Source organism: Embleya sp. NPDC059237 (assembly GCF_042754105.1).
In the GTDB taxonomy this organism is placed as follows: Bacteria; Actinomycetota; Actinomycetes; order Streptomycetales; family Streptomycetaceae; genus Embleya.
The window spans coordinates 1-54,322 of the sequence record NZ_JBHZAE010000012.1 but is presented as its reverse complement, the minus strand read 5'-3'; the positions used below and the strand labels follow the sequence as shown (position 1 = coordinate 54,322).

The window sequence follows — 54,322 nt, the reverse complement described above, 5'->3', positions numbered from 1 at the left end:
GCCCCTGGGGCCCCACCAACCCGGTCCCCAAGTACTCCCGCTGCCGGGGGGGGGCGGGGGGGGGGTGGACCTGGGGGGGGGGGGGCCGCGGATCGGGGCCCCCGCCCCACGCATGTCCACCGGCCCGTTCGCCGGTGGTTCGATCAAACGTCCGTACTCAGATGCCCAGCGTCGTGGCCAAGTCCCGCTTCAGGGCCGCCAACGCCGCGTCCGCCGCCGCACGGGCGGCCGCCACGCCGATCGTGGCGATCCGCTTCGGGTCGACCACGACTTCGAGATACGCCTTGAGCTTGGGCTCGGTTCCGGACGGGCGGACCACCACCCGACCCGCGAGCAGGTCCGCACCGTCCCCGGCCAGCGTGTAGCGCAGGCCGTCGGTCGGCGGCAGGTCGGCTGCCGGCGGGTTCAGCAGGTCGTCGACGCCGACCACGGCGAGGCCGCCGAGCGTGTGCGGCGGCTCGGTACGCAGGCGTCGCATCGCGTCGGCGATCAGGTCGAGGCGATCCACCCGCACCGAATACTGGTCGGTCGCGTACAGGCCGTAGCGGGTGGCGATCTCGTCCAGCAGCGCGGGCAGCGTGCGGCCGTCCCGCTTGGCGCCGGCCGCGAGTTCGGCCAGCATCAGCGCGGCGGTGACGCCGTCCTTGTCGCACACCCCGGCCGGGTCGACGCAGTAGCCCAGCGCCTCCTCGTACGCGAACGCCAGGTTCGGCACCCGCGCCAGCCACTTGAAGCCGGTCAGCGTCTCGGTGTACACGATGCCGTTGTCCCGGGCGATCGCGCCGAGCAGCGAGGAGGACACGATGGTGGTGGCCAGCACGCCGTCGGTTCCCCGGCGGGCCACCTCGGCGCCGAGCAGCGCGCCCACCTCGTCGCCGCGCAACATCCGCCAGCCGTCCGTCGCGGCCGGGTCCGGGACCGCCACCGCGCACCGGTCGGCGTCCGGGTCGTTGGCGATCACCAGGTCGGCGTCCTGGGCGAGCGCGGTGCGAAACGCCAGGTCCATGGCCCCGGGCTCCTCCGGGTTGGGGAACGCCACGGTCGGGAAGTCCGGGTCCGGGTCCGCCTGTTCGGGCACCGTGCGGACGTCGGCGAAGCCCGCTCGGTCGAACGCGCCGAGCATCACGGTGGTGCCCACGCCGTGCATCGCGGTGTGCACGATCCGCACGTCGCGCGGTCCGGCCGGGTCGACCACGGACACCGCGCGGTCGAGGTAGGAGTCGATCACCGCCTCGCTCAGCGTCTCCCACCCGTCCTCGGCGAGCGGTACATCGGCCAGGGAGTGCACGGCGGCGATGTGCGCGGCGATCTCCGCGTCGGCGGGCGGCACGATCTGCGACCCGTCGCCGAGGTAGACCTTGTAGCCGTTGTCGCGCGGCGGGTTGTGGCTCGCGGTGACCATCACGCCGGCGACGCAGCCCAGATGCCGGATCGCGTAGGCGAGCACCGGGGTGGGCAGCGGCCGGGGCAACAGCAGCGCGTGCAGCCCGGCGGCCTCCATGACGGCGGCGGTGTCCCGGGCGAACACGTCGGACTTGTGCCGCGCGTCGAACCCGATCACCACCGCGTTGCGGGTCGCGGCGGGCGCGGCGGTGTCGGTGACGTACACGCTCTTGAGGTAGCCGGCCAGGCCGGCCGCCGCGCGGATGACCACGGCACGGTTCATCCGGTTGGGCCCGGCGCCCAATTCGCCGCGCAGCCCGGCGGTGCCGAACTGGAGCAGGCCGGCGAAACGGTCGGCGAGAGCCTCCCGGTCGTCCGAATCGAGCAACGCTTCGAGTTCGGCCCGGGTGTCCGGGTCCGGGTCCTCGGCCAGCCAGGCGCGCGCGATCTCGATGACGTCGCTCAACACGGACTCCTCGGTGCGGAAGGGATCGGGAGGGGATCGGGAAGGGTCCGCACGGGCCGGCGGACCCACACGCTCAGATGCGCGGCAGGACCTGGGTGAGCAGGCGGCCCATACGCTCGGCGGACGCGCGTCCGGCGGCCAGGACCTCTTCGTGGTTGAGCGGTTCGCCGGTCATGCCGGCGGCCAGGTTGGTGACCAGGGAGATGCCCAGGACCTCGGCGCCGGCCTCGCGCGCGGCGATCGCCTCGATCGTGGTGGACATGCCGACGAGGTGCCCGCCGATCGCCCGGACCATGCCGATCTCGGCCGGGGTCTCGTAGTGCGGGCCGGGGAACTGCACGTACACGCCCTCTTCGAGGTCGGGCTCGACCTCGCGACACAACGCGCGTAGCCGCGGCGAGTAGAGGTCCGTCAGATCGACGAAGTTGGCGCCGACGATGGGTGACGCGGCGGTGAGGTTGATGTGGTCGCTGATCAGTACGGGCTGACCGGGCACGAACGACGGGCGCAGGCCGCCGCAGCCGTTGGTCAGCACGACGGCCTTGCAGCCGGCGGCGACCGCGGTGCGCACGCCGTGGGCGACCGAGGCGACGCCCCGGCCCTCGTAGAGGTGGGTGCGGCCGAGGAACACCAGCGCGCGGCGGTCGCCGATGACCAGCGAGCGGACCGTGCCGGCGTGGCCCTCGACGGCGGGCGGCGGGAAGCCGGGCAGCGCGGTGACCGGGAACTCGTGTTCCGGGTCGCCGAGCATGTCGGCGGCGGGCACCCAGCCAGAGCCCATGACGAGCGCGATGTCGTGCGTCGCGGCACCGGTGATCCGCTGCAGGCTTTCGGCGGCCTCGGCGGCGGCCGTGTACGGGTCGTGGCTATCCAATACGTTCACATCGATGAGCGTAAATGCTGCACCTGTGAACGGCGCGGCCGGGGTCTATGCGCGTAGAAGACTGTGATACGACCGCAATGACAGCGGGGGAGGAATCGCGCGGATACGAGCCGATACGTCCGTTCAGGTGGTGCGGCACGCGGTGGGCACGGTGACCCGGACCTTGCGCGGTGTTTCAGCCCCGATCGGCGACCGGACGCGGCTCGGCCGGGGGTAGCCCCAGTGCGGCGGTCCAGGCCGCCTTGATCGACGCCGCCTTCGCGTCGAAGTCCGGATCGTGCAGGATGCGACCGGTCCGGGGGGCGGGCAGGCGCACGGCACGCCCGTCGATCAGGAGCAGTCGCACCTCGCGCGAACCGCGGCAGCGCTCTTCGCGCACGGCCGTGATCTCGCGCCACGCGTATTGCGCGACGCCGACGCGGCGCACGTCCACGCCGTACGCGTCCACGGTGACCCGGCCCAGACCGCGCAGCAGCAGCCGGACACAGTAGTAGAGCGCGACCACGATCGTGATGCCCCACGCGGGCCGGAGGGCGAAGGCCAAGGCGACGACCGCCAGGGCGCCGGCACCGAGCAACACGGAGGTGACCCGCTGCCGAGGACTCGGACCGATGCGCACGCTCGGGCTCCTTCGGGGCGGGCGGGTGACGGTCGGGCAAAGACGCGACAGCGCCCCGCCGCAGGCTACGAGCAGGGGCGGTTGCGGAGTTCCTTGACGTAGTCGTCGGGGGCGCCGGCCGACTCCGCGGACTCGGCGACCATGCCGAGGTAGCGCGCCGAGGGCAGGCCGCCCTCGTAGTCGTTGAGCACGTACAGCCAGGCGAGTTGTTCGCCGAACAGCGACTCCACCCGGACCCGGACCTTGCGGTACAGGCCGAGTGGCATGCCCTCCCAGCGGTCGAGGTCGGGCTCGTCCATCTCGGCCAGGTCGTAGAGCGCGACGAACACCTGGGACATCTCGTCCTCGACGACCGTGGCCAGCGATCCGTCCCACCCCAACTGCTCGCCGCCGAAGGTCAGCCGCCAGCCGGGCAGCCAACCGGTGTGGCGCAGAGGTGAGTGCGGGGCACGCCGGGCCATCTGCCGCGCGTCGAGGTTGCTTGCGTACGCGGCGTAGAGGGGCATGGCCGCAGCCTACGCGACGCGCGGTCATGGGAGAGAATGACACCCGTGACTCGGATTGTGATCGTAGGCGGAGGACCCGGCGGATACGAGGCGGCTTTGGTCGCGGCACAGCTCGGAGCCGAGGTGACGGTGGTAGAGCGGGAAGGCGTGGGTGGTGCGGCGGTACTGACGGACTGTGTCCCGTCCAAGACTCTGATCGCCACGGCCGAGGTCATGACGAACTTCGCCGACTCGCATCACGAGCTCGGCATCTATGTCGACGACGGCACCCCCGGCACGCTGGACCGCCCGATCGTGGGCGTGGATCTGGGCGTGGTCAACCGGCGGGTGTTGCAGCTGGCCAAGGCGCAGTCGAACGACATCGCGCAGGGCGTCACGCGCGCCGGCGTGCGGGTGCTGCGCGGCACCGCCCGCCTCGACGGGCCGCGCCGCGTGGTGGCCGACCTGGCCGACGGCGGCGAGCGCACGCTGGAGGCGGACGCGATTCTGATCGCCACCGGCGCCCACCCGCGCGAGATCCCGGGCGCCGAGCCGGACGGCGAGCGGATCCTGAACTGGAAGCAGATGTACGGCCTGTCGGAGCTGCCGCGCGAGCTGATCGTGGTCGGCTCCGGCGTCACCGGCGCCGAGTTCGCCGGCGCGTACCAGGCGCTGGGCTCCAAGGTGACCCTCGTCTCCAGCCGCGACCGGGTGCTCCCGGGCGAGGACCCGGACGCGGCCGAGGTGCTGGAGGGCGTGTTCCGCCGGCGCGGCATGCGGGTGATGTCCCGCTCGCGCGCGGAGAGCGTCAAGCGGGACGGGGACAGCGTCATCGTCACCCTGACCGACGGGCAGATCATCGAGGGCAGCCACTGCCTGGTCGCGGTCGGCGCGATCCCGAACACCGCGGGCATCGGTCTGGAGGAGGCCGGCGTCTTTCTCAAGGACACCGGACACGTGCGGGTCGACCGGGTCTCGCGGACCACGGCCAACGGGGTCTACTCGGCGGGCGACTGCACCGGTGTGTTCGCGCTCGCCTCGGTGGCCGCGATGCAGGGTCGGATCGCGATGTACCACATGCTGGGCGACGCGGTGGCCCCGCTGAACCTCAAGGCCGTGTCCTCGAACGTGTTCACCGACCCCGAGATCGCTACGGTCGGATACACCCAGGCCGCGATCGACGCGGGCGAGATGGACGCGCGCGGGGTGAAACTGCCGCTGTCGCGCAACCCGCGCGCGAAGATGCAGGGCATCCACGACGGTTTCGTGAAGCTGTTCTGCCGTCCCGGTACCGGCATCGTGGTCGGCGGCGTGATCGTGGCGCCGCGCGCGAGCGAGTTGATCCACACCGTCGCGCTCGCGGTGGATCTGCACCTGACCGTCGACCAGATCGCCAGCGCATTCACCGTCTACCCGTCGCTTTCGGGTTCGATCGCCGAGGCCGCCCGGCAATTGCACCGGCGCGAGCGCTCCTGACCCGGTCTGCGCCGAATCCGCGAAACCCGCAAAATCTGTCGAACCGCCCCGAGAGGTCGGGCCGATCACTATCGGCGCCGTACTCGTCGGGTGGCCCCCGAGTTCAAGATCGGTAACTCGGGGGGCGCGGCCTCCGGCGCACGGGGGGCGCGCGGAATTCGGATTCCACGCTCCCGTGTACTCCACTTACGGGTGGCTTTTCTCGAACATCCGATGTGCGCCGTGGTCGCCGCGCATACTCGAATCGGACCGGGTGTGATCGCCGCCTCGCGGTGTGTTCGCCATGCGTCGAGTCCGGCTGACGCGCCGTCAAAATCTGTATGGAGCAGCAAAATCTCTGTACATCAGCGCTATCCGACACCCGGTGAACAGCGTTATGGTTGGCCCTCCCGAACGCTGTGGCTTCGCTGCGCCCGGAAACCGAAGCACTCTTATCACTTCGATGAACAAGTTCGGGTAAGAGTCGCAACCGGCTGATAAGAGCCGGTCGTTCGCGTTACCTTCGTCACGTGTTCGCAGCAGAGCGTCGTCAACTGATTCTTGAAATGGTGCGGGCCAACGGAGCGGTGTCCCTACGGGAACTCGCCCGGGTGGTCCAGACGTCCGAGGTGACGGTTCGGCGGGACGTGCGGGCCCTGGAAGCCGAAGGGCTCCTCGACCGTCGGCACGGTGGAGCGGTACTGCCCGGTGGGCTGTCCCGTGAGCCGAGCTATTCGCAAAAGACCCACCTCGCGGCGGCGGAGAAGGCGGCCATGGCCGACCTCGCGGTCTCCCTCGTCGACGAGGGGGACGCGATCGTCGTGGGCGCCGGCACCACCACGCAGGAGCTCGCCCGCAGGCTGGCCCGGATCCCCGGGCTGACCGTGGTCACCAACTCCCTCCTGGTCGCGCAGGTACTCGCCCACGCCAATCGGGTCGAGGTCGTGATGACCGGCGGCACGCTGCGCGGGTCGTCCTACGCGCTGGTCGGCAGCGGTGCCGAGCAGGCCCTCGCGGGTCTGCGCGTGCGTCGCGCGTTCGTGTCCGGCAACGGGCTCACCGCCGAGCGTGGCCTGTCCACCCCCAACATGTTGTCCGCGAGCGTGGACCGGGCCCTGATCCAGGCCGCGCACGAGGTCGTCGTCATGGTCGACCACACCAAGATCGGTGTGGACACCATGTTCCAGACGGTGGCCCCGGAGCGGATCACGCACCTCGTCACCGACGAGGATGCCCCCGGCCCGGAGAGCGAGGCGCTGGCCGAGCTGGGCGCGCAGGTGCACATCGCCCCCCTTCCGCAACGGGCCGTTCCCGGCGCCCGCGCGGAGTTCAACGGGGAGCGGATGCGCGACATGCGCGTCCCGGGGGTGATGCCCGACCAGTGAGCGAGCGATCCAAGACCACGTGCCGCCTCGCCCGGCGCCCCCCGGGCAGCACACCGCGGGTCGAGCCCGCGGCACCGACGGCATGGCGCGCAGCACGCGGGCCGACGGCCCGATCACCCCACGGACGCGATCGCCCCCGCGCCGAGGGTTTCGACACGGGGGCGATCGCGATGCGTGGGATCGGATGGGATCCCGACGGGTGTTCGATGGTGCTCGGTGTTCGGTCCCGCTCGACCCGGGCTCGGACGCGATGCGGCTCGGGTCCGACCGGGGTCGGTGCTCGATCCGGCTCACTCGCCGATCCGGTTCGGTTCCCGATCCGGCTCGGTCCGTGACCCGGCTCGGTCCCTGATTCGGTTCAGTCCTTGATCTCGCAGAGCACCGCGCCGGAGGTGACCGTCGCGCCGACCTCCGCGACCAGGCCCTTGACCGTGCCCGCGCGGTGCGCGTTGAGTGGTTGTTCCATCTTCATGGCCTCCAAGACGACGATCAGCTCGCCCTCGGCGACCTGCTGACCCTCCTCCACGGCGACCTTGACGATGGTGCCCTGCATCGGGCTGGCCAGCGCGTCGCCGCTCGCCGCGGCGCCGGCCTTCTTGGCGCCGCCGCGCTTGGGTGCCTTCTTCGCCGCGGCCGGGGCCGCGCCGGACGCGCCCAGACCCGCCGGGAGGGTGACCTCGAACCGTCGACCGTTGACCTCGACGACCACGGTCTCGCGCTCGGCGGCCTCGTCGGCCGCGCCCGCGCCGCCGCCGAACGGGGCGATGGTGTTCTCGAAGCCGGTCTCGATCCACCGGGTGTGTACGGTGAACGGCTCGGTCGAGCCGCCCAGCTCGGGCGCGAACGCCGGGTCCACCACCACCTCGCGGTGGAAGGTGAGCGCGGTCGCCATGCCGTCGACGACGAACTCGTCCAACGCGCGCTTGGCCCGCTGGAGCGCCTGCTTGCGATCGCGACCGGTGACGATCAGCTTGGCCAGGAGCGAGTCCCACGCGGGGCCGATCACCGAACCCTGCTCGACGCCCGAGTCCAGCCGCACACCGGGACCGGACGGCGGCAGCCACGTGGTGACCTCGCCGGGGGCGGGCAGGAAGCCGCGACCCGGGTCCTCGCCGTTGATCCGGAACTCGAACGAGTGCCCGCGCAGCGGCGGGTCGTCGTAGCCCAGCTCCTCGCCGTCGGCGATCCGGAACATCTCGCGGACCAGGTCGATGCCGGTGACCTCCTCGGTGACCGGGTGCTCGACCTGGAGCCGGGTGTTGACCTCCAGGAAGGAGATCGTGCCGTCCTTGCCGACCAGGAACTCGCAGGTCCCGGCGCCGACGTAGCCGGCCTCCTTGAGGATGGCCTTGGACGCGCGGTACAGCTCGGCGTTCTGCTCGTCGGTCAGGAACGGCGCGGGCGCCTCCTCGACCAGCTTCTGGTGCCGGCGCTGGAGCGAGCAGTCGCGGGTGGACACGACCACGACGTTGCCGTGGGTGTCGGCCAGACACTGCGTCTCGACGTGCCGCGGCTGGTCCAGGTAGCGCTCGACGAAGCACTCGCCGCGGCCGAACGCGGCCACCGCCTCGCGCACCGCCGAGTCGTACAGCTCCGGGACCTCTTCGAGGGTGCGGGCCACCTTCAGCCCGCGCCCGCCACCGCCGAACGCGGCCTTGATGGCGATCGGCAGGCCGTTGGCCTTCGCGAACTCGACGACCTCGGCGGAGCCGGAGACCGGGTCCGGGGTGCCGGCGACCAGGGGCGCGCCGGCCCGCTGGGCGATGTGCCGGGCGGCCACCTTGTCGCCGAGATCGCGGATCGCCTGCGGCGGCGGCCCGATCCAGGTCAGGCCCGCGTCCAGCACGGCCTGGGCGAATTCCGCGTTCTCCGACAGGAATCCGTACCCGGGGTGGATGGCGTCCGCGCCGGAGTCCCGGGCGGCCCCCAACACCTTGGCCACGTCCAGGTAGCTCTCGGCCGGAGTGTTCCCGCCGAGCGCGTGGGCCTCGTCGGCCACCCGCACGTGCAGAGCATCCCGGTCCGGCTCGGCATAGACGGCCACACTGGCGATACCGGCATCCCGGCATGCTCGGGCGACGCGGACCGCGATTTCCCCACGGTTGGCGATGAGTACCTTGCGCACGATCTGGCTCCCTCCTCAACTGCGGAGAGTCTAGGGATTCGGGGGCGGGCACGATCCGCCGCCCCACGTCCTCATGGGTACGGCAACCCGCCGGCTGCATGGCCTGCGATGGAGCTGCCGGCCACGTTGCCGGTGGGGTCAACGTACTCCGGACCAGGCCGGTGCTCGTGCCCGGGTGTATCTGGAACGTGTTTCAGTTTAGGGGGCGGGTGGGTCAGCCGCCCAGACAGTCGCCGCCCGTGGATCGCCCGAGGAGTCCGCTTTCGGGTACGTTTGCCCCCGCCATTTTTCCGCAGTGCTTGCACGCCTTGGCCCACGGATTGCCGGCCGGCCCGTCCGGGCCGTACTGGTACACCCATTCGTGGTCGTCGTGACCCTCGGCACACATGTCCCACGCGTTGCCCGGTTCCCGTACGTCTCGGCTCATCCGCCCTCTCCTCGCCGTCCCTCGTGCGCAGGCTACGAGTCCGGCCGGCTCGGGGCGGGCGAAACGGTGGAACCGGGGAAAAGGGGCGGACCGCCCGGCCGCGGACCGCAGGTGTGCGAACGACCCGGACGAGCGGGTTTTGCCGCACGGTGTTTCCCCCGAGCGGGGCAGGCTGCCACGATGTGAAGGTCCGAGGCATCCGATGCCTGGACGGGAGGTTGTGGTGGCAGAGGTGTTCTTGCGCCGGCTGACCCGTTGGCAGGCCGATCAGCAACGGGAAAGCGTCGCGGATACATACGTCAAGACCTACGGCGGGGATCCGTCGGGCCGCCCCGAATTCCTGCGGCGTTTCGCCGACCACATCCAACAACCCGGCTTCGAGATGGTCGTTGCGAACGGCGGGGGCGACGCGGCCGGTTGCACCTACGGGTTCCCGCCGCGCGCGGCGAGCGGCTGGTGGACCGGGTTGCACGGCGAACTGCCCGTGGACGTCGCGGAATCGGCCGCGGCCGGGAAGGTGTTCGTGATCGTCGACCTGATGGTCGTCCCGCAGCACCGCCGACAGGGCCTGGCCGGGCGCATGCGGGAGAGGTTGCTCGCCGGCACCGACGCCGGCTTCGCCGCGGTGCGGGTGCCGCGGGACAATTACGCCGCCCTGGCCGCGTTCCGCTCCTGGGACTGGTCGATGCTCGGCGAGTGGCGACCGGATCCGCAGACTCCCCCCGCCGACGTCTGGGGTTGCCGGCTCCGCCCGTGAGGCGCGCCGCGCGGACCCGGCCGAGTCCGGCGGGCCCGTGTCAGTCGCCGAACCACTCGCGCAGGAGCCGGCCGGTGTGCTTGTCCGCCGGATAGAACGACTCGATCGACAACTCGGCGACGGTGATGTCCACCGCGGTGCCGAACGTGGCCACCGTGCTGACGAAGGACAACACCTCCCCGCCGTGCCGGATGCCCATCGTGATGGCCGGCGCGCCCGGACCGGCCCCGGGCGGCGGCTCGTCGCCCTGGCCGCCGGGATAGCCGCTCACCTCGTCGTACAGCTCCCGGGTCAGCGGATCGCCGGTGATCGCGACCTGGCGTCGCAGTCGGTGCAGCAGGTGCGCGCGCCACTGGGGGAGGTTGACGATCCGCGGTGCCAGCCCCCGCGGGTGCAGGCTGATCCGGTAGGCGTTCAGCGGCTCGGTGAGCAGTTCGGGGGCGACGCCCTCGACGAACATCGCGATACTCGGCGTCGCGTCGACGATGTTCCACGCCCGGTCCACGATCACCGCCGGGTACGGGCCGTGCCCGACCAGGATCTGCCGCAGCACCGCCGGCATCGGGTCCAGCTCCGGCGCGTCCAGGCGGCTCTCGTGGTACTCCGGCGCGTGCCCCGCGGCCAGCAGCATGCGGTTGCGTTCGCGCAGCGGCACGTCCAGATACTCGGCCAGTCGCAGCACCATGTCCCGGCTGGGCACCGCGCGACCGGTCTCGATGAAGCTCAGGTGGCGGGTGGACACCGCGACCTCCACGGACAGTTCCAACTGACTCAGACGCCGGTGCCGGCGCCAGTGCCGGATCAGCTCGCCGCCGGTACGCCGGGCGGCGGGGCCGGCGGAGCGATCGCCGGCGACGGTCGTGGATCCCGAACTCATGGGACCCGACCGTACGCGGTGGGCCGCGAGTTCGGCGCGACGTGTCCGGTTCGGCCCGCCGGCCCCGCGCACTTCCCTCACCGGAGCGACGTGCGGGCCTTGCGCAGGCCCAGGATCTGCAGGTCGGCGAAGCCCAGGACGGCGACGGCCTGGAGCACGATCAGCGTGGTGCCGAGGGTGGTCGGGTCCAACCAGCCGGTGATCGCCATCGCCACGCTGTCCGCGAACCACACCAGGTTGAGGCCGATCACCGCACGTACGGCGGTGCGGTGCGGCGTGTCGGAGCCGCCGATCAGCCAGACGCCCACCGCGTACAGGACCAGGAAGGCGCCGAGGCCGGCCAGGAACGCGGTGGGCAGACCGAGGGCGCCGTCGAGGAAGGCGCAGCCGGCCAGCGCGGCGAGTCCGACCGCGCCGGTGGCGATCGCGTCGAGCCGCAGCGCGAGCCGCAACAGGTTGGTGTCACCGCGGACACGGTCGCCGGGCCCGCCGGTCGCGAACGTGGGGTTCAGGGACTGCGTGCTCATCGGGTCCTCCAGGGTCGTGTGCCGACATCGACGACTGTGCCGGGCGCGGAGAGGGCGGTCGATTCCCTCGGAGGTAATGGCCGAGGGTCCACGGGCGCGGCGCGGGTCGTGGGGGCGGGTGGTCCGAGGGATTTCCGGCGGATTCGAAAAGCGGGGTTCGGGGTGTCCGCTTCGGGAGCGGGCGGGGTCGCTTCTTCCCTAAGCTGCACCCACACGACCAGGGGGAGACGGCCATGGCCGGCGGGGTGGTACGCAAGGCCTACGAGGCCGGCGCCGGATTCGCGGAGGGCCGCGCGCGGCGCCCGGAACCGGTGGGTCGACTGTCGCTGGAGTGGGTGCCGGGCGCGCTGCTCGTGGTGCTCGCCACCACAGGTGCGCTGGTGCTGCTCCGGGCGGGGTTGGATCCGGCGACGCCCGCCGCGCCCGCCGCGGATCCGGCCGCCTACGGCGCGGCGCCGACGCCGATGGACGCCGGCGGCGGGTCGTGGTCGGTATGGGACCTGGTCGCGGTGTTGTTGCCGTGGGCCGTACCGCTGGTGATCGGCGGGATCGGGCTCACCGACAGTGTGTTCACCCACCGCCGGGGCGCGGTCGGCGGCGTGTTGACGATCGGCCTGGCCGGCGCCGCGCTGACCACCGCGCTCGACCCGATCGCGGCCCACTACGACGGTTCGCACGCGCGCTGGCTGGGCTTCGTGTATCTGCTGCGGTTCGGCTTCGCGGTCCAGGTGCTGGTCGGGGTGGTGTTGTGGATCCACCTCGCGGTCCCGCGCCATCAGGCGCCGCTGAACGCCGCGTTCGCGGGGACCCTCGCGGCGGCGGTGCCGCTGCTGTTCGTGCTCGGCGGGCGCGACGTGCTGGAGCCGATGTGGGAGTCGGGGGCCGGCCTGCAGACCTGGTTGCCGCTCGCCGCGTTCGCCTGGTTGCTGATCCTGTTGCCCACCGGCCGGGTCCTGGTGCCGCCCGGGCGGGGCTGGCAGGAGTCCGAGGGCGGGGCCCAGGGCGGGGTGTTCCTGCTCGGCCTGGCCGGGGTCGGGGTGGCCGCGGCGACCGTGGTGATGGGTGACGACAAGCCCAGGGTGCTCGGCCTGTGGCCGGTGGTCGCGCTGGCCGGCTGCCTGGTCGCGGCGGTGCTGACCTATCGGGTGGACGGCGTGCGCTCGGTGGCGGGCGCGCTGCTCGCGATGGCGGTCGGTCTTGCCGCCTTCCCGGCCGCGCTGTTCGCGTGGGACCGCACGCAGGCCAATCCGGGCCTGGGCCTGGACGGACCGGGCGAATACGTGCCGTGGCTGCTCGGCCTCGTGGTCGCCGGTGTCGTGGGGGCGGTGGCGGCGCGGTTGTTCGGGGCGTACGCGATCGGCCTCGCGGCGCTTGCCCTCGTCCTCGCCGAGTTCATCGGCCCGGCGGCCGGGTCCGGACACCAGCTCGCGGTGCGCTGTGCGGGTGCGGCGGCGATCGGCGTGGTGATCGGCGGTCTGCGGCCGGAGGCGGCGATCGCGGCGTTCGGGCTCGGCGCCGCGTGCGGGCCGGTGTGGCCGGATCTCCAGGCCGCGTCGGCGGACTACGGCTGGGTGGAGTGGCTGACGAAGAAGCCCGGCGGGGTACCGCTGCCGCTCCTGGTGCTCGCCGCGATCGCGCTGCCGCTCGCGATGTTCGCCGGGATGCGCGGCACCCCCGCGCCGCCTCCGCCGCGCGGTCCCGGTCCCGGTCCCGGCCCGGTGGGCGCGCCGGTGGGCGGCGGCGGCCCGTGGGCGCCGAACGCCTACGCCGAATCGGCCCCGCAGCCGTATCTGCCGCAACAGCCGGGCGGCTACGGCCAACCGCACGCGTTGCACCAGCCGGGCGGCTATGACCAACCGGCCGGGCCGACCCCGCAGTCGGGCGCCGACGGGTATCTCCCGCAGCAGCCCGGCGCCGGCACCCCGCACCACCCGCAGTCGCCCGGCCTGCCGAACCTGGGCCCGGGCCCGGTCCGCCGCGACCTGAACCGAACCGACGGGCCGGACACCTGACGAAGGCGGGGCCGGGGATCGGCGGGTCGGCCCGGGCGGTCACGCACGAGCGGGTGCCCGGAGGTGGGCCGGTTCCGGCGGTCGGGCACATGCGGCGCTTGTCGGGCGGGCCGGCTCCGGCGGTCGTCCCGGTGCGGTGGCCGGCTTGGCGGATGGTTCCCGATGCGGTGCCCGCGGTCGGGTCGGCCCGGGCGGCCGTCCGCGTGCGGAGGCCGTCGGGTGGGTCGTCCCGGGGCGCCGTCGAGGGTCAGCTCCAGAGGTCGACGATTCGTACGCCCACGTCGTTCAGGAGGCGGCGCAGCAGTGGCAGCGAGAGGCCGATCACGTTGCCCGGGTCGCCGTCGATGCCGTCCACGAACGGTGACGCGTAGCCGTCGAGGGTGAACGCGCCGGCGACATGCAGCGGCTCGCCGGTCGCGATGTAGGCGGCCACCTCCGCGTCGGAGGGGGTGCCGAAGCGCACCGTGGTGGCCGCCACCTCGGACACCCGCAGGCCGGTGCGGCGGTCGATCACGCAGTGCCCGGTGAGCAGTACACCCGCGCGTCCGCGCATGGACTGCCAGCGCACCAGTGCCTCGGCAGCGTCGGCGGGCTTGCCCAGCGCCTTGCCGTCGAGTTCGAGCACCGAGTCGCAGCCGACGACCAGTTCGTCGCCGGTCAGCCCGGCGGTGACCGCGTCGGCCTTGGCCTCGGCGAGCAGCAGCGCGAGTTCGCGCGGGGAATCGGCGGTGAGGGCGTCCTCGTCGACGCCGCTGACCACGACCTTGGGGTCGAGCCCGGCGTCGCGCAGCAGCTTCAGGCGCGCGGGGGAGGCCGAGGCGAGCACGAGGGAGCGGGAGGGGGAGCGGTCGGTCATGGCGCCAACGTACCGGGCGCCGAAGCGGCGGATGGCAGGTATCGGGCGGCAGGTGTCCGGCGGCTGTGATCGGGCGGTGCCTGCCGCCGCCCGACTCACAGCGCGAGCAGGGCCAGGCCGAGGATCAGCACCAGGGGCAAGACCCACAAGGCGCGCCGCAGCTGGGCCACGGCGCGCCGGGTTTCCTCGGAGAACTCGTCACGGTTACGCATTTGTCCATCGTGGGGCGCCGCCCCGGTTCGATCCTGAGTACGAGTACTCAAGTCGGGTCGTGCGATTGTCCGCCTACACGTCGCGAATGGAACAACGCGTATGCGTTGCGCCGCTCACGTCGCGAACAGGCCCCGTTCGCCGGCTTGGCGTTCGAAGTCTTCGAGTCTGGCCTGGGTTCGGGTGGGTTCGATGTCGCACATGGCCTGCAGGAGGATCTGGCCCATCAGGATCGGGGCGCCGTACGAGTCGAAGACCAGTTGCGAGCCGACACCCGCGATCAGGACCGCGTCGGACAGCGCCGCCGCAGGGGCGAACGGGCTGTCGGTGACCGTCACGATGCTCAGGCCGAGGTCGCGCGCGACCCGCAGGCCCTCGCCCAACTCCCTCGGGTAGCGCGGCAGCGCGAAGCACAGCAGGCCCGTGGCGCCCGCCGCGCGGGCCTGGTCGAGCCGGTCCACGAGCAGCGAGCCGCCCTCGTCCAGGACCCGGACCTCGGGCAGCACCTTGGCGGCGAAGTAGCCGAAGCCGCGCGCGGGCGCCATCCCGGTACGCAGCCCGAGCACCACCAACGGACGCGAGGGCGCGAGCAGTTCGGCCGCGCGCGCGATCGGGCCCGGGTCGGCGAGTTGATCCGCGAGCCGGGCCAGGTTGGCGATCTCGGCGTGCACGGCGCCGACGTACTCGTTGCGGTCCACCTCGGTGGCCGACTCGGGCGTGGTCGGCAGGCCCAACTCGCGCAGGTGCCGGCGCAGCGCCGGGTATCCGTCGAAGCCGAGCGCGACCGCGAACCGGGTCACCGAGGGCTGGCTGACCCCGGCGAGTTGGGCCACCTCGACGCTGGAGAGGAACACCGCCTCGCCCGCGTGCCGGACCAGGCAGTGCGCGATCCGGCGCTGGGTGGGGGTGAGCCGGTGGCGCTCGAACAGGGCGAGCAGGCGGGCGGAAGGGCTCGCGTCGTCGTCGGCCACCGGCATGTCTCCTCGCTGTTCGGACGTCGCCCGGGTACCGCCGCGGACCCGGGCCGGCGCGGGCCGATCGCGGTCCGCGCCGATGCCGCGGCCGGGGACCTGCGTCGGTCCCGGCCGCGGTATCAGGTCATCCTGCCTGATCTGACAGGGAATCAGTTCAGCTCGCCGGCCACCGAGCGGGCGGCCTCGATCACACCGCCGGCGCGGACGAAGGCGTCGGCGGCCTCCAGATCCGGTGCCAGGAAGCGGTCCGGGCCCACTCCCTCGCCGCCGCTCGCCCGCAGCGCGGCCACCACCGCGGCGGTCGCGGGCGCGGGCGCACCGGCCCCGGCGGCCACCCGCATGTCCAGCGCCCGGGCGGCGGTGGTCAGCTCGATCGCCAGAACGCGATTCAGGTTGTCGATCGCGCGGCGCAGCTTGCGGGCCGCGCTCCAGCCCATCGAGACGTGGTCCTCCTGCATCGCCGAGCTGGGGATGGAGTCGGCGGAGGCGGGCACCGCCAGGCGCTTGCACTCGGAGACCAGCGCGGCCTGGGTGTACTGCGCGATCATCAGGCCGGAGTCGACGCCCGGGTCGTCGGCGAGGAACGCGGGCAGGCCGTGCGAGCGGGACGGGTCGAGCAGCCGGTCGGTGCGGCGCTCGGCGATCGAGCCGAGGTCGGCGACCGCGACGGCGAGGAAGTCGAGCACGTAGCCGACCGGGGCGCCGTGGAAGTTGCCGTTGGACTCGATCCGGCCGTCCGCCAGGATCACCGGGTTGTCCACGGCGGCGGCCAGTTCGCGGTCGGCGACGAGCAGCGCGTGGGCCAGGGTGTCCCGGCCGGCGCCGGCCACCTGCGGGGCACAGCGCACCGAGTAGGCGTCCTGCACGCGCGGCGCGGCGTCCTGGTGGTGCCCGGTCAGCGCCGAGCCCTGGAGCACCCGCAGCATGTTGGCCGCGCTGGCCGCCTGGCCCGGGTGCGGGCGGATGGCGTGCAGCGCCGGGTCGAGCACGCGCGAGGTGCCGAGCAGCGCCTCCATCGTCATCGCGGCGGTGATGTCGGCGGTGGTGAACAGTCGGGCGAGGTCGGCGCCGGCCATCAACAACATGCCGAGCATGCCGTCGGTGCCGTTGATCAGCGCCAGACCCTCCTTCTCCTTGAGCTCGATCGGCTCGATCCCGGCGGCGGCGAGCAGCTCGGCGGCGGGACGCACCTCGCCGTCGGGGCCGGCCGCCTCGCCCTCGCCGGTGAGCACGAGGGCGCAGTGCGCGAGCGGAGCCAGGTCCCCGCTGCACCCGAGCGAGCCGAATTCGCGCACCACCGGCGTGATGCCGGCGTTCAGCAGCGCGGCCATGGTGCGCGCGACGACCGGCCGCACGCCCGTACGACCCGAGCACAGCGTCTTCAGCCGGAGCAGCATCAGCGCGCGGACCACCTCGTCCTCGACGCGCGGGCCCATCCCGGCGGCGTGCGAGCGGACCAGCGAGTGCTGCAGGCGCGTACGCAGTTCGGGGCTGATGTGCCGGACGGCGAGCGCGCCGAAGCCGGTGGACACCCCGTAGACGGGTTCGGTGCGCGCGGCGAGTCCTTCGACGACGGCCCGGGAGCCGGTCATCGCCTTGATCGCGCTTTCGGCGAGTTCGACGCGTGCGCCGGCGCGGGCGACCGCGAGGACGTCCCTCGGGGACATCCCGGCCTCGCCGATCAGGACGGTGGCGGGAGCTGCTTCGGGGGCGCTGTGCAGATCGTTATTCACTCGAACATTATGTGCATGGATCGCGACAACGCCAGGGCGGCTACCGTGCCTGAAGGAGTTCGTACGTTCGCGCGGGGCATCCGATCCGGATCGAAGCGCGCGAGCGTCGGGGAAACACCGTCGGGAACGCACCAGGGAAAGGCAGGGTCGTGGGTCGGGTCACCTCTCGCCACAAGGTCGTACGGCTGGGCGGCGACGCGCCCCCCGTACCGCGGATCGACACGCTCGTCGCCGAGGAGCCGCTCGACATCCGGCTCGGCGGGCGCACCGTCACGGTGACGATGCGCACCCCCGGCGACGACTTCGACCTGGTCGCCGGGTTCCTGGCGGCCGAGGGGGTGGTCGGCGCGGCCGAGGACCTGGCCGCGATGCGCTACTGCGCGGGCACCGACGACGAGGGCCGCAACACGTACAACGTGGTGGACGCGGTGCTCGCGCCGCACGTGCCGGCCCCGGATCCGGGCCTGATGCGCGGGGTGTGGACGTCGAGCGCGTGCGGGATCTGCGGCAGCACCGGCATCGAGGGGCTGCGCCGGATGTCGCGCTTCGACGTGCGCGCGGACGAGGTGCGGGTGGACGCGGAGGTGCTGTACACGCTGCCCGACCGGCTGCGCGCGGCGCAGAAGGTGTTCGCCAGTACCGGCGGCCTGCACGCGGCGGGGCTGTTCACCGCCGCCGGCGAGATGGTGTGCGTGCGCGAGGACGTGGGTCGGCACAACGCGGTGGACAAGGTGGTGGGGTGGGCGCTGCGCGAGGGGCGGCTGCCGCTGGCCGGGCATGTGTTGATGGTCAGCGGGCGGGCTTCGTTCGAGCTGACCCAAAAGGCCGCGATGGCGGGGGTGCCGGTGATGGCCGCGGTGTCCGCGCCGTCCGGTCTGGCGGTGGACCTGGCCGCGGACGCGGGTGTGACCCTGGTCGGCTTCCTGCGCGGCCGCTCGGCGAATGTGTACAGCCTCCCGGATCGGATCACGGTGTCCGAGCCCGCCACGACCGCCTGAGCACTCCCGAACCACTTCCGAGCGCTCGCGCGCACCCCGGTCCGCCCCGGCGTCAGTCCGGCAGCGACGCGCCGCCGGTCAGCGCCACCGCGACCAGCGCGCGCAGCACCGGGGCGAGCCCGGTCACGCTCAGGCTCAGGTCGTCGGCGTAGATCTCCACCAGCCAGCCGCCCGCCGCATTGCTCCCGCCCGCCGCGACCATCGCCTTGTAGCCGCCCACCAGGAGCAGGTCCTCCTCGGCCGGGTCGGTGCCCGGATCGCCGAGTTCGGCGACGAAGCCGCCGCCCTGGACCGCGTCGGCGGTGGCCGGATAGTGCGCCAGGTCGTATTCGGCGGTCACCGCGTCGTAGCGCGACCCGGACTCGCTCTGCACACCGGTCAGCCGGTGGATCGAATAGCGCACCGTGCGCAACACCCGGCCGCCGGGCGGCAGGTACGACACCCACCACGCCACCCCGTCCAGCATCCGGGCGAAGGTGTCCGCGACGATCTCCAGGCGGCCCAGCGTGTCCGCCCGGTGCACGCTCTTGGGTTCGCGCTCGTCCAGGACCGCGAGTACCGCGGCCAGCAGCCGGCCCGGCTCGGCGTTGTGCAGCGCGCCGCGGAACCGGCGGCGGTCACGGTGCGGGCCGGGGCCCTCGGCCTCCGCCTCGTCCTGCGCCTCGCGGGCCAGGGACAGGGTCAGGTCGGGCTGTTGGCCGCGCCCGGCGACCACCGGGCGGGTCGAGCGCGAGCCCTTGGCCCGGTACTGCGCCGCGTCGGCGAGTCGGAAGAGCCGGTCCGCGCTGGTCACCGGGCCCACCGGGTCGCCGGTGGAGGCGACGCCGCAGGCCACGCCCTCGCCGTTGTGCATGCGCAGCGCCCGGCGGCACAGTTCCTCGGCGACCGCGACCACGTCGTCGGGCGGGTAGCCCTCGACCAGTACGCAGAACTCGTCGCCGCCGAGCCGGGCGGCGGTCGCCCCAGGCAACATCGCGCCGCACGCGGAGAGTTGGTCGGCGAAACGCTCCAGGAGGCGGTCGCCGACATCGTGCCCGCGTTCGTCGTTGAGCCGCTTGAGGCCGTTGACGTCACAGACGATCAGGCTGACCACGACGCCGTCCCGGTAGTGCCGGGCCATCGCCTCGTCCAGCCGGGCGTCGATCGCGCGACGGTTGGCCAGACCGGTCAGCGGGTCGGTGAAGGCCAGCTTCTCGATCCGCTCGAAGTGTTCCGCCTGGGCCAGGCCGGCCGAGATCTGCGCGGCCAGCACACCCGCGAACTCGGCGTCCACCGGCTCGAAGCGCGGCTGGTCGGCCCGCCGGGCCAGATACAGCTCGCCCCACACCCGGCCCTCGACCATGATCGGCGCGACCATGCAGTCGTGCCGCCCCCGGCGCAACATCGCCGCGACCCGCTCGGGGTCGCGTGTGTGCTCCGGGTCGTCCACGCACCGCGACCACGTGGTGGGCCAGCCCTCCGACTCGATGATGTCGGGGAAGTCGGTGACCGGATACGTCTCCGCGGCCGGCAGCGGCTCCTCGCCTTCGGCCAGCTCGCCGTCGTTGACCAGCACCCGCAGTCGGCCGCTGTCCCGCTCCCAGACCGAGATGGAGGCGTGCGCGGCGCCCATCGCCAGGCGTGCCTGGGCCGCCGAGACGCGGACCACCTCGGAGAAGTGGTGGGTCGTGGCGAGCGTCTTGGCCAGGTGGATGATCGCGTGCAGTCGACGGGCGGCGTCGGGTCCCTCGACCAGGGCGGCGGGTTCCGGACACGTGTCGCCGGGCATACCGGGCAGGTCGTCGGCAGGGCCGCCCGAACCGTCGGTTCCGGGAGTGCTCGAATCGGGTCGCGAAGCTACGGTTCTCACCCCCAATCCGCCGGTACCGAGACCAGAGGATATGTCATATATTGCCCGATTAACGGCAACGTGCACCCGCGTCATGCCGTCACCTCGACGGGTCGCTGTTCGCGTGCGTTCCTGATTGGGCCCCAGACAGCTCCCGTGCGTCCGCCGAGCGCCCGCGCGCGAGCCGGGCTCGCGCCGGTCCGAGCGAAGCGCTTGTATACCCCGGCTTCGCGTCCTGCGCACATTACTCCTGTGGCCCGGCTCCGCAACGCCCCGTGTCCGGCCCGTGTCCGGGCTGTGGCAAACCGCGGCGCGCGAGGGCGCCAGGTTGTGAAGAGAACGTGGAAGGCTCCCGCGATCTCGACCGAAAGGGTACGGTCGCGGGCACAGTCCGAAGGAGCCACGCGTGCCCACGCTTTCCGTCATCGCCGCGATCGACGTACCGGCCGCCCGGATCTGGGAGGCGGTAGGAGACTTCGAGGACCCGTCCGCATGGCATCCGTGGCCGGTCGAGGAACACTCCGGGGACGAGCGGCGGCTGCGTACACCCGACGGTACGACAGTCCGCGAACGACTGGTCGAGCACGACGCGGCGGGGCACTTCTACCGCTATCGCACGCTCGACGGCCTGCCGCTGTCCGGCCGGCTCGCGCTCGAATCGATCGCCGGCGGCACGATGTGCCTGGTCGTCTGGTCGGTCCGGTTCGAGAGCACACCCGCCGAACAACTTCCGCTGCTGCGCGAACTCGAACACGCGGTGCTGCGCCCCGGGCTGCGATCGTTGCGCGAGGCGTTCGGCTGACCCGCCGAGCCGCCGGCGCGCACGCCGGGCGGGTCGAGCGGGTCCGGGGTCCCTGCGGTATGGGAATCACTGCGGTACCGGAGTCACTGCGGTACGCGAGTCACTGCGGTATCGGCGCCCCCGGGCGGCACACCGTCCAGGGTTCGACCAGCCCCAGACCGCGGACCGGACGCCGCCACATCGGATGCAGCTCGTAGCGGGTGTCCCCTTCGAGGGCTGCGGCCAGCTCCCGGTCGACCACCACCGCGTCCTTGGGACTGAGCGCGGTCAGCCGGCTGGCCAGGTTCACCGTGGTCCCGAACACGTCTCCCATCCGGGACAACACGTGGCCGTACGCGATGCCCACCCGCAGCGCGGGCAGGATCTCCTCCTCGGCCATCGCCTCGACCAGCCGCAGCCCGAGCTCCACGGCCGAGTCCGGCGAGAAGGTCACGAACAACACCTCGTCGCCCAGCGTCTTGACCAGGCGCCCGCCCTGTTCGGCGATCACGTCGACGGCGGTGTCCTCGAAGGTCTGGACGAGGCGGCCCAGCTCGGCCTCCTCCAGGTTGCGCGACAACCGGGTGAAGCCGACCAGGTCGGCGAACCCGACGGCGAGCGACTGGCCCACCGTCTGCTGGTCGGTGAGCCCCTGCATGGCCCGCGAACTGGCCGCGGCCAGGTGCCGGCGCCAGGCGTAGATGACCAGCGGTTCGAGTTCGAGCATCACGTCGCCGGCGGTGGTGACCACCTGCTCGGAACGGCTTCCGGTCAGCTCGTTGCCGATGTATTCCACCCACGCCTCGGTCTGCCATTCGGCGAACCGGGCCATGGTCTGGCCCACGGAGCGGACGAACTGCGCCGCTACGGTGGCCGGCAGCAGCCCCGACTCGGTCAGCTCGCGCAGGTGCTTGAGGGCCGCGACGTCGGCGTCGGTGAACGCGCGGGCCGGGCCGAAGTCGGCGAAGCCCAGGCCGCGCCACAATCGGCGGGCCTCGTCGAGGGGCACACCGACCAGGTCGGCGACCTGACCGGAGGTGTAGCGCCTGGGCGCGCCCAGGACGACCTGTTCGACGTCGGCGATCGTGTTGTTGACCGCCTCGATGTCGGACAGGTCGGGCAGGGCGGGTTGATCGACCGCGTCGGCCCCGGCGCCCGCGCCGGGCTCCACGCGGGTCCGTTCCTCGGGCATGTGGCTCCACCGGGTGTGCGAAGGATGGTCTCGTCGGAGCCACACTACGTGTCGGGGGTCACAAAGGTTCGGGGTCGGGCGGTCCCACGTGCTTCTTCCGCCCGGCGGCGGCCCGCTCGACGAGGACGAGCAGCTCGCTCTGCAGGCGCACCACGTGCGGCAGAGCGGGCAGTTCCAGGCGTTCCCGGTCGTCGTCGACGGGCACCAGGGCGATGGTGCCGGCGCCGAGCATCCGGTCCACGAACGACTCGTGCTCGATCAGCACGTCGGCCACCCGCGCGAACGGCACCACCCGGATCTCCCGGGTCAGCGCGCCGGTGCGCACGGTCAGTCGGTCGGCGGCGACCGAGTACATGGTGCCCAGCCAGGCCAGCCACGGCGCGACGCTCCAGCGCACCAGGACCGCCAGGCCGGCCAGGAGCACGGCGGGCTGGATCCAGCCGCCCGCCGAGGTCGGGGGCGTGAGCGCGGCGAGGAAGCCGGTGACGGCGACCGTGCCGAACAGGGCCAGGGCGGGACGGACGAGGTGCATCCAGTGCGGGCGCACGACGAAGAGGATGTCGTCGTCGACCTCGGCTGTGGTTGTGAACACCGGGCCTCCTGGGGGTCACCCACGATTGTGCGGTTCTCCCGGGCGAGAGGGGCGGAGGCATGCCGTTCATCGCCATAAATGCGTCGACAGCCCGCTCGGCGCCGCCCAGAGTGGCCGTCCATGACGAGCAGTGAGCTGTGGAGCCGGGCGACCGCCGAGCGCTACGACGCCGAGGAGGCCGAGATGGCGTCGGCCGCCGTTCTCGAACCGACCCTCGCCTTCCTCGCCGAACTGGCCGGAGCCGGCCCGGCCCTGGAGTTCGCCATCGGAACCGGGCGCGTGGGCGTCCCGCTGCAAGAACGCGGCGTCCCGGTGGTGGGCATCGAACTGTCCGAGCACATGGCGGCGGTCCTGCGGCGCAAGATCGACGAGGACACGCTCCCGGTGGTCATCGGGGACATGGCCGGCACCGTCGTCCCCGGCGAGTTCACCCTGGTCTACCTCGTCTACAACACCATCACGAACCTGCTCACCCAGGACGAGCAGGTCGAGTGTTTCCGCAACGCCGCGCGCCACCTGCGGCCCGGCGGCCGATTCGTCATCGAGCTGGGCATACCGCCGCTGCGCTTCCTGCCGCCCGGCCAGGTCGCGGTGCCGTTCGACGTCTCCGAGCGGCACCTCGGCTTCGACACCTTCGACCTGGTCGAGCAGATCCTCGTCTCACACCACTTCACCCGCGACGGCGACGACGGCCGCTACCGCCGAGGCCACTCCCGGCACCGATACGCCTGGCCGGCGGAACTCGACCTGATGGCCCGCATCGCCGGCCTCACCCTGGAGCGCCGCGTCGCCGACTGGCACGGAGCTCCTTTCACCCAGGACTCCACCAAACACGTCTCCGTATGGCGCAAACCGACCTGAGCATTCGGCCGCGAGGTCACACCGGGCTCGCCCCCGGCAGTAAATCCGCAGCCTTTCCCGCATGACGCAACGGGTGGGCGGGTGGGAGCAAAACCCTCACGCCGCAGGCCGAACGTGCACCACGTCCCCCGCGCCCACCGCCACCTGCCCCTCCGGCCCGGTGACCAAAAGCCGACCCTCGTCGTCGATCCCCGTCGCCGGCCCCTCCAGCGTCGGCTTCGCCGGCAACTCGACCCGGACCCGCCGCCCGATGGTGGCGCACGCGTCGGTGTACGCGGCCGCCAACCCACACGCACGCGCATCGCCCTCCGCGAGCCGCCACCGCGTGTACCACTCCTCCACCTCGCGCAGCAGCGCCCGCAGGATCGGGTCCCGGTCGGTGCTCTCGGCGCCGGCCAGGAGCAGCGAGGTCGCGGTCGGTACCGGCAGTTCGTCCTCGTGCAGCGAAACGTTCAGCCCGATGCCCAGGACCACGCTCGACCCGGCCCGCTCGGCCAGGATCCCGGCCAGCTTGCGCTCGCCCACCAGCAGGTCGTTCGGCCACTTCAGCCGCACGTCGACCCCGGCCACCCGGGACACCGCCGACGCCGCGGCCACCCCGGCGAGCAGCGGGAGCCAGCCCCAGCGCGCGACCGGGACCTCGTTCGGCGCCAGCGTCATCGACACCGCCAGGCCCGAGCGCGGCGGCGCGGTCCACCGCCGATCCAGCCGACCCCGGCCCGCCACCTGCGATTCGGCGACCAGTACCAGCCCCTCGGCCTCGTCGGCCCGGTTGGCCAGGTCGGCGTTGGTCGAGCCGGTCTCGGGCAGCACGTCCAGCTCGCGCCACAGGCCGCCCGGCACCAACAGGGCCCGACGCAGGGCCGCCTCACGCAGCGGAGGGCGGTCGAGATCCTTGTAAGGAGAGTCCATTCGATCACCCTAGAAGGCACTGCGGGGCAGGGCGGTGATGGTCGCCGGCGTGGCGCGGCTACGCTACCGATCGCCGCCGTTCGACGTGACAGGAGTCAGCACGATGGACCCAGTACAGGGCGATCCCGACATCCACACCACCGCCGGAAAGCTGGCCGATCTCGAGCGCCGGATCGACGAGGCGGTGCACGCGGGAAGCGCCCGAGCGGTCGAGAAGCAGCACGCCAAGGGCAAGATGACCGCCCGCGAGCGGATCGAATACCTGCTCGACGAGGGCTCCTTCGTCGAGCTCGACGAGTTCGCGCGGCACCGCTCCACCAACTTCGGCCTGGAGGCCAACCGCCCCTACGGCGACGGCGTGGTGACCGGCTCCGGCACCGTCGACGGCCGCCAGGTGTGCGTGTTCTCCCAGGACGTCACCGTCTTCGGCGGCAGCCTCGGCGAGGTGTACGGCGAGAAGATCGTCAAGGTCCAGGACCTCGCGATCAAGACGGGCGTCCCGCTGGTGGGCATCAACGAGGGCGGCGGCGCGCGCATCCAGGAGGGTGTGGTCTCGCTCGGCCTGTACGGCGAGATCTTCCGGCGCAACGTGATCGCCTCCGGGGTGATCCCGCAGATCTCGCTGATCATGGGCGCCGCCGCGGGCGGCCACGTGTACTCCCCCGCGCTCACCGACTTCGTGGTGATGGTCGACCAGACCTCGCAGATGTTCATCACCGGCCCCGACGTGATCAAGACGGTCACCGGCGAGGACGTCACGATGGAGGATTTGGGCGGCGCGCGCACGCACAACAGCAAGTCGGGCAACGCGCACTACATGGGCGCCGACGAGAAGGACGCGCTCGACTACGTCAAGGGCCTGCTGTCGTACCTGCCGAGCAACAACCTGGAGCCGGCCCCGTCCTTCGACGAGGAGGCCGACCTCGAGACCACGGACTACGACCGTGACCTCGACACGCTGATCCCGGACTCGGCGAACCAGCCGTACGACATCCACACGGTGATCGAGCACGTCCTGGACGATGCGGACTTCCTGGAGGTCCAGCCGCTGTTCGCGCCCAACATCGTGGTCGGCTTCGGCCGGGTCGAGGGCCGCTCCGTGGGCATCGTGGCCAACCAGCCGATGCAGTTCGCCGGCACGCTCGACATCGACGCGTCGGAGAAGGCCGCCCGGTTCGTGCGCACCTGCGACGCGTTCAACATCCCGGTGCTCACCTTCGTCGACGTCCCGGGCTTCCTGCCGGGCACCGACCAGGAGTGGAACGGCATCATCCGCCGCGGCGCGAAGCTGATCTACGCCTACGCCGAGGCCACCGTGCCGCTGGTCACGATCATCACCCGCAAGGCGTACGGCGGCGCGTACGACGTGATGGGCTCCAAGCACCTGGGCGCCGACGTCAACCTGGCCTGGCCGACCGCGCAGATCGCGGTGATGGGCGCGCAGGGCGCGGCCAACATCCTGCACCGGCGCACGATCGCCGCCTCGGACGACCCCGAGGCGACCCGCGCGCGGCTGATCCAGGAGTACGAGGACACGCTGTGCAACCCGTACGTGGCCGCCGAGCGCGGCTACGTGGACGCGGTCATCCGCCCGTCGTCCACCCGGGCCCACGTGGTCAAGGCGCTGCGGGCACTGCGCGGCAAGCGCGAGACGCTGCCGCCGAAGAAGCACGGCAACATCCCGCTCTAGCCCGGCCAGGACCCGGAGGTCCCCATGATCAAGGTGGTGCGGGGTGAACCCACCCCGGAGGAGTTGGCGGTGATCGTCACCGTCGTGGCGGCCAAGGCGAGCGGCGGCGGCGCACCCGCGCCGGCGCCGGCGGCCCCGTCGCAGTGGAACGACCCGGCGCGCCTGGTACGCCGACCGTTGCGGCCGGGCCCGGGCGCCTGGCAGGCGAGCGCCTGGCCGTCCTGACCGACCGAGCGCCCGAACCGCGCGCCGCCGAGGACGCACCGGCGATCGGCCGTCGGCAAAAAGCGAAAGCCCCTCCACGAGAGGGGCTTTCGCCGTCCCGAAGGTCAGCGAACCGCGGAGACGAACGACATCCAGGCGCCGGACCGAACGGCGAACGCCGGTCCCGCCGGGTTCTTGCTGTCTCGAACATCGGTCTGTGCGTTCGTAGCGCACTCGTTGCCGGTGCCGTCGTCCCCGTCGCCACCTTCGGCCGCGACCGCCCGGACGGGCGGCCCGAGAGCGATGGGCGCCTGCTCGAAATGCGGAATCATTCATCCCATGGCAACCGAAAGCTTCCTTCCCCCGTCCGGTACGAGGGATTTCCTCGCGGCCGAATCCGAAGCCCGCGAACGGGCGTTCGCCACGGTTCGAGACGTCTTTGCTCGGTATGGCTTCCAGCCCCTGCAGACTCCCGCGTTCGAACGGCTCGAAGTTCTGACGGGCAAGTACGGCGACGAAGGCGACAAGCTTGTCTTCAAGATCCTTCGGCGTGGGGAGCACGAAGCGACCGGGGAAGCGGATCTGGCGCTGCGCTATGACCACACGGTCCCTCTCGCGCGGGTCGTGGCAGCGTACGGGAGCCGGCTTCCGACGCCGTACAAGCGGTACGCACTGGCGCCTGTATGGCGCGCCGATCGCCCGGGCAAGGGTCGGTTTCGGGAGTTTGTGCAATGTGACCTGGACGTTGTGGGTACCGCGTCCCCACTGGCCGACGCCGAGGTCGTGTCCGCTCTGTATGAAGCGCTGGATGCACTCGGCGTTCCCGAGTTCCGATTCATGGTCAACAGTCGCAAGGTCCTCATGGGGCTGTTGGAGGTGTACGGGGTGCCGGCCGACGCCGGCGGAGGCGTGCTGATCACGTTGGACAAACTCGACAAGCTCCGCCCGGAAGCGGTCGTACGGGAACTGGTCGAAGGCCGCGGCCAGTTCGAAGCAACCGCGAGCAGCCTGGTAGCCGACCTCACGGCGCCTGACTCGATCACACGCATTCGCAAGGAGTTGACGAACAGTCCCATCGGACAGGAAGGGTTGGTCGAGATCGATCGGCTGCTGGATCTGCTGTCCGCCACCGTCCCGCGCGAGCGCATCAGCTTTGTGCCCAGCCTGGTTCGGGGTCTCGACTACTACACGGGTGTCATCTACGAGGTGACAGCACCGGGCATGCCCGGCTCGATCGCCTCGGGCGGACGGTACGACGGCCTCATCGGGCGCATGTCCGGCGGCGCCGAAACGCCCGCTTGTGGTGGGTCGTTGGGAATCGAACGCATCCTTCCACTGCTGACATCGGCCGGCGAGAAGCCTGCTTCTGTGCTGGACGTCGCGGTGACCGTGCTCGGAGACGACCACGCCGACGAAGCGTTTCGGATGGCTGCCGCAGTCCGTCGCGTCGGGCTGCGTACGGGCGTCTACATGGGTTCGAGTAGCAAGCTCGCCCGGCAGTTGAAGTGGGCGGCGGCCGAAGGCGCGCGGTTCTGTCTGATTTACGGCGACCGCGAACGAGCCGCCGGTGAGGTGATCGTTCGCGACATGACGTCCGGCGAGCAGATTGCGCACCCGGTCGACCAGGTCGCCGAGTCTTTCGCCGAATAGTCGAACACGGCACAGCCGTACCCGCGTTCTCGGAGGGCGCGGCTGCCGACTGAGGTGGAACTGCTACGGGCGGTACGGCGGTTGATGCGGTTGGACCATCGCGGGCGTTGCGTGGGCACGGTGGCTTTGCCGGTGAAATCGGCTGGAATCAGTGGTGATCCGGATTGGCGCCGCACAGGCGGAGGGTGCTTTGTAGGCACAGGGTTTGTGCCTCGGCTCTGGTGAGGTGGCCGGTGGTGGTTTCGGCTACTGCTGCGTGTTGGAGGGCGAAGATGGTGGTGGCCAGCCAGGACGCCGGGGGCGTTGGGGAGAAGTCGCCTGCATCTTGGCCGCGTTGTAGGAGGCGTTTCAGGCGCGGTGGGGCGAAGTCGTGGGGGTCGTCGATCGGGCGGGGGATTCGGGGGGCGCCGGCGTTGACGAGCAGGGGGTAGCGGTCCAGGAAGCGCCAGCCGGCGTCGAGGAATCGGGTCAGGGCTTCCACCGGCGGGGCCGTGTCGAGGTCCGCTTCGTCGAGCAGGCCGGCGTATTCGGCGGCTGCGGACTCGACCAGCCCGGCCACCAGTGCGTCCCGGGACGGGAAGTGCGCGTAGACGGTCTGGCGCGTGACGCCCGCCGCGCCGGCGATGTCCTCCATGCTCGCGTCGGGCCGTTCGCCGAGCACCACCCGGGCCGCGTCGAGGATGGCGCCGATGCTGCGTCGGGCGTCGGCGCGGCGGCGGCGAGCCGGCGGCGGAGCGGTGGCGGGCGGGTCGACCATGTCCGGAATCTATGGCTCCCGCCATAACCTTGACAAGCTGCAAGAGTTCGCTCAACTCTTACGTCATGTCAAAGAAAAGCTCGGGTGGCGATCACCCGGCGATCGAGGCACGCGGTCTGGTCAAGGTCTTCGGCGGCAATCGCGCGCTGGACGGCATCGACCTCACCATCGGGCGGGGACAGGTGTTCGGGTTCGTCGGCCCCAACGGGGCGGGCAAGACCACCACGATCCGCATCCTGGCCACGCTGACCCGGCCGGACGGCGGCACCGCCCGCGTGCTCGGCCACGACGTAACGACCGAGGCACACGCGATCCGCGCCCGGGTGGCGGTGACCGGCCAGTATGCCTCCCTCGACGAGGACCTGACCGGCCGCGAGAACCTGCTGATCCTGGGCCGACTGCACGGCCTGACCCGGGCCGCCGCCGCCCGGCGCGCCGACGACCTGCTCGCCGCGTTCGATCTCACCCGCGCGGCCGGCCGCCCGGTGAGCGGCTACTCGGGAGGCATGCGCCGCCGGCTCGACATCGGCGCGGGCCTGATCACGACCCCCGACGTGCTCTTCCTCGACGAGCCGACCACCGGCCTCGACCCGCACAGCCGCAACCGGGTGTGGGAGCTGGTCCGCCGGATCGCCGCGACGGGCACCACCGTGCTGCTCACCACCCAGTACCTGGAGGAGGCCGACCGGCTCGCCGAGCGCATCGCGGTCATCGACGACGGCCGGATCGTGGCCGAGGGCACCGGTGCCCGGCTCAAGTCCCGCGTCGGCGCGGGCACGCTGCACCTGCGACTGCTCGACGGCGAGCACCGCCCCCGGGCGCTCCGCATCCTGGCCGACGTCCCGGGCTCGGTCCGGCTCGCCGACGACCCGCTCGCCCTGTCCGTGGCGCTCGCCGGCGGATCCGACTCGGCGGACGTCGGCCGACTGGTCGGGCACACGATGACCCGGTTGGCCGACGCCGGGGTGGGCATCGCCGAGTTCTCCCTCGGCCGGCCCAGCCTCGACGAGGCATTCCTTGCCTTGACCGGCCGGCGGACCGCTCCGGCCGGCGCCGACCACGAGGAGTCGCAGGCATGAAGACCCGGGCCGCCGCGGCGCACGCCGACCCGATCGACGCCCTGCTCGCCGCCGGGCGGGTCCGTCACCACGCCGGGGCACTCGCCGCCTCGGCCGCCTTCGGCCGGCGCGCCATGCTCAAGATCAGGCACGACCCCAAACAACTCGTGGACTCCGCTGCCATCCCGATCCTGTTCACCGTGCTGTTCACCTACCTGTTCGGCGGCGCGCTCGGCGGATCGACCGGCGACTACCTCACGACCCTCCTGCCCGGCGTGCTCGGCATGAGCATCGCGATCGTCACGATGTACGGCGGGGCCCGACTCGCGCAGGACGTGCGCAGCGGGGCCTTCGACCGCTTCCGCGGCCTGCCCGTGTGGCGCGGCGCCTTCATCCTCGGCGGCCTGCTCAGCGACGCCGCCCGCTACCTGTTCGCCTCAACCATCGTGGTGGGCCTCGGCCTGGCCATGGGCTACCGCCCCGCCGGCGGCGCGCCGGGGGTGCTCGCCGCCGTGGCCCTGGTGATCGTGTTCGGACTCGCGCTGTCCCTGCTCTGGGCCGCAGTCGCCCTGGTCGTGCGCGACCCGGCCGTCGTGCTGAGCATCGCGAACGCCGTACTGATCCCGCTCTCCTTCGCCGGCAACATCTTCGTGCGGCCCGACACCATGCCCGGCTGGCTCCGGGCCTTCGTCGACGTCAACCCGCTCAGCCTGCTCGCGACCGCGTCCCGGGACCTGATGAACCACACCGGCGCCGCCGGCGGCGCGGTCGCCTGGTCCCTCGCCACGACCGCCGGCATCGCCCTCGTGTGCGCCCCGATCGCGCTCCGCCTCTACGGCAGGCAGGGCTGAGCGGGACCGAGCGGAAGCGGCACCCCACTCAGCCGCGCCGCCCCGGGTGCTTCTCCAACGTCACTCCGCGCCGCCCGTCACCCGCCCCCCGGTGCGCCGGCATCAGCGTGATCGCCGCGAGCATGGCCAGGACGCCCACCGCCGCCGAGCCGCCGGCGATCAGCGCGGTGTCCCGATAGCGCGGAACGCTGAGCAGGAAGCCGCCGGTGCACAGCAGCGCGCCCGTCATCACCACCAAGGCCACCACGCCCGGCTCCCGCCCACGCCCGGCCAGCAGCATCACCAGGCCCGCGAACGCCACGAACGCACCCAGGGCGGTGATCGCCCACAGCACCTCCTGCAGATCCATGCGGTCGGGCTACCCGGCGCCGGTCCCGGCCGATCACCGGGCATCGGAAATGGCACCGGATGGGTCAAATCCCTTGTTGTCGCGGTCCGCGTGCGGTCCACTCGGCCGGCTCTCTTGGCGCCACCTCATCGAACAGATAGATTCACTCCGAAAGCGACTGAATGTTTTCATACAGATGCCCGAACAGATCCGCATCCGGTTCCGCACACGGACCGATGCACGCCGAAGCAGAAGGGGCGCCGCCATGTCGGACCACACCGCAGGACCGCGCGAGGTGCGCGCACCGCGCGGCAGCACGCTCACCACCCGGGGCTGGCAGCAGGAGGGCGCCCTGCGGATGCTGCTCAACAACCTCGACCCCGAGGTCGCCGAGCACCCGGACAAGCTGGTCGTCTACGGCGGCACCGGCAAGGCCGCCCGCGACTGGCGCTCCTTCGAGGCGATCACCCGCACGCTGACCACGCTGAAGCAGGACGAGACGCTGCTCGTGCAGTCGGGCCGTCCGGTCGGCGTGATGCAGACCCACGAGTGGGCGCCGCGCGTACTGATCGCCAACTCCAACCTGGTGCCCGACTGGGCCAACTGGGAGGAGTTCCGCCGGCTGGAGTCGGCCGGGCTGACCATGTACGGCCAGATGACCGCCGGTTCGTGGATCTACATCGGCACCCAGGGCATCCTCCAGGGCACCTACGAGACCTTCGCCGCGGTCGCCGCCAAGCGCTTCGGCGGCAGCCTGGAGGGCACCATCACCCTCACCGCCGGGCTCGGCGGCATGGGCGGCGCGCAACCGCTGGCCGTCACCATGAACGGCGGCGTGGTCATCTGTATCGACTGCGACCCCTCGCGCATCGACCGGCGCATCGAACACGGCTACTGCGACACCCGGGTCGAGACGCTGGACGCCGCGCTGCAACTCGCCGTCGAGGCGCGCGACGCCCGCCGGCCGCTGTCCATCGGCCTGCTCGGCAACGCCGCCGAACTGGTCCCGCAGCTGCTCGCGATGGACGCCCCGATCGACATCGTCACCGACCAGACCTCGGCCCACGACCCGCTCGCCTACCTGCCGGTCGGCGTCGCGTTCGAGGACATGGCCGAATACGCGCGGACCAAGCCCGCCGAGTTCACCGACCGCGCGCGCGAGTCGATGGCCAGGCACGTCGAAGCCATGGTCGGCTTCCAGGACAAGGGCGCCGAGGTCTTCGACTACGGCAACTCGATCCGCGGCGAGGCGCAACTCGCGGGCTACACGCGGGCGTTCGACTTCCCGGGCTTTGTCCCGGCGTACATCCGGCCGCTGTTCTGCGAGGGCAAGGGCCCGTTCCGCTGGGCCGCGCTCTCCGGCGACGCGCGCGACATCGCCAAGACCGACAAGGCCGTGCTCGACCTGTTCCCGGAGAACGAGTCGCTGGCCCGCTGGATCAAGCTGGCCCAGGAGAAGGTGCACTTCCAGGGGCTGCCCGCGCGGATCTGCTGGCTCGGCTACGGCGAGCGGGACCGGGCCGGCGAGCGGTTCAACGACATGGTCGCCTCGGGCGAGTTGGCCGCGCCGATCGTGATCGGCCGCGACCACCTCGACTGCGGCTCGGTGGCCAGCCCGTACCGCGAGACCGAGGGCATGCTCGACGGCTCCGACGCGATCGCCGACTGGCCGCTGCTCAACGCGATGGTCAACGTGGCCTCCGGCGCCTCGTGGGTGTCCATCCACCACGGCGGCGGGGTCGGCATCGGCCGCTCGATCCACGCGGGCCAGGTCACCGTCGCCGACGGCACGCCGCTGGCCGGCGAGAAGATCCGCCGCGTGCTCACCAACGACCCCGGCATGGGGGTGATCCGCCACGTCGACGCGGGCTACGACCTGGCCGGCGAGGTCGCGGACGAGCGTGGTGTGCGAGTGCCGATGCGAGAAGGCGACGCGTGAGCACCGGCTTCGAGGCGATGTGGCGCGACCTGCTCCCGGTGGGTCGCGCCGCGTCCGGCGGTTATCGCCGCTTCGCGTGGACCGGGGCCGACGCCGAGTGCCGCGCGTGGTTTCGCGAGCAGGCGCAAAGTCGGGGACTGCTGTACGAGGAGGACCGCAACGGCAACCAGTGGGCGTGGACCGCGACCGGCCCCGACGCGGTCGTGATCGGCAGTCACCTCGACTCGGTGCCCGACGGCGGCGCCTACGACGGACCGCTGGGCGTGGTCTCCTCCTTCGCCGCGCTCGACCTGCTGCGCGAGCGCGGCGAGGAGCCGACCCGCCCGCTGGGCATCGTCAACTTCGGCGACGAGGAGGGCGCCCGGTTCAACGTGGCCTGCGTCGGATCGCGGTTGTCCGCAGGGGTACTGACCCCGGAGCAGGCGCGGGCGCTGAAGGACGCCGACGGGGTGTTCCTGGGCGACGCGATGGAGCGAGCCGGATTCGACCCGGCCGCGATCGGGCCCGACCCCGAACGGCTCGGTCGCATCGCCGCGTTCGTCGAACTGCACGTGGAACAGGGCCGCGACCTGGTGCACCGGGACCGCGCGGTGGGCGTCGCCTCGGCGATCTGGCCGCACGGGCGCTGGCGCTTCGACTTCCGGGGCGAGGCCAACCACGCGGGCACCACCCGCCTGGAGGACCGGCGCGACCCGATGCTCACCTACGCCAACACCGTGCTCGCGGCCCGCAAGAAGGCCCATCTCGCCGGTGCCCTGGCCACCTTCGGCAAGGTCGACGCGCGCCCCGGCGCGGCCAACGCGATCGCGTCCGAGGTGCACGGCTGGCTCGACGCGCGCGCCGCCGACGAGCAGACCTTGGACGAGGTGGTCGGCGAGATCATTCGCACCGCCACCGAGCGCGGCGAGCGCGACGCGGTCTGTGTCCAGGTCGCCCGCGAGTCGTACACGCCGATCGTCGAGTTCGCCGCACCGCTGCGCGACCGCATCGCCAAGCGGCTCGGCGGCGCACCGATCCTGCCCACCGGCGCCGGCCACGACGCGGGCATCCTGTCCGCGCACGTGCCCACCGCGATGGTGTTCGTCCGCAACCCCACCGGCGTGTCGCACTCGCCGGCGGAGAGCGCGGAGATGGTGGACTGCCTCGCGGGTGTGGCGGCGCTGGCCGACGTGGTGACGGACCTGACGAGCGAGGACGCGGTGTGAGCGAATACTGGTGTGAACTGGTGTGGACCCGCACCGGGATCGAGCGCGACGTGGTGCTCTCGATCGCCGACGGCCGCATCATCTCGGTCACCCCCGACCGCCCGGTGCCGGCCGGCGCCTCGGTGTTGCCCGGGTTGACCCTGCCGGGCCTGGCCAACGCCCACTCGCACGCCTTCCACCGGGCGCTGCGCGGGCGCACCCAGTCCGGCACCGGCACCTTCTGGACCTGGCGCGACCAGATGTACCAGGCGGCCGGCCGGCTCGACCCGGACACCTACCTCGCGCTCGCGCGGGCGGTGTACGCCGAGATGGCGCTGGCCGGGATCACCTCCGTGGGCGAGTTCCACTACCTGCACCACGGCCCGGACGGCACGCCGTACGACGACCCGAACGCGATGGGCCACGCGCTGATCGAGGCGGCCCGGCAGGCCGGCGTGCGGCTCACCCTGCTCGACACCTGCTACCTGCACGGCGGCCTCACCGCCGACGGCCACCAGCCGTTGGCGGGCGTGCAGCGCCGCTTCGGCGACGGCGACTCCGACGCCTGGTACGAGCGCTGGAGTGCGCTGCGCGGCGACGCCAACACCCGGATCGGGGCGGCCATCCACTCCGTGCGGGCGTTCGCCAAGGAGGACGACTACGCCGGCTGGGCGGCGCGGACCGAGGGTGTGCCGGTACACGTGCACCTGTCCGAGCAGCCCGCCGAGAACGCGGCGTGCGTCGCGCACTACGGGTCGACCCCCACCGCGCTGCTCGACGCGCACGGGTTCTGGAGCCCGAACGCGACGGCGGTACACGCCACCCACCTCACCGACGCCGACATCGCCGCACTGGCCCGGTCCGGGGCGGGGGTGTGCTTCTGCCCGACCACCGAGCGCGACCTCGCCGACGGCATCGGCCCGGCCGGCGAACTGGTCCGGGCCGGGGTGCCGCTGTCCCTGGGCAGCGACAGCCAGGCGGTGATCGACCTGTTCGAGGAGGCCCGCGCGGTCGAACTCGACGAACGCCTGCGCACCGGGCGACGCGGCCACTTCACCTCGGCCGCGCTGCTGGCGTACGCCACGACCGTCGGCCACCGGGCCCTCGGGTGGCCGGACGCGGGCCGGATCGAGGCGGGCGCCCTGGCCGACCTCACCACGATCGGTCTGGACTCGGTGCGGCTGGCCGGGACCATGCCCCGGCTGGCGGGCGAGGCGGCCGTGTTCGCCGCCGCCGCGGGCGACGTCACCCACGTGCTGGTCGACGGCCGGGTGGTCGTCCGCGACGGCGTGCACCAGCTCGTGGAGGCGGTCCCGCAGGCGCTGACCACGGCAATTCACGAGCTGTTCCGCTGATCCACGGCCGCTCCCCTGCGGAGCGGCCGTCTCCCTCGCACCCCGGCCGCTCCGCCGCGAACGGCCACCACCCCGGACCGAAGGGACCACTCGCGCGTGGCCACCACCCTGATCACCAACATCGGCTCGCTGGTCACCAACGACCCCGAACTCGGCGCCGGCCCCCTCGGCCTGCTCCGGGACGCGGCCCTCGTGCTCGACGGCGACCGCATCGTATGGGTGGGGGCCGCCGCGAGCGCCCCGGACGCGGACACCCGGCACGACGCCGAGGGCCGCGCGGTCCAGCCCGGCTTCGTCGACTCGCACTCGCACCTGGTCTTCGCCGGGGACCGCACCGCCGAGTTCGACGCGCGGATGTCCGGCCAGGCGTACCGGGCCGGCGGGATCCGTACCACGGTGGCCGCGACCCGGGCCGCGAGCGAGCAGCACCTGGCCGCCAACGCCGGCCGGCTGGTCGGCGAGGCGGCGCGGCAGGGCACCACCACGATCGAGATCAAGTCCGGCTACGGCCTCACCGTCGCCGACGAGGAACGCGCGCTGCGCATCGCGTCGGCGTTCACCGCCGAGACCACCTATCTCGGCGCGCACATCGTCGCGCCGGAATACGCCGAGGACCCGGCCGGCTACGTCGACCTGGTCACCGGCCCGATGCTGGACGCCTGCGCGCCGCACGCCCGCTGGGTGGACGTCTTCTGCGAGCGCGGCGCGTTCGACGGCGACCAGGCGCGGGCGATCCTGACCGCCGGCAAGGCGAAGGGCCTGATCCCGCGCGTCCACGCCAACCAGCTCGGGCACGGGCCCGGCGTACGACTGGCCGTCGAGCTGGGCGCGGCCTCGGCCGACCACTGCACCCACCTCGCCGACGCCGACGTGGACGCGCTCGCGGCCGGCGACACGGTGGCCACGCTGCTCCCCGGCGCGGAGTTCTCCACCCGCGCGGTCTACCCCGACGCCCGCCGGCTGCTCGCCGCCGGCGTCGAGGTGGCGCTGTCCACCGACTGCAACCCCGGCTCCAGCTTCACCACGTCGATGCCGTTCTGCATCGCGCTCGCGGTGCGCGACATGGGCATGACGCCCGACGAGGCGCTGTACGCGGCGACCGCCGGCGGTGCGCGCGCGCTGCGTCGCTCGGACGTGGGCGTGCTGCGGCCGGGGGCGCGCGCCGACGTGGTCGAGCTGGACGCGCCCTCGCACGTCCACCTCGCCTACCGGCCCGGTGTACCGCTGGTGCGCGCGGTGTGGCGGGCGGGCGTGGCGGTCTGAGCGAGGTCGAGTGACCGACAGATCGTTCGAAATCGGGGTGCCCGCGTTACGGACCCCCTCTGTCGCGACCCGGCGCGCTCGTGGATACTCCCCGGTAACTCTCTAAGCCAGAAGCGTGGCCGGGACCCCGAGGGTGTGGGGCCCGGACATGCGCAGACGGAAGGAGCGCCGCCCATGGGCCGCCTCGCACAGACCGACGGACTCACCGAAGTCCAGCGGGAGATCCTCGCCACCGTCCGCACGTTCGTGGACAAGGAGATCATTCCGGTCGCGACCGAGTTGGAGCACCGGGACGAGTACCCGGCGGAGATCGTCGAGGGCATGAAGGCCATGGGCCTGTTCGGCCTGATGATCCCGGAGGAGTACGGCGGCCTCGGCGAGTCGCTGCTGACCTACGCGCTGGTGGTCGAGGAGATCGCGCGCGGCTGGATGAGCGTGTCCGGCATCATCAACACGCACTTCATCGTCGCGTACATGATCAAGCAGCACGGCACCGACGAGCAGAAGGCGTACTACCTGCCGAAGATGGCCGAGGGCGAGATCCGCGGCGCGTTCTCGATGTCGGAGCCGCACTGCGGGTCGGACGTGTCGGCGATCCGCACCAAGGCGGTGCCGGACGGCGAGTTCTACGTCCTCAACGGCCAGAAGATGTGGCTCACCAACGGCGGCAGCGCCAACCTGGTCGCGGTGCTGACCAAGACCGAGCTGGGCGAGGACTCGGTCTACCGGAACATGACCACGTTCCTGATCGACAAGGAGTCCGGCTTCGGCGAGACGCGCCCGGGCCTGACCATCCCCGGCAAGATCGACAAGATGGGCTACAAGGGCGTCGACACCACCGAGATGGTGCTCGACAACTGCCGGGTGCCGGCCGATCGAATTCTGGGCGGGGTGCCCGGCAAGGGCTTCTACCAGATGATGGACGGCGTCGAGGTGGGCCGGGTGAACGTGGCCGCGCGCGGCTGCGGGGTCGCGCAGCGCGCGTTCGAGTTGGGCATCCGCTACGCGCAGCAGCGGGAGACCTTCGGCAAGCCGCTGACCGGGCACCAGGCGATCCAGTTCAAGCTCGCCGAGATGGCCACCAAGGTCGAGGCCGCGCACGCGATGATGGTCAACGCGGCGCGCAAGAAGGACGCGGGCGAGCGCAACGACCTCGAAGCGGGGATGGCCAAGTACCTGGCCTCCGAATACTGCAAGGAGGTCGTCGAGGACGCGTTCCGGATCCACGGCGGGTACGGGTTCTCGAAGGAGTTCGAGATCGAGCGCCTGTACCGCGAGGCGCCCATGCTGCTGATCGGCGAGGGCACCGCCGAGATCCAGAAGATGATCATCGGGCGGCGGTTGCTGGAGGACTACAAGCTGCGCGGGTGATCGGGGCTCGGTGGGGTGTGCGGCGGAGCGGCCGTACACCCCTGCGTGTGCGGTATCCGAGCACGCGGTCGAGGCGGCCAAGCGGGTTCGGTATGCGTCCGGTTGCCGCGGTCGGCCGCGTCGCTGCGCATCCGGGCCGAAACCGCGACCGATGATGGCGACACGCGCAACCTCGAGTGACGGGGAGCCCACCATGATCGCGAGACACCCGGTACCGGTACCGCCCGGGGAGTTCGTCCGGATCGACGGGACCGCGCTGCACGTGGTCCGCGAGGGTGCCGGGCCCGTGGTGATCGCCACCAGCGGGCTCGGCGGCGCGTGGTTCGACTGGGATCCGGTGGTGCCGCTGCTCACCGCCGACTGCACGGTGGTGCGCTTCGACCGTCCCGGCCTGGGCTACTCGCAGCCCGACCCGCGGGCGCCCACGCTGGCCCACGAGGCCGACCGCATCGCCGCGTTGGCCGACGCGCTCGCGCTGCCCGGCCCGTACATCCTGCTCGCCCACTCGCTCGGCGCGTTCCACGTCGAGGGCTTCGCCCGGATGTACCCCGAGCGCACGGCGGGCCTGGTCCTGGTCGACCCCAGCAACGAGGAGAAGCCGCGCCCGCGACCGGCCCGGCAGGCCCGGATCCGGGCGGCCAGGGCGCTGGGCGGGGCGATGCGGGCCACCGGCGTGAGTCGGGCGATCGGGCCCGCGGCGCGACGGTCGATCCTGTTCACCCAGTCGCGCCGGCACCGGGACGTGGCGGACGCGCGCTGGGTGCGCGGGTCGTACGGCTCGGGGCGGTTCTTCGCGGCAGCGCTCACCGAGAACGCCACGTACTTCGACGTGGCCGCCGAACTCGCCGACCTGCGCCGGGTCGCACCGCTGCCGGACGTGCCGCTGCGGGTGCTGGCCGCCGCCGGGGGCTACGAGAGCCTGGCCGCCCGGGCCCGCTGGGTCCGGGCCCTGCGCACCCTGGCGAACCTGTCCCCGCAGGGCCGCTGCGAGGTGCTGGACGACTCCGCCCACTTCGTCATGCTGGACCGCCCGGACGCGGTGGGGACCGCGGTGCGCGAGGCCTTGGCGGGGTAAGTGCCCGCCGGTTACCGCCGCCCGGGCCCGGTCCTCGCCTACCCGAGCGGGTCCGCGTCGAAGCCCTGGCGATGCACCACCGTCCGCCGACCGCTGTGGTCGACGAGGGCGACATGCGGGGCGAACTCGCCAAGAAGTTTGGCCAGTCGGGGAAGATCGATTCGGACTCCGTGTGCCGGGGTGCACATCCGGGCCGCGTCCCCCGCCCCCATGCGCGCGATGCCACGCAGCCACGCCGGGGCGTCATCCCCCGGCAACGACGCGCCGGGCCGGGGGATGACGCCGATCCACCGGCTGTGGTGCAGCTTCCAGACCACTATCGCCCCGACCTGGTCCCACGGGAGCTGGACCCGATGCTCACCGCGGAATGTCGTGGAGCGGATCACAGGGCCCTCGCTACCAGCTCGAAAGAACCAGTTGCCGCGTATCGCACTGGCTCCCGAGAGGATTCCGGTGCCGGCCATCACCCACAAAAAGATGGACACGCCCCAGCCGGGCACGACGAACCCGATGCCGCCCAGGACCGCAACGAATGCGCAGAACAGGACGGTCTCCGGATTCCAGCCGTTGCGCAGCTCGAAGACCGCCTCCCAGGGGTGCTCGTGGCGCCGGTCCGCTGCCATGACATCTCCGGTCTCGCATGAGCCCACGCGATACCCCGCGGGCAACGGACGCCGATCCGACGGCGGCTCGATCGTAACCGTGCCGACGTCGCGCTCGGGTCGTCCTTCGGGCCGGCCGGGATACGGCGCATTCGGCCCATTGGTCACGTGTTGTCGCGGATCCGGTCGGGTACAGGCTCCCGGTCGAACGACCATACGGGCCGGGATTGGGCCGGCATTCAGGCGAGGCGGCAGCATGTTCGGTCAGAACCTTCCTCCCGGCGCGGGTGCGCCCGGGCCCGACCTGGCGAACACCGGCCAGGTCATCGCGTCCTACACGAACTACGCGGGTGCCCAGCGGGCGGTCGACTATCTGTCGGACCACGAGTTCCCGGTGCAGAACACCGCGATCGTCGGTGCCGACCTGCGCATGGTCGAGAACGTGCTGGGTCGGCTCACCGCCGGCAAGGCGGCGGCCTCCGGTGCGGCGAGCGGTGCATGGTTCGGGCTGATGATCGGGCTGTTCCTGGGCATCTTCGCGGTGCGCGCGCACGGGTGGCTCTGGCTGGTGCTGATGGGCCTGATCTGGGGTATCGCCGCGGGCGCCCTGTTCGGCTGGTTGGGGTACAAGGCGCTCGGCGGACGCCGGGACTTCGTGTCGACCAGCCAGATCGTGGCCTCGCGCTACGACGTGGTGGTGCGGCCCGACCTGGCCGAGCGGGCGCGCAACCTGGTGGGCCGACTGGAGTTGTAGGCGGGCCGGCGCCCCGGGGTCGACCCGCCCCGAGGCCCGCCGCGCCCGCTACAACCAGCCGTTGCGGCGGAAGCCCCGGTGCATCAGCGTGCACACGACCACGATCACCGACAACGTCATCGGGTAGCCGTACCGCCACTTCAGCTCGGGCATGTGCTCGAAGTTCATCCCGTACACCCCGGCGAGCATCGTGGGCACGGCGAAGATCGCCACCCAGGCCGAGATCTTGCGCATGTCCTCGTTCTGCGCGACCGTCACCTGCGCGAGGTTGGCCTGCAGGATCGAGGTCAGCAACTCGTCGAACGACGCCACCTGTTCGCCGACCCGGGACAGGTGGTCCTCGACGTCGCGGAAGTACTCGCGGATGTCGGGGTGCACCTGGCGCATCGGCCGCTCGGCGAGGGCGTGCAGCGGGCGGGCGAGCGGGGCGACCGCGCGCTTGAGTTCGAGCAGTTCGCGCTTGAGCTGGTAGATCCGGCCCGCGTCGCCCGCGCCACCGCCGCCGAACACGTCGTTCTCGACCTGGTCGATGTCGTCCTGGATGAGTTGGGCGACGTCGAGGTAGGTGTCCACCACCCGGTCGGCGACCGCGTGCAGCACCGCCGAGGGGCCCGCGGCGAGCAGTTCGGCGCCGTCCTCCAGGCGACAGCGCAGATCGCCGAGCGCGCCGTGCCGGCCGTGCCGCACGGTGACCACGAAGTCGTTGCCGAGGAAGACCATGATCTCGCCGGTCTCGACGATCTCGCTGGTCGCGGAGAGCTGTTCGTGCTCGACGTAGGTGACCGTCTTGAACACCGCGAACAGGGTGTCGTCGTAGCGCTCCAGCTTGGGCCGCTGATGCGCGTGTACGGCGTCCTCCACGGCGAGCGGGTGCAGGCCGAACCGTTCGGCGATACCGGACAGTTCGAGCGCGCTGGGCTCGTGCAGGCCGATCCAGACGAAGCCGCCGCCCCGGCGCACCTCGTGGATCGCCGAGTCGGGGTTCGCGTAGCCGTCCAGGCGATGGCCGTCGCGATACACGGCGCAGTCCACCACACAGTTCCCGGCCGCCACGGGCGTGCTCGACGGCAGCGGGGTGCGGCGGTACGGGCGGACTGCGGCGCGGAGGTCGCGGATCATCGACATGACGGGCTCCTGGGATGACCGGCACACGCCGACGCCGAACCACCGCGGCGGGCAGGCCGAGGGGAGCGTCGACACGTGCAAGCGGAACGAATCACCGAAAGAACGGCAAAAGATCCTGACGCCCCGTCACGGAGGACATTCGGAGAACGGGAACCGGGCCGCCACGAGCGGGCGGTCGGAATCCGGGGAAGGTCTCGGAAACCCTCAGAAAGGGCGGGGCGTGCGACTGGATCGGGGAAGATCGGGTGAGCCGCCGGTACTGCACGGTGTGCTGGTATGCACCACGATCACCTCCCACGGCCGGTCCCCGCTGGGGGAAGTCCTCGGGCGCCGACCGGGCGGGTCGGGCGAGGACGCATCCGTCATCCGATGGCGCGCGGACGTCGTACGTCCTGCGGGCCGACTATGCAGAGTACACCAGAGTGCCCCCGCCCACGGCCGCGACGGTCTTGGCTCGTGCGGCTCCTGACGGCGAATTAGCATGCGGGCATGTTCGACTTCACGCCGGGACCCGAGCCGATCGACCCCACTTCGCAGGTCGAGGCGCATCTGACGGCGGCCTTCGGCGAGCCGACCGGCCGGGCCGGGGTCACCTTCGTGGGGGCCGATCGCATCGAGGTGTTGCGCTTCGGTCCCGACGCCGAGGGTGTGCTCCGGTACGCCACGGTGGGCATGTCCCGGGCGCCGATGGCCGATCCGGCGGCGGTGCTCGCCGATCCGGTCGCGGGCCCGCGGGCGGAACTGGTGCTCTCGGTGCGCGGCGGCCACGACTCGGTGCTGCGCCCGCTGGCCGTGCTCGGCGCGACCCCGCAGGTGGAGGGCCTGGTGATCGCTCCCGGCGCGTCGCTCGACCTGGGCGGCCCGTTGTGGGAGGGCGGCGCGTTCCACGCGGTCCTGGTCGCCGAACCCGGCGGCCTGGTCGCCGACCTGCCGCTGCCGCCCCCCGCCGACCCGGTCCGCTTCTTCCCCCTGCTCCCGATGACCCCCGCCGAGGCCGCCTGGAAACGAGCCCAGGGCGCGGAGGCCCTCCAGGAGAAATGGCTCCACCACGCCACCGACCTCCGCGACCCCAACCGCCGCGCGGTGCCGCTGGGTTGAGGGCGCGAGGGTCGGGCGCCCGGCCGCCGATCCCGATCCCGGACGTGATGGAACCGCACGCCGGGCGCGACCGGGACGGCCGGCCGCCGCGCCGGCCGCCGCTGAACGGGAGCCAGGCGCACGACCGGCCGCCGTGCGGCGTCGATCGAAACACGGTCGCCCCCGATGGGCACGGCCTCGCGCTTCCGATGCTTACACCGCGTGCCACCGGCCGGGCCACAACGCGCGAAGCCGTGCCGGCAACCGCCACGCCCGGCGCGGTCGCGTGGACGAGGGCGCCGGAGGTGTTTCGGCGTTGGGCATCGGACCGTCGACCCACTCCCGGACCAACCGGCTCAGCCGCTCGTCCTGGGTGCGTTCGGCGGTGTGCGACTTCGGCGGAGCGCCGCGTGTCCACCCGAATTGGTATGTCATCGTGCGCACGTCTCCTCTCCGTCGGCGTCCGGACGGAACGTCCGCACGAGGTTCCCCCTCACACCGGCGGAGGGCGTACCGGGTCGGCACCGTTCGCGGTCACCGGTTCGCCTCGTCGGCTCGGGACGGGGCGTCGGCCAGTGCCGACAACCAGGACGCTTCGCCGCCCGAGCGCACCACCAACGTCTCTCCGAGGACACGGCGCGCGGTGTGGGGTGCGGCGCCATTCCGGGAAGTGCCACATCCACCGGCGTACCTCGTCGAGGTCGTGACCCTCGCGTACCAGGTTCATGCCGAGGAAGGCGATCTCCGCCCAGCGAGGCCCGATCGCCACCCGGCCCCAATCCACCACCGCCAGGCGTCCGTCTTGCCGAACGATCATGTTCGCGGACGTCAGATCGGTATGCAGCAACCGGTCCCCACGCAACGCCCCGTCCCGCCCGGGTGGGATGTACTCACGCAGCCTTCCCACCAAGGTCGGCAGCCCCGCACTGCGACCCGGTCGGATCCGCCCGATGCGATCCACCGCACCGACCACCTGGGCCAGATCCGGCGAATCGAGGGACAAGCGCACCGGACGGCCCTCGATGTATTCGAAGACGAGTACGCGCCATCCGTCGACTACGCCGTGTCCCAGCATCCTCGGCGACATCACCCCGGTCACCGCACTGGCCGCGATCTCGCTGGTCTGCGCCCGAGCCGACCACGGCGCGGTGGCCTCCTCCGCGGCCTTGACGAAGACCGGATCCCCGGTCGTGACCACCTTTGCCGCGAAGGAACTCGTATACGGATTCCGCACCGGCACCACCGACTCGACCCCACCATCGATGCCACGAACTTCCGCACCCGCACCGGCAGTTGCGACCATTCACCAGACCGGTTCATTCCGCCACCCGCAGCGACACGCCAACTGCCTCGGCAGCCGCCGACGGAGCGGCGATGGTTCCCTCCGGCGGATCCGCAGGCCGAACCCGACAACCCACAACAAGCGACGACCCATCGCCGTCAGCCCGATATTCTCGACTCTCCATCACTGCCTCACCGTGGTAGATGGACAGCGGCCGGGCTCACGCATCCAATCGAGACGCCCGGCCGCTGCCGATTGAAGAAGCGACGACCCTCGGCCGCCACTTCGGTGCTTGTTGGCGTTGCTTCGCGACTGCCTTCCGCTCCCCTGTGTGGTCGGGGGAGGGGTGGCGTTGGTCGCGGGTGTGACAGTGGCCCGATGTGATGCCGAGCTCCGCAACCTCGACTCGACGGAGCGAGATCGCGAATCAAACGACCTTGCCGGCCCCGTGCATCACGCAGCCCGGGAGGCGCCAGACCTGGGCGGCCCAGCATCACGCGTGCAGATCTGACCGTGACCATGCGTCGCTCCTGGTGGGAGGCAATACGGCCGCAGTGCGCAACGTGAAGCTGACCGCACAGTGCGTAAGCGGCTGCCGTGATGAGCATGGCCCAGCGGAGCATTGATCCGCAAGTTGCGGATTGTTTTGTGCGACTACCGTGTGTGGGACGCTGCTCGGGGACAGGGGTGCCCAATCACTGAAGGGAGGGCCTGCGATGGCTGACACCGTGCCCACCGTGAGGCGGAGGCAACTCGCGAGGGTGCTCAAGGGGCTGCGAGAGAAATCCGGTCTCGACCAGGACGAGGTTGCGGCGCACCTCGAATGTGACCACTCCAAGGTGAGCCGGATCGAGACCGCGCGCAGCGGTGTACGACCTATCGATTTGCGAAAGATGCTCGCCCTGTACGGCGTCACGGACGATGCCCAGGTCGAGGGGTATGTGCAGTTGGCCAAGGATTCGCGCCAGCGCGGCTGGTGGGTGAAGTACCGAGGCTTGCATCAGACGTTCAGCGCTTTCCTCGGCCTGGAAGCTGAGGCGCAGGAGCTGCGGACCTACGAGCAGACGTTCGTTCCTGGGCTGCTTCAAACCGAGGATTACGCAAGAGCATTGATCCTGGGCAGCGCCCGCACTGCCGGGGCGGACGTCGAAGGGTTCGTTGAGGTGCGACGGCAGCGCCAACTCGTTCTTGATCGTGCCACCTTCACGCTGTGGGTGGTCATCGGCGAGGCGGCCTTGCTTCACGGTGTCGCATCGCCTTCGGTTCGCAAGGCCCAGCTTCTCCACCTGATTGAGCAGAGCAACCGGCCGAACGTGGAGCTTCAGGTGCTCGGCCTGGGGTCGGGTCTGTATTCCGCTGCCGCAGGCCCCTTCACCCACCTGACCTTCGATGGTGACCTGCCGGATGTTGTTTATGAGGACACGGCCACGTCAGGCTGGTTTGTGGAACACGACGCTGAGGTGGCGGCCTACAGCCACACGTTTTCCCGGCTCATCGGCGGTGCGATGCCACCCCAGGAGTCGCGAGATTTGATCCACGCGATAGCAGAGAGACTGTGATGTTCAAGTTCACGACGGAACACGTGTCAGGCTGGCACAAGAGCACCTACAGCAGCGGCAATGGATCGAGTCAGTGTGTCGAAGCAGCGGTCGTGAACGGGTGGGCCGCGATACGTGACTCGAAGAGCTCCTGTGGGCCGGCGCACCTCTTCGAGCCCGGAGCATGGGCCGCACTCCTGGAGTCACTGCGAGCCCCGAAAAGCCGACCCTGACACCGGCCGACACCGGTGCTTTCTCCACCGACCGACGATGGAGTACACACAGTGATCAGACTTGTGAATCAGCAGATACCACCAGCGGCCTGGCGTAAGTCCTCGTACTCCGGGGGCTCCCAGAACACCGACTGCGTAGAGGTTGCGCCGCTTGCCCCGCAGACTGCCGGAGTTCGTGACAGCAAGGACCGCAACCGAGGTCACCTCGCGATCCCCGCCGGATCGTGGAACAGCCTGGTGCTCGGCATCCAAGAACACTGACCGCATGCGCCACGCGCAGGGGCGTAGGGAGTCTCGGGACCCTGACTCGCTGATCGGGGTCGGGGTCCCGGGCGGTTCTCAGGCGAGCGGGTCCGGGTTGGTTCCGTGTCGGTGGATAACCGGGCGGCGGCAGGCGGACTGGGCGGGCGCCGTGGGTCGGAGTGCACATCCGGGCGGCGTTGGCGGGTGGCCGGGCGGGTGATGCGGTGCTATCAGGCCGGGCCCGGTTTGTCGGCGAGGTTCGGCGGTGGATCCCTCCTACGCTCATTCGTCCTGTTCGTCCATGACCCACGTCACCGGGCGCCCCCTACTGCGTGGCGGGGTGGGCTCCCTATTCTCGAACCCGTCCGTCGACGTGCTCGTCGTCCCTCGCCACCCGACCTCACAGGGGCGGGTACCCGAATCGGGTTCGACGAGCGTTCGACGTGATGTGTCCTGTTCGATGTGTTACCAGGTGAGAGGGGACCGAGATGCAGTTCGGCCGCTACTACGAGGAGTTCGAGGTCGGTGCGATCTACAAGCACTGGCCCGGGAAGACCGTGACCGAGTACGACGACCACCTGTTCTGTCTGCTCACCATGAACCACCACCCGCTGCACATGGACGCCAACTACGCCGAGAAGACCACCGATTTCGGCCGGAACGTGGTGGTGGGCAACTACATCTACTCGCTGCTGCTCGGCATGTCGGTGCCGGACGTCTCGGGCAAGGCCATCGCCAACCTGGAGATCGAGTCGCTGCGACACGTGGCACCGACATTCCACGGGGACACCATCTACGGCCAGACCCTCGTCCTGGACAAGTGGGAGTCGAAGTCCAAGGACGACCGGGGCGTCGTCTACGTGGAGACCAAGGGCTACAAGCAGGACGGCACGCTCGTGTGTGTGTTCAAGCGCAAGGTCATGGTGCCCAAGGAGAGCTACGGGGAAAAGCGTGGTGGCGAGCAGCCCGGACGACCCGAGCTGATCGAGGGCTGAATCCAAGGCTGAATCGAGGGCCGAGCGGGGGCTTCGGCGCTCCGGAGTCGAGTACGGGCGGGCCGCGCGTCGGAGCACGACGCGGCCCGCCCGTTCCATGTGGATGGATGGACTCCCTACGGCAGTTCGTCGGGCGTGGGGTAGGACGACTGGGCGCCCGCGCGTCGGACCGCTGCCGCCCCGGCGCGGACCGCGTACCGGGTCGCGGCGGGCAGGTCGTCGCCGGCGGCCAGGCGCCAGGCCAGCGCGCCGGTGAACGCGTCGCCCGCGCCTGTGGTGTCGACCGCGGTCACCGCCGGCGCGGCGATGTGCACCGGTTCCGCGTCGGCTTCGGCGATCAGCGCACCGGCCGAGCCCAGGGTCAGGACGATCGAACGCGGACTCGGGTCGAGTGCCCGCAACACCTTCAGCGCGTCGCGGGCGTTGCCCTCGCCGGCAATGGTGGTCGCCTCGTGCTCGTTGAGGACCAGCGGGTCGCAGGCCCCGAGCAGCGCCCCGGAGGTCAGCACGTGCCTCGATACGGCCGGCGACGGGTTCAGCACCACCCGGGTGTGCGCCGCCGCGCAACGTTCGATCACCGCCCGGACCGTGTCGAGGGGGATCTCCAGTTGCAGGGAGACCACCGCGGCGGCCTCGATCGCCGGGACCAGGTCGGCCACATCCGTCGGCCCGAAGCGGGCGTTGGCTCCGGGAGCCACGGTGATCGTGTTCTCGCCCGCGTCGTCGACCGTGATCAGCGCGACGCCCGAGGAGCCGGGCGAGGTGCGCATCGCCTCGGTACGCACGCCCTCCCGGCGCAGCGTCGCGAGCAACATGCGGCCGTGGTCGTCGTCGCCCACCCGGCCGGCCAGCGCCACGTCGGCGCCCAGCCGCGCCGCCGCCACCGCCTGATTGGCGCCCTTGCCGCCCGGGTGCACCGCCAGGTCGCCGCCGAGGACCGTCTCGCCCGGGCGGGGGTGCGCCGGCACCCGGACCACCAGGTCGGCGTTGATCGAGCCGACCACCAGCAAGCGTGCGGGGCCCCTCATGCCACCCCCGGGACGTTCCACTCGCGCAGCGCGTCGAGGAGGCCGTCGACCAGGTCGAGTCGGCCCAGTTCGCCGGCGGCGATCCAGCGCACCGCGTCGGCGTCGTCGCCCGCGCGCAGGGTGCCGCCGTGGGGTGTACAGGCGTAGTCGCGGATCTCGTAGGTGCCGCCGTCGGGCGCCGATCGCAACACCGAGCCGACCAGCGGTCCCACGGTCACCTCGAGCCCGGTCTCCTCGACCATCTCCCGGGCCAGCGCGACCGCGTCGGTCTCACCCTCCTCGACCCGCCCGCCGGGCAGCGACCACTGTCCCTCGCCCGGCATTTTCGCGCGTCGCACCAGGAGCACCCGTCCCTCCGAGTCCAGGACGATCGCACCGACGCAGGAAATGAGCCGCATGCCTCCCGAGCCTAGTCCCCGTCCCACGGATCCCGACGGGGCGCGCCGCCGGATTCTGCGTCGAGCGGCGCGCGGGCGCGCGCGGGCGTGCCCATCCGGCGCGCGGTGGGCAGTCGTACGCCGGTCGGCGGTCCGGACGCACCGAAGGAGTGATCGTCCTTGACGCGAAGCCTCGGGCAGTGGACCGTCTTGTCCTATGAAGGGCGAGCCGAGCTGCCCCCGCTGCGGCGGCCGGGTCCGCGCTCCGGGTCTGTTCTCGGAGACGTGGGAATGCGAGATCCATGGCGCCGTGCCTCCGCTGCAACCCGTCGTGCCGCCCAGTGTCGAGGCGTTGGACGCGGTGGTGCGCCGCTCCCGGGTGCCGGTCTGGTTGCCCTGGCCGCTGCCGGTTGGCTGGCTCTACACCGGCGTCGCCCACGCCGGTGACGATCGCGGCGGCTCGCGGGCGGTCGCGGTCGCCTGTACCGGTCCCGCGCCGCTGGGCGGACGCGGCGAACTGGTGCTCGTGGCCGAGGAGCTGGGGGTCGGACTCGGCGCCCGCTACGCCGGGTTGCCCGGTCACGACCCGGGCGGCGACTTCGTCAAGTCCGCGCCCGCGAAGGTGATGGCGGCCGGTCGGCCGACCCCGCTGTGGTGCGTGATCGATGCGCCGGCCGACCGCGCGGTGTACGCGGGCGAGGCGATGGGCCTGTGGTTGTGGGCGATCCTGTGGCCGGGCAAGGCGGGGCATCTGGTCTACGACGACGTCGTGCTCACCGATCTGCGCGACGCGGGGGCCGAGTTGCAGCTGTTGCCGTGCGGGGCGCTGTCCCCGCAACTGCTCGACTGCTGACCCGCGGGGGGACCCGGCCCGAAGCGGTACAGGCACGCCCTAGGGTCGGGAGCGTCCATCGACCCTCCCGCAGACGAGGTCCGCGTGCGTATCGACCTGCACACCCACAGCACCGCTTCCGACGGCACCGACGCGCCCGCCGACCTGGTCCGCAAGGCCCGGGCGGCCGGCCTCGACGTGGTCGCGCTCACCGACCACGACACCACCGCGGGCTGGGCGGAGGCGGCCGCGGCCCTGCCCGACGGGCTGACCCTGGTGCGCGGCGCGGAGATCTCCTGTGTGGCCGAGGGCGGGATCAGTCTGCACATGCTGGGCTACCTGTTCGACCCCGCCGAGCCGGAGTTCGCCCGGGCGCGCGAGCTGGTGCGCACCGACCGGGTCCGCCGGGCCGAGGCGATGGTGGCGCGCTGCCGGGAGTTGGGCGCGCCGATCACCTGGGAGCGGGTGCGGGAGATCGCGGGCGGCGGCGCGGTGGGCCGGCCGCACGTGGCCACCGCCCTGGTCGAGGCGGGCGTGGTCGCGGACGTGTCCGCCGCGTTCACTCCCGAGTGGCTGCGGGACGGCGGACGGGCGTTCGTGGGCAAGTACGAGATCGAAGCCGCCGACGCGGTACGGCTGATCACCGGCGCGGGCGGGGCCGCGGTGTTCGCCCACCCGGGCGCGGTCACGCGCGGGCGCACCGTCTCCGACGCCACGATCGCCGAGCTGGCCGAGGCGGGTCTGGCCGGGATCGAGGTGGACCACATGGACCACGACGACGCGATGCGGGCACACCTGCGTGGTCTCGCGAGCGAGCTGCGGCTGATCACCACTGGTTCGAGTGACTACCATGGCACCCGCAAAACGATCAATCTCGGAGAAAACACTACAGATCCAGAGTCGTACGGGGCGATCGTGGAACTGGCGACAGGAGCAAGACCCCTCTCCCCATGAACTGGTTCGACGTCACTCTCTTCGGCTCGTCCTTCGTCACCCTCTTCGTGATCATGGATCCGCCGGGCATCATCCCGCTGTACCTGAGCTTCACCGGTGGCCGACCGCAGGCCGTGCGCAAGCGCATGGCCTGGCAGGCGGCCACCGTCGCGTTCTGCGTGATCTCCGTCTTCGGGCTGTTCGGTCAGAAGATCCTCGACTATCTGCACGTGTCGATCCCGGCGCTCAAGGTGTCCGGAGGTCTGCTCCTGCTTTTGGTGGCACTGTCGTTGCTCACCGGCAAGGCCGAGGAGCCGACCGAGAACAAGGACGTCAACGTCGCCCTGGTGCCCCTCGGCACCCCCCTCCTGGCCGGCCCCGGTGCGATCGTGGCCGCGATCGTCAGCGTGCAGAAGGCGCACGGCACCGGTCAGTACCTCGGGGTGTGGATCGCGATCGTGGCGATTCACGTGGTCCTGTGGCTGACCATGCGCTTCTCGCTCGGCATCATCAAGATCATCAAGGAGAGCGGTGTGGTCCTGGTGACCCGGCTTTCGGGCCTGCTGCTCTCGGCGATCGCGGTACAGCTGTGCGCGGACGGGGTCCGGGGTTTCATCGAGGCGAAGCCATAGGGTGCGAAAAGCAGCAGTCGGTGGTTGGGGAGAGGCGGAGGACATGAGCAAGTCGGTACGCGGCGTCGTCGCACGCGCCAAGGGCGCACCGGTCTCGATCGAGACCATCGTGGTGCCGGACCCGGGTCCGGGCGAGGCGCGGGTGAAGGTGCAGGCGTGCGGCGTCTGCCACACGGACCTGCACTATCGCGAGGGCGGCATCGGTGACGACTACCCGTACCTGCTCGGCCACGAGGCCGCCGGCATCGTCGAGTCGGTCGGCGAGGGCGTCACGGAGGTGGCCGTCGGCGACTTCGTGATCCTGAACTGGCGTGCGGTGTGCGGCGATTGCCGCGCGTGTCGGCGCGGCCGTCCGCAGTACTGCTTCGCCACGCACAACGCCAAGCAGAAGATGACCCTGGAGGACGGCACCGAGCTGAGCCCCGCGCTGGGGATCGGCGCGTTCGCCGAACTGACCCTGGTCGCCGCCGGACAGTGCACCAAGGTCGACCCCGAGGCGGACCCCGCCGCGGCCGGCCTGCTCGGCTGCGGCGTGATGGCGGGCCTGGGCGCGGCGGTGAACACCGGCAATGTCGGCCGCGGCGACACGGTCGCGGTGATCGGCTGCGGCGGGGTCGGCGACGCGGCCATCGCCGGTGCCCGGCTCGCCGGCGCGGCGCGGATCATCGCCGTCGACCTCGACGACCGCAAGTTGGAGTGGGCCCGCCGGGCCGGCGCCACGCACACGGTGAACTCGAAGGCGGGCGACCCGGTCGAGGCGATCCGCGAACTCACCGGCGGCTTCGGCGCCGACGTGGTGATCGACGCGGTCGGCCGCCCCGAGACCTACAAGCAGGCGTTCTACGCCCGCGACCTGGCCGGCACCGTGGTCCTGGTCGGCGTGCCCACCCCGGACATGACGCTCGAACTGCCCCTGCTCGACGTGTTCGGCCGCGGCGGCGCGCTCAAGTCGTCCTGGTACGGCGACTGCCTGCCCTCGCGCGACTTCCCGATGCTGATCGACCTGTACCGCCAGGGTCGTTTCGACCTGGACGCGTTCGTCAGCGAGCGCATCACCCTGGCCGACGTCGAGGCCGCGTTCGAGAAGATGCACCACGGCGACGTGCTGCGCTCGGTGGTGATCCTCTGATGGCCGGCATCGACCACGTGGTCACCTCGGGCGTGTTCTCGCTCGACGGCCAGGACTTCGACGTGGACAACAACGTGTGGATCGTCGGCGACGACCGCGAGGTGGTGGTGATCGACGCCGCACACGACGCGGCGGCCATCGCGGCGCGCGTGGGCGATCGTACGGTGACCGGCATCGTGCTCACCCACGGCCACAACGATCACATCAACGCCGCCGCCGAGTTGGCCGAGCGCACCGGCGCGCCGATCCATCTGCACCCGAGCGACCGCATGTTGTGGGATGCGGTGTATCCCGACCGCGCGCCGGACGTCGACCTGGCCGACGGCGAGGTGATCACCGTCGCGGGCCTGGACCTGCGGGTCCTGCACACCCCGGGCCACGCACCGGGCGCGGTCTGCCTGTACGCCCCGGACCTGGCCGCGCTGTTCTCCGGCGACACGCTGTTCAAGGGCGGCCCCGGCGCCACGGGGCGCTCGTTCTCGTCGTTCCCGGTGATCCTGGAGTCGATCAAGGGCCGCCTGCTCGGTCTGCCCGAGGGCACGCGCGTGCTCACCGGCCACGGCGACGAGACGACGATCGGCGCGGAGGCGACCGACTACGACGCGTGGGTGACCCGGGGCCACTAGCCGGCCCGCACCCCGACCGCATCCGGATACGACAAGGGCGCTCCCCGCACGGGGAGCGCCCTCGATTCAGCCTCAGTCGAAAATCAACCCACGTCCGCCGCCGTCTTCACGGGGCGGATGTACAGGCGCTCGCCGTAGGCCTCGGCCCGTTTCAGGGCCGCCTGTACGGTGTCGATGTCGACGGCGGCGCAGTTGGCCGGGTTGGACCCGGTCGATTCCTGGGCTCGGCTGAGGTTGGTGATTCGGTAACGCATGTGCGTCTCCCTTCCCTCCGGTCCGAAGTAGCGCGGGGCGACACGGTCGTGCCGAAAGCCCCGCTCACAAGGATGGGTGCCGGGATCCGTGAGGATCGGGTAAGACCCCGCAGGGGTCACAACCGGCACCGCACTGAACAACAGCGGTCACATCGATAGCATTCCCATGACTGAAATGTTCCTTTCCTGACATCCGATGGCTTACACGTGACGCATGACGCGACATCGCGCGTGAGGCAAGCGAGGACGCGACAGCGGCCGGCATAGGACAATGCGGTCTGAACACATCGACACGCATCCAGGCGCCGGACACTCGGCCGCCACGGGAGGACGAGAGACTTTGCACGATCCGGGAGAGGACGACGTCCGGACGGGTGCCACGGCCGCCTTCGGCGCCGTGGTGCACGAATCCGGCGAGGACCTCGGCGCCGAGCACGGCGGTCCGCTGGAGGACCACCCGGTCGCGGGCTTCGAGGGCGCCCCCGGAGCACTGGCGGAGTTGACCGACCCGTTCACCCGACCGGCCGTCCTGGTGCGATCGGTTTCGCCGCCGCTGCACTTCGGGACGCACGCGCTGTTCGTCGACGTCGGCTACGTGTACGCGGCGATGGGCCTGCTCGTCGCCGGCTCGGCCGAACGCCGGGCCTTCCGGGTGGACGCGGAGCAGTTGATCACCGGCCTGATCGACGAGGCCCGCCGGGTGTTCCCGGAGGGCCGGCTGCTGCGGGTGTACTGGTACGACGGCGCGCGCGAGCGGGTGCACACCGTGGAGCAGCGACAGATCGCCGAACTCCCCGACGTGAAGGTACGACTGGGCAACCTCAACGCGCACAACCAGCAAAAGGGCGTCGACTCGCTGATCCGCAGCGACCTCGAATCGTTGGCCCGCAACCACGCGATCGACGACGCGGTGGTGATCAGCGGCGACGAGGACCTGGTCTCGGCGGTCGAGGCGGCCCAGTCCTACGGCGTACGGGTGCACCTGTGGGGCGTCGAACCCGCGTACGGCACCAATCAGGCCGACCCGCTGGTGTGGGAGGCCGACGTCACCCGAATGTTGCACCGCGAATTCTGCGAGACCTGCGTGACGCCGGTGATGTTGCCGCCGACGCACGCCGGCGTGCTGACCGTGCAACCCGGCGGCCCGCCGACCGCCGAACAGGCGTGGCGGATCGGCCAGGAGATCGCCGAGCGCTGGCTGGTGGTGCGCGGCCGGGAGAACCTGGCCGACCTGATGCCCGGCCCGATGTTGCCCCAGGCCATCGACCGCGGCCTGCTCGTGGACGCCGAGAGTGTCCTCCAATACTCGCTGCGCCCGCACGAGGACCTGCGTCGTGCCCTGCGCAACGGCTTCTGGGACCGACTGAACCACGAATTCGGCCTTTCCGGCACGGAGCCCGCGGAGTCCTGAACCCGGCTCACCCGCCCCACCCCTGCGAAGCGCGCCTTGCCACCGCCCGGCAGCCGGCCGCGCCCGCCGCCCCGACCGCGCCCGCGCTCCGCCGCCCCCGCCCCCGCGCCCGCCGCCCCGGCCGGCCCCGCGAGCCCCCTGTCCGGAGCGCGGCCCCGGCGGAAACTCAGTGGCCGCCCGCTCCCGCC

Annotated in this window: 56 protein-coding genes; 30 read left to right on the top strand and 26 right to left on the bottom strand. The window is 71.7% G+C overall.

Annotated features, from left to right (window positions below; genetic code table 11):
• Positions 1–157 precede the first annotated feature (157 nt).
• The 4 genes from ACFXKZ_RS32415 to ACFXKZ_RS32400 form a co-directional block, all read right to left on the bottom strand.
• Positions 158–1,852 carry a phospho-sugar mutase gene (locus tag ACFXKZ_RS32415; protein WP_380005144.1) on the bottom strand — a complete coding sequence of 565 codons (1,695 nt, stop codon included), beginning with the start codon at positions 1,850–1,852 and terminating at the stop codon, positions 158–160.
• 70 nt (positions 1,853–1,922) lie between these two features.
• A complete protein-coding gene (locus ACFXKZ_RS32410) occupies positions 1,923–2,732 on the bottom strand; it encodes a purine-nucleoside phosphorylase (RefSeq protein WP_380005141.1) in 810 nt (269 codons plus the stop codon).
• A gap of 175 nt (positions 2,733–2,907) precedes the next feature.
• On the bottom strand, positions 2,908–3,351 hold the full coding sequence (locus tag ACFXKZ_RS32405; RefSeq protein WP_380005139.1) for a PH domain-containing protein: 444 nt from the start codon (positions 3,349–3,351) through the stop codon (positions 2,908–2,910).
• A 65-nt stretch (positions 3,352–3,416) separates the two neighbouring features.
• Positions 3,417–3,857 (bottom strand): gamma-glutamylcyclotransferase, encoded by a 441-nt coding sequence (locus tag ACFXKZ_RS32400; RefSeq protein ID WP_126637468.1) that lies wholly within the window; start codon positions 3,855–3,857, stop codon positions 3,417–3,419.
• Positions 3,858–3,893: 36 nt separating this feature from the next.
• Here ACFXKZ_RS32400 and ACFXKZ_RS32395 point away from each other — a divergent pair, with 36 nt between their 5' ends.
• Together ACFXKZ_RS32395 and ACFXKZ_RS32390 are read left to right on the top strand one after the other, a co-directional pair.
• On the top strand, positions 3,894–5,312 hold the full coding sequence (locus ACFXKZ_RS32395; RefSeq protein WP_126637467.1) for an NAD(P)H-quinone dehydrogenase: 1,419 nt from the start codon (positions 3,894–3,896) through the stop codon (positions 5,310–5,312).
• A 545-nt stretch (positions 5,313–5,857) separates the two neighbouring features.
• Positions 5,858–6,676 carry a DeoR/GlpR family DNA-binding transcription regulator gene (locus ACFXKZ_RS32390; RefSeq protein ID WP_020552647.1) on the top strand — a complete coding sequence of 273 codons (819 nt, stop codon included), beginning with the start codon at positions 5,858–5,860 and terminating at the stop codon, positions 6,674–6,676.
• Positions 6,677–7,034: 358 nt separating this feature from the next.
• On the opposite strand, the gene ACFXKZ_RS32385 is transcribed toward ACFXKZ_RS32390, so the two are convergent.
• Together ACFXKZ_RS32385 and ACFXKZ_RS32380 are read right to left on the bottom strand one after the other, a co-directional pair.
• On the bottom strand, positions 7,035–8,801 hold the full coding sequence (locus tag ACFXKZ_RS32385) for an acetyl/propionyl/methylcrotonyl-CoA carboxylase subunit alpha (RefSeq protein ID WP_380005135.1): 1,767 nt from the start codon (positions 8,799–8,801) through the stop codon (positions 7,035–7,037).
• A gap of 214 nt (positions 8,802–9,015) precedes the next feature.
• A complete protein-coding gene (locus ACFXKZ_RS32380) occupies positions 9,016–9,228 on the bottom strand; it encodes a hypothetical protein (protein ID WP_380005133.1) in 213 nt (70 codons plus the stop codon).
• 223 nt (positions 9,229–9,451) lie between these two features.
• Between ACFXKZ_RS32380 and ACFXKZ_RS32375 the strand changes: the two genes are divergently transcribed.
• Positions 9,452–9,985: a GNAT family N-acetyltransferase gene (locus ACFXKZ_RS32375; protein ID WP_380005131.1), complete on the top strand. Its 534-nt coding sequence runs from the start codon at positions 9,452–9,454 to the stop codon at positions 9,983–9,985.
• A 40-nt stretch (positions 9,986–10,025) separates the two neighbouring features.
• Here the strand turns inward: ACFXKZ_RS32375 and ACFXKZ_RS32370 are convergent, their stop codons facing one another.
• On the bottom strand, positions 10,026–10,862 hold the full coding sequence (locus ACFXKZ_RS32370; protein ID WP_380005129.1) for a helix-turn-helix domain-containing protein: 837 nt from the start codon (positions 10,860–10,862) through the stop codon (positions 10,026–10,028).
• A gap of 77 nt (positions 10,863–10,939) precedes the next feature.
• Positions 10,940–11,389, bottom strand: coding sequence for a hypothetical protein (locus ACFXKZ_RS32365; RefSeq protein ID WP_380005127.1), 450 nt, complete (start codon positions 11,387–11,389; stop codon positions 10,940–10,942).
• 233 nt (positions 11,390–11,622) lie between these two features.
• Here ACFXKZ_RS32365 and ACFXKZ_RS32360 point away from each other — a divergent pair, with 233 nt between their 5' ends.
• Positions 11,623–13,401, top strand: coding sequence for a hypothetical protein (locus ACFXKZ_RS32360; protein ID WP_380005125.1), 1,779 nt, complete (start codon positions 11,623–11,625; stop codon positions 13,399–13,401).
• A 247-nt stretch (positions 13,402–13,648) separates the two neighbouring features.
• Here the strand turns inward: ACFXKZ_RS32360 and ACFXKZ_RS32355 are convergent, their stop codons facing one another.
• From ACFXKZ_RS32355 to hutH, 4 genes are all read right to left on the bottom strand, one after another.
• On the bottom strand, positions 13,649–14,257 hold the full coding sequence (locus tag ACFXKZ_RS32355) for a Maf family protein (RefSeq protein ID WP_380005123.1): 609 nt from the start codon (positions 14,255–14,257) through the stop codon (positions 13,649–13,651).
• Between the two features lie 95 nt (positions 14,258–14,352).
• Positions 14,353–14,469 carry a morphogenic membrane protein MmpB gene (gene mmpB / locus ACFXKZ_RS32350; RefSeq protein WP_380005121.1) on the bottom strand — a complete coding sequence of 39 codons (117 nt, stop codon included), beginning with the start codon at positions 14,467–14,469 and terminating at the stop codon, positions 14,353–14,355.
• 114 nt (positions 14,470–14,583) lie between these two features.
• Complete coding sequence (locus ACFXKZ_RS32345; RefSeq protein WP_380005119.1) at positions 14,584–15,444, bottom strand: MurR/RpiR family transcriptional regulator; 861 nt, start codon at positions 15,442–15,444, stop codon at positions 14,584–14,586.
• Between the two features lie 146 nt (positions 15,445–15,590).
• Positions 15,591–17,126: a histidine ammonia-lyase gene (hutH, locus tag ACFXKZ_RS32340; RefSeq protein WP_380005579.1), complete on the bottom strand. Its 1,536-nt coding sequence runs from the start codon at positions 17,124–17,126 to the stop codon at positions 15,591–15,593.
• Between the two features lie 197 nt (positions 17,127–17,323).
• Between hutH and fdhD the strand changes: the two genes are divergently transcribed.
• Positions 17,324–18,172 (top strand): formate dehydrogenase accessory sulfurtransferase FdhD, encoded by an 849-nt coding sequence (fdhD, locus tag ACFXKZ_RS32335; protein ID WP_380005117.1) that lies wholly within the window; start codon positions 17,324–17,326, stop codon positions 18,170–18,172.
• 52 nt (positions 18,173–18,224) lie between these two features.
• On the opposite strand, the gene ACFXKZ_RS32330 is transcribed toward fdhD, so the two are convergent.
• Positions 18,225–19,940 (bottom strand): diguanylate cyclase domain-containing protein, encoded by a 1,716-nt coding sequence (locus tag ACFXKZ_RS32330; RefSeq protein ID WP_380005115.1) that lies wholly within the window; start codon positions 19,938–19,940, stop codon positions 18,225–18,227.
• Between the two features lie 466 nt (positions 19,941–20,406).
• Here ACFXKZ_RS32330 and ACFXKZ_RS32325 point away from each other — a divergent pair, with 466 nt between their 5' ends.
• Positions 20,407–20,802 carry an SRPBCC family protein gene (locus ACFXKZ_RS32325; protein WP_380005113.1) on the top strand — a complete coding sequence of 132 codons (396 nt, stop codon included), beginning with the start codon at positions 20,407–20,409 and terminating at the stop codon, positions 20,800–20,802.
• A 100-nt stretch (positions 20,803–20,902) separates the two neighbouring features.
• Here the strand turns inward: ACFXKZ_RS32325 and ACFXKZ_RS32320 are convergent, their stop codons facing one another.
• Both ACFXKZ_RS32320 and ACFXKZ_RS32315 read right to left on the bottom strand, forming a co-directional pair.
• Entirely contained in the window at positions 20,903–21,973 is a 1,071-nt protein-coding gene (locus ACFXKZ_RS32320) for an adenylate/guanylate cyclase domain-containing protein (RefSeq protein ID WP_380005111.1), read from the bottom strand.
• Between the two features lie 58 nt (positions 21,974–22,031).
• Entirely contained in the window at positions 22,032–22,565 is a 534-nt protein-coding gene (locus tag ACFXKZ_RS32315; RefSeq protein ID WP_380005109.1) for a PH domain-containing protein, read from the bottom strand.
• Between the two features lie 120 nt (positions 22,566–22,685).
• Between ACFXKZ_RS32315 and ACFXKZ_RS32310 the strand changes: the two genes are divergently transcribed.
• The gene (locus ACFXKZ_RS32310) at positions 22,686–23,426 is read left to right on the top strand and encodes a class I SAM-dependent DNA methyltransferase (protein ID WP_380005107.1); all 741 of its coding nucleotides are present in this window, start codon (positions 22,686–22,688) and stop codon (positions 23,424–23,426) included.
• Between the two features lie 96 nt (positions 23,427–23,522).
• Here the strand turns inward: ACFXKZ_RS32310 and ACFXKZ_RS32305 are convergent, their stop codons facing one another.
• Positions 23,523–24,338, bottom strand: coding sequence for a biotin--[acetyl-CoA-carboxylase] ligase (locus ACFXKZ_RS32305; RefSeq protein ID WP_380005105.1), 816 nt, complete (start codon positions 24,336–24,338; stop codon positions 23,523–23,525).
• Between the two features lie 103 nt (positions 24,339–24,441).
• On the opposite strand from ACFXKZ_RS32305, the gene ACFXKZ_RS32300 reads away from it, so the two are divergent.
• Together ACFXKZ_RS32300 and ACFXKZ_RS32295 are read left to right on the top strand one after the other, a co-directional pair.
• Complete coding sequence (locus ACFXKZ_RS32300) at positions 24,442–26,028, top strand: acyl-CoA carboxylase subunit beta (RefSeq protein ID WP_380005103.1); 1,587 nt, start codon at positions 24,442–24,444, stop codon at positions 26,026–26,028.
• A gap of 24 nt (positions 26,029–26,052) precedes the next feature.
• A complete protein-coding gene (locus tag ACFXKZ_RS32295; RefSeq protein WP_078975586.1) occupies positions 26,053–26,253 on the top strand; it encodes an acyl-CoA carboxylase subunit epsilon in 201 nt (66 codons plus the stop codon).
• Positions 26,254–26,357: 104 nt separating this feature from the next.
• Here ACFXKZ_RS32295 and ACFXKZ_RS32290 read toward each other — a convergent pair whose 3' ends face one another.
• Positions 26,358–26,564 (bottom strand): DUF397 domain-containing protein, encoded by a 207-nt coding sequence (locus ACFXKZ_RS32290; RefSeq protein WP_380005101.1) that lies wholly within the window; start codon positions 26,562–26,564, stop codon positions 26,358–26,360.
• 7 nt (positions 26,565–26,571) lie between these two features.
• Between ACFXKZ_RS32290 and hisS the strand changes: the two genes are divergently transcribed.
• Complete coding sequence (gene hisS, locus ACFXKZ_RS32285; RefSeq protein WP_380005098.1) at positions 26,572–27,882, top strand: histidine--tRNA ligase; 1,311 nt, start codon at positions 26,572–26,574, stop codon at positions 27,880–27,882.
• Between the two features lie 148 nt (positions 27,883–28,030).
• Here the strand turns inward: hisS and ACFXKZ_RS32280 are convergent, their stop codons facing one another.
• On the bottom strand, positions 28,031–28,639 hold the full coding sequence (locus tag ACFXKZ_RS32280) for a TetR/AcrR family transcriptional regulator (protein ID WP_380005095.1): 609 nt from the start codon (positions 28,637–28,639) through the stop codon (positions 28,031–28,033).
• A 65-nt stretch (positions 28,640–28,704) separates the two neighbouring features.
• On the opposite strand from ACFXKZ_RS32280, the gene ACFXKZ_RS32275 reads away from it, so the two are divergent.
• Positions 28,705–29,718 carry an ATP-binding cassette domain-containing protein gene (locus ACFXKZ_RS32275; RefSeq protein ID WP_380005093.1) on the top strand — a complete coding sequence of 338 codons (1,014 nt, stop codon included), beginning with the start codon at positions 28,705–28,707 and terminating at the stop codon, positions 29,716–29,718.
• Positions 29,715–30,548, top strand: a complete 834-nt coding sequence (locus tag ACFXKZ_RS32270; RefSeq protein ID WP_380005091.1) for an ABC transporter permease — start codon at positions 29,715–29,717, stop codon at positions 30,546–30,548. The genes ACFXKZ_RS32275 and ACFXKZ_RS32270 overlap by 4 nt, the downstream gene beginning before the upstream one ends.
• A 28-nt stretch (positions 30,549–30,576) precedes the next feature.
• Here the strand turns inward: ACFXKZ_RS32270 and ACFXKZ_RS32265 are convergent, their stop codons facing one another.
• Positions 30,577–30,897, bottom strand: coding sequence for a hypothetical protein (locus ACFXKZ_RS32265; protein ID WP_380005089.1), 321 nt, complete (start codon positions 30,895–30,897; stop codon positions 30,577–30,579).
• Positions 30,898–31,141: 244 nt separating this feature from the next.
• Here ACFXKZ_RS32265 and hutU point away from each other — a divergent pair, with 244 nt between their 5' ends.
• The 6 genes from hutU to ACFXKZ_RS32235 all read left to right on the top strand — a co-directional run bounded on the left by hutU (position 31,142) and on the right by ACFXKZ_RS32235 (position 39,063).
• Positions 31,142–32,815 carry a urocanate hydratase gene (gene hutU, locus ACFXKZ_RS32260; protein WP_380005087.1) on the top strand — a complete coding sequence of 558 codons (1,674 nt, stop codon included), beginning with the start codon at positions 31,142–31,144 and terminating at the stop codon, positions 32,813–32,815.
• Positions 32,816–32,832: 17 nt separating this feature from the next.
• The gene (locus tag ACFXKZ_RS32255) at positions 32,833–34,020 is read left to right on the top strand and encodes an allantoate amidohydrolase (protein WP_380005577.1); all 1,188 of its coding nucleotides are present in this window, start codon (positions 32,833–32,835) and stop codon (positions 34,018–34,020) included.
• The gene (locus ACFXKZ_RS32250) at positions 34,017–35,354 is read left to right on the top strand and encodes a formimidoylglutamate deiminase (protein ID WP_380005085.1); all 1,338 of its coding nucleotides are present in this window, start codon (positions 34,017–34,019) and stop codon (positions 35,352–35,354) included. The genes ACFXKZ_RS32255 and ACFXKZ_RS32250 overlap by 4 nt, the downstream gene beginning before the upstream one ends.
• A gap of 96 nt (positions 35,355–35,450) precedes the next feature.
• Positions 35,451–36,617 carry an imidazolonepropionase gene (hutI, locus tag ACFXKZ_RS32245; RefSeq protein WP_380005083.1) on the top strand — a complete coding sequence of 389 codons (1,167 nt, stop codon included), beginning with the start codon at positions 35,451–35,453 and terminating at the stop codon, positions 36,615–36,617.
• Between the two features lie 174 nt (positions 36,618–36,791).
• Complete coding sequence (locus tag ACFXKZ_RS32240) at positions 36,792–37,988, top strand: acyl-CoA dehydrogenase family protein (protein ID WP_380005081.1); 1,197 nt, start codon at positions 36,792–36,794, stop codon at positions 37,986–37,988.
• Positions 37,989–38,181: 193 nt separating this feature from the next.
• A complete protein-coding gene (locus tag ACFXKZ_RS32235) occupies positions 38,182–39,063 on the top strand; it encodes an alpha/beta fold hydrolase (protein ID WP_380005079.1) in 882 nt (293 codons plus the stop codon).
• A gap of 38 nt (positions 39,064–39,101) precedes the next feature.
• On the opposite strand, the gene ACFXKZ_RS32230 is transcribed toward ACFXKZ_RS32235, so the two are convergent.
• The gene (locus ACFXKZ_RS32230) at positions 39,102–39,686 is read right to left on the bottom strand and encodes a hypothetical protein (RefSeq protein ID WP_380005077.1); all 585 of its coding nucleotides are present in this window, start codon (positions 39,684–39,686) and stop codon (positions 39,102–39,104) included.
• Positions 39,687–39,921: 235 nt separating this feature from the next.
• Here ACFXKZ_RS32230 and ACFXKZ_RS32225 point away from each other — a divergent pair, with 235 nt between their 5' ends.
• Complete coding sequence (locus ACFXKZ_RS32225; RefSeq protein ID WP_380005075.1) at positions 39,922–40,419, top strand: general stress protein; 498 nt, start codon at positions 39,922–39,924, stop codon at positions 40,417–40,419.
• Positions 40,420–40,467: 48 nt separating this feature from the next.
• Here the strand turns inward: ACFXKZ_RS32225 and corA are convergent, their stop codons facing one another.
• Complete coding sequence (gene corA, locus ACFXKZ_RS32220; RefSeq protein WP_380005073.1) at positions 40,468–41,544, bottom strand: magnesium/cobalt transporter CorA; 1,077 nt, start codon at positions 41,542–41,544, stop codon at positions 40,468–40,470.
• Between the two features lie 489 nt (positions 41,545–42,033).
• Between corA and ACFXKZ_RS32215 the strand changes: the two genes are divergently transcribed.
• Positions 42,034–42,642, top strand: a complete 609-nt coding sequence (locus ACFXKZ_RS32215) for a suppressor of fused domain protein (protein WP_380005071.1) — start codon at positions 42,034–42,036, stop codon at positions 42,640–42,642.
• 192 nt (positions 42,643–42,834) lie between these two features.
• Here the strand turns inward: ACFXKZ_RS32215 and ACFXKZ_RS32210 are convergent, their stop codons facing one another.
• Both ACFXKZ_RS32210 and ACFXKZ_RS32205 read right to left on the bottom strand, forming a co-directional pair.
• Positions 42,835–43,056, bottom strand: a complete 222-nt coding sequence (locus ACFXKZ_RS32210; RefSeq protein ID WP_380005069.1) for a hypothetical protein — start codon at positions 43,054–43,056, stop codon at positions 42,835–42,837.
• A 58-nt stretch (positions 43,057–43,114) separates the two neighbouring features.
• Positions 43,115–43,855 (bottom strand): phosphotransferase, encoded by a 741-nt coding sequence (locus ACFXKZ_RS32205; RefSeq protein WP_380005067.1) that lies wholly within the window; start codon positions 43,853–43,855, stop codon positions 43,115–43,117.
• Between the two features lie 764 nt (positions 43,856–44,619).
• On the opposite strand from ACFXKZ_RS32205, the gene ACFXKZ_RS32200 reads away from it, so the two are divergent.
• From ACFXKZ_RS32200 to ACFXKZ_RS32185, 4 genes are all read left to right on the top strand, one after another.
• Complete coding sequence (locus ACFXKZ_RS32200) at positions 44,620–45,462, top strand: helix-turn-helix domain-containing protein (RefSeq protein WP_380005065.1); 843 nt, start codon at positions 44,620–44,622, stop codon at positions 45,460–45,462.
• Complete coding sequence (locus ACFXKZ_RS32195) at positions 45,462–45,674, top strand: DUF397 domain-containing protein (protein WP_380005063.1); 213 nt, start codon at positions 45,462–45,464, stop codon at positions 45,672–45,674. The genes ACFXKZ_RS32200 and ACFXKZ_RS32195 overlap by 1 nt, the downstream gene beginning before the upstream one ends.
• A 15-nt stretch (positions 45,675–45,689) precedes the next feature.
• Positions 45,690–45,935: a DUF397 domain-containing protein gene (locus ACFXKZ_RS32190; protein WP_380005061.1), complete on the top strand. Its 246-nt coding sequence runs from the start codon at positions 45,690–45,692 to the stop codon at positions 45,933–45,935.
• A gap of 470 nt (positions 45,936–46,405) precedes the next feature.
• Complete coding sequence (locus ACFXKZ_RS32185; RefSeq protein ID WP_380005059.1) at positions 46,406–46,912, top strand: MaoC family dehydratase; 507 nt, start codon at positions 46,406–46,408, stop codon at positions 46,910–46,912.
• A 116-nt stretch (positions 46,913–47,028) separates the two neighbouring features.
• Here ACFXKZ_RS32185 and ACFXKZ_RS32180 read toward each other — a convergent pair whose 3' ends face one another.
• Positions 47,029–47,940 (bottom strand): ribokinase, encoded by a 912-nt coding sequence (locus tag ACFXKZ_RS32180; RefSeq protein WP_380005058.1) that lies wholly within the window; start codon positions 47,938–47,940, stop codon positions 47,029–47,031.
• Positions 47,937–48,338 carry an NUDIX hydrolase gene (locus ACFXKZ_RS32175; RefSeq protein WP_380005056.1) on the bottom strand — a complete coding sequence of 134 codons (402 nt, stop codon included), beginning with the start codon at positions 48,336–48,338 and terminating at the stop codon, positions 47,937–47,939. Before ACFXKZ_RS32175 ends, ACFXKZ_RS32180 begins: the two co-directional genes overlap by 4 nt.
• 196 nt (positions 48,339–48,534) lie before the next feature.
• Here ACFXKZ_RS32175 and ACFXKZ_RS32170 point away from each other — a divergent pair, with 196 nt between their 5' ends.
• From ACFXKZ_RS32170 to ACFXKZ_RS32150, 5 genes are all read left to right on the top strand, one after another.
• Positions 48,535–49,170, top strand: coding sequence for a DUF6758 family protein (locus ACFXKZ_RS32170; protein ID WP_380005054.1), 636 nt, complete (start codon positions 48,535–48,537; stop codon positions 49,168–49,170).
• 84 nt (positions 49,171–49,254) lie between these two features.
• Positions 49,255–50,103 carry a PHP domain-containing protein gene (locus ACFXKZ_RS32165; protein WP_380005052.1) on the top strand — a complete coding sequence of 283 codons (849 nt, stop codon included), beginning with the start codon at positions 49,255–49,257 and terminating at the stop codon, positions 50,101–50,103.
• Complete coding sequence (locus ACFXKZ_RS32160) at positions 50,100–50,714, top strand: MarC family protein (RefSeq protein ID WP_380005050.1); 615 nt, start codon at positions 50,100–50,102, stop codon at positions 50,712–50,714. The genes ACFXKZ_RS32165 and ACFXKZ_RS32160 overlap by 4 nt, the downstream gene beginning before the upstream one ends.
• A 43-nt stretch (positions 50,715–50,757) precedes the next feature.
• Entirely contained in the window at positions 50,758–51,843 is a 1,086-nt protein-coding gene (locus ACFXKZ_RS32155; protein ID WP_380005048.1) for an S-(hydroxymethyl)mycothiol dehydrogenase, read from the top strand.
• Complete coding sequence (locus tag ACFXKZ_RS32150) at positions 51,840–52,469, top strand: MBL fold metallo-hydrolase (RefSeq protein WP_380005575.1); 630 nt, start codon at positions 51,840–51,842, stop codon at positions 52,467–52,469. The genes ACFXKZ_RS32155 and ACFXKZ_RS32150 overlap by 4 nt, the downstream gene beginning before the upstream one ends.
• A gap of 83 nt (positions 52,470–52,552) precedes the next feature.
• On the opposite strand, the gene ACFXKZ_RS32145 is transcribed toward ACFXKZ_RS32150, so the two are convergent.
• Complete coding sequence (locus ACFXKZ_RS32145; protein ID WP_380005046.1) at positions 52,553–52,723, bottom strand: hypothetical protein; 171 nt, start codon at positions 52,721–52,723, stop codon at positions 52,553–52,555.
• A gap of 340 nt (positions 52,724–53,063) precedes the next feature.
• Between ACFXKZ_RS32145 and ACFXKZ_RS32140 the strand changes: the two genes are divergently transcribed.
• Complete coding sequence (locus ACFXKZ_RS32140; protein ID WP_380005044.1) at positions 53,064–54,134, top strand: NYN domain-containing protein; 1,071 nt, start codon at positions 53,064–53,066, stop codon at positions 54,132–54,134.
• Positions 54,135–54,322 lie beyond the last annotated feature (188 nt).

What these genes read in the sequence shown, in the direction of transcription:
- ACFXKZ_RS32400 (WP_126637468.1), bottom strand. Translation starts at nt 3,857, where the DNA reads ATGCCCCTCTACGCCGCGTACGCAAGCAACCTCGACGCGCGGCAGATG.
- ACFXKZ_RS32395 (WP_126637467.1), top strand. Translation starts at nt 3,894, where the DNA reads ATGACACCCGTGACTCGGATTGTGATCGTAGGCGGAGGACCCGGCGGA.
- ACFXKZ_RS32390 (WP_020552647.1), top strand. Translation starts at nt 5,858, where the DNA reads ATGGTGCGGGCCAACGGAGCGGTGTCCCTACGGGAACTCGCCCGGGTG.
- ACFXKZ_RS32380 (WP_380005133.1), bottom strand. Translation starts at nt 9,228, where the DNA reads ATGAGCCGAGACGTACGGGAACCGGGCAACGCGTGGGACATGTGTGCC.
- ACFXKZ_RS32370 (WP_380005129.1), bottom strand. Translation starts at nt 10,862, where the DNA reads ATGAGTTCGGGATCCACGACCGTCGCCGGCGATCGCTCCGCCGGCCCC.
- ACFXKZ_RS32365 (WP_380005127.1), bottom strand. Translation starts at nt 11,389, where the DNA reads ATGAGCACGCAGTCCCTGAACCCCACGTTCGCGACCGGCGGGCCCGGC.
- ACFXKZ_RS32360 (WP_380005125.1), top strand. Translation starts at nt 11,623, where the DNA reads ATGGCCGGCGGGGTGGTACGCAAGGCCTACGAGGCCGGCGCCGGATTC.
- ACFXKZ_RS32355 (WP_380005123.1), bottom strand. Translation starts at nt 14,257, where the DNA reads ATGACCGACCGCTCCCCCTCCCGCTCCCTCGTGCTCGCCTCGGCCTCC.
- mmpB (WP_380005121.1), bottom strand. Translation starts at nt 14,469, where the DNA reads ATGCGTAACCGTGACGAGTTCTCCGAGGAAACCCGGCGCGCCGTGGCC.
- ACFXKZ_RS32345 (WP_380005119.1), bottom strand. Translation starts at nt 15,444, where the DNA reads ATGCCGGTGGCCGACGACGACGCGAGCCCTTCCGCCCGCCTGCTCGCC.
- ACFXKZ_RS32330 (WP_380005115.1), bottom strand. Translation starts at nt 19,940, where the DNA reads ATGCCCGGCGACACGTGTCCGGAACCCGCCGCCCTGGTCGAGGGACCC.
- ACFXKZ_RS32320 (WP_380005111.1), bottom strand. Translation starts at nt 21,973, where the DNA reads ATGCCCGAGGAACGGACCCGCGTGGAGCCCGGCGCGGGCGCCGGGGCC.
- ACFXKZ_RS32310 (WP_380005107.1), top strand. Translation starts at nt 22,686, where the DNA reads ATGACGAGCAGTGAGCTGTGGAGCCGGGCGACCGCCGAGCGCTACGAC.
- ACFXKZ_RS32305 (WP_380005105.1), bottom strand. Translation starts at nt 24,338, where the DNA reads ATGGACTCTCCTTACAAGGATCTCGACCGCCCTCCGCTGCGTGAGGCG.
- ACFXKZ_RS32300 (WP_380005103.1), top strand. Translation starts at nt 24,442, where the DNA reads ATGGACCCAGTACAGGGCGATCCCGACATCCACACCACCGCCGGAAAG.
- ACFXKZ_RS32295 (WP_078975586.1), top strand. Translation starts at nt 26,053, where the DNA reads ATGATCAAGGTGGTGCGGGGTGAACCCACCCCGGAGGAGTTGGCGGTG.
- ACFXKZ_RS32290 (WP_380005101.1), bottom strand. Translation starts at nt 26,564, where the DNA reads ATGATTCCGCATTTCGAGCAGGCGCCCATCGCTCTCGGGCCGCCCGTC.
- hisS (WP_380005098.1), top strand. Translation starts at nt 26,572, where the DNA reads ATGGCAACCGAAAGCTTCCTTCCCCCGTCCGGTACGAGGGATTTCCTC.
- ACFXKZ_RS32280 (WP_380005095.1), bottom strand. Translation starts at nt 28,639, where the DNA reads ATGGTCGACCCGCCCGCCACCGCTCCGCCGCCGGCTCGCCGCCGCCGC.
- ACFXKZ_RS32275 (WP_380005093.1), top strand. Translation starts at nt 28,705, where the DNA reads ATGTCAAAGAAAAGCTCGGGTGGCGATCACCCGGCGATCGAGGCACGC.
- ACFXKZ_RS32270 (WP_380005091.1), top strand. Translation starts at nt 29,715, where the DNA reads ATGAAGACCCGGGCCGCCGCGGCGCACGCCGACCCGATCGACGCCCTG.
- ACFXKZ_RS32265 (WP_380005089.1), bottom strand. Translation starts at nt 30,897, where the DNA reads ATGGATCTGCAGGAGGTGCTGTGGGCGATCACCGCCCTGGGTGCGTTC.
- hutU (WP_380005087.1), top strand. Translation starts at nt 31,142, where the DNA reads ATGTCGGACCACACCGCAGGACCGCGCGAGGTGCGCGCACCGCGCGGC.
- ACFXKZ_RS32255 (WP_380005577.1), top strand. Translation starts at nt 32,833, where the DNA reads ATGTGGCGCGACCTGCTCCCGGTGGGTCGCGCCGCGTCCGGCGGTTAT.
- ACFXKZ_RS32240 (WP_380005081.1), top strand. Translation starts at nt 36,792, where the DNA reads ATGGGCCGCCTCGCACAGACCGACGGACTCACCGAAGTCCAGCGGGAG.
- ACFXKZ_RS32235 (WP_380005079.1), top strand. Translation starts at nt 38,182, where the DNA reads ATGATCGCGAGACACCCGGTACCGGTACCGCCCGGGGAGTTCGTCCGG.
- ACFXKZ_RS32230 (WP_380005077.1), bottom strand. Translation starts at nt 39,686, where the DNA reads ATGGCAGCGGACCGGCGCCACGAGCACCCCTGGGAGGCGGTCTTCGAG.
- ACFXKZ_RS32225 (WP_380005075.1), top strand. Translation starts at nt 39,922, where the DNA reads ATGTTCGGTCAGAACCTTCCTCCCGGCGCGGGTGCGCCCGGGCCCGAC.
- corA (WP_380005073.1), bottom strand. Translation starts at nt 41,544, where the DNA reads ATGTCGATGATCCGCGACCTCCGCGCCGCAGTCCGCCCGTACCGCCGC.
- ACFXKZ_RS32215 (WP_380005071.1), top strand. Translation starts at nt 42,034, where the DNA reads ATGTTCGACTTCACGCCGGGACCCGAGCCGATCGACCCCACTTCGCAG.
- ACFXKZ_RS32210 (WP_380005069.1), bottom strand. Translation starts at nt 43,056, where the DNA reads ATGACATACCAATTCGGGTGGACACGCGGCGCTCCGCCGAAGTCGCAC.
- ACFXKZ_RS32200 (WP_380005065.1), top strand. Translation starts at nt 44,620, where the DNA reads ATGGCTGACACCGTGCCCACCGTGAGGCGGAGGCAACTCGCGAGGGTG.
- ACFXKZ_RS32195 (WP_380005063.1), top strand. Translation starts at nt 45,462, where the DNA reads ATGTTCAAGTTCACGACGGAACACGTGTCAGGCTGGCACAAGAGCACC.
- ACFXKZ_RS32185 (WP_380005059.1), top strand. Translation starts at nt 46,406, where the DNA reads ATGCAGTTCGGCCGCTACTACGAGGAGTTCGAGGTCGGTGCGATCTAC.
- ACFXKZ_RS32180 (WP_380005058.1), bottom strand. Translation starts at nt 47,940, where the DNA reads ATGAGGGGCCCCGCACGCTTGCTGGTGGTCGGCTCGATCAACGCCGAC.
- ACFXKZ_RS32175 (WP_380005056.1), bottom strand. Translation starts at nt 48,338, where the DNA reads ATGCGGCTCATTTCCTGCGTCGGTGCGATCGTCCTGGACTCGGAGGGA.
- ACFXKZ_RS32170 (WP_380005054.1), top strand. Translation starts at nt 48,535, where the DNA reads ATGAAGGGCGAGCCGAGCTGCCCCCGCTGCGGCGGCCGGGTCCGCGCT.
- ACFXKZ_RS32160 (WP_380005050.1), top strand. Translation starts at nt 50,100, where the DNA reads ATGAACTGGTTCGACGTCACTCTCTTCGGCTCGTCCTTCGTCACCCTC.
- ACFXKZ_RS32155 (WP_380005048.1), top strand. Translation starts at nt 50,758, where the DNA reads ATGAGCAAGTCGGTACGCGGCGTCGTCGCACGCGCCAAGGGCGCACCG.
- ACFXKZ_RS32145 (WP_380005046.1), bottom strand. Translation starts at nt 52,723, where the DNA reads ATGCGTTACCGAATCACCAACCTCAGCCGAGCCCAGGAATCGACCGGG.